This window comes from Candidatus Nitrosocosmicus sp. FF01, assembly GCF_047711275.1.
Taxonomy (GTDB): Archaea; Thermoproteota; Nitrososphaeria; order Nitrososphaerales; family Nitrososphaeraceae; genus Nitrosocosmicus.
Window position 1 is genome coordinate 230,687 of the sequence record NZ_JBLNIG010000002.1, and the last position, 57,671, is coordinate 288,357.

Sequence of the window (57,671 nt, forward strand, 5' to 3'; positions counted from 1 at the left end):
GCACCCTTAGCGAAAGCCGCTGAAAAAGCAAGTGGAACTGTAGGCACATTCATCCTTTCTGTAATAGCACTTTTTGCAACTTCAAATACAGTATTAATGATGCTAGTTTCAGGATCTAGATTGATCTATGGAATTTCAAATGATAGGAGGTCAGCTCTACCCAGTTTCTTATCCAAAATACATTCAAAACGAAAGACTCCATGGCTTTCTATTTTAGTTGTCATGCTTATCGCAATCATGATCGTTATATTATTTAATGGAACCTTGTCAGTCATTGCTGGAGTAACGGTATTCTGTGTTCTCGTGCTTTATACTATCATAAATATTGCTTTAATAAGACTGCGTTACAAAAAAAACAGACTCGATAGACAATTCACATCTCCATTAAGTATTAAAAGATTTCCCATCTTGTCTGGGTTAGGAATAGTATTGTCGGTCATGATATTACTTCAGTTTGAGCTCCAGATAATACAAGATGGAGTTATTTGTATTATTGGCATCATTTTCTTTGTTTATGTTTCTAGAATAATTGGACGTCTTGTTGATGATGCACGAAGGAGAAGAAGACCACAAAAAAATGATTATTAATGGACTACTAATACAGGACGATGTGAAGTTTCCACTAAATTCCTTGAAACACTTCCTAAGGCTTTAATTTTCGAAATACCTCCTAAACCAACGTTTCCTACAACAATAAGGTCCGCTTGCACTTGAGTCGAAAATTCTACAATACTGTCTGCAATTGCCCTACTCGAGTGACTTCCTTCAAGCAATTGAGTTTGAACCAAAACACCAGAATCCGCAAATTTATCTTTAATTTCCGATAACTTTTCTGCCCACTCTGTCTTTAGCATCTCGTTCATTTCTGCAATGTATTCAGATAAAGGAATTGTATTTCCTGTTTTGATCGACTTCATGGGTTTTTCAAACCCCAAAGGTATATGAAAATGCGGTAATACGTTAACGATTATTACTTCTCCCGAACCTTTATCTTGTGAGTGATTAGATTTCGGATTAGTAAGTTTTAGTAAATTTATAGCATACTCCAGAGCTTTGATAGACTGCTCTGATCCATCAACAGGAACTAGTATTTTCATTACCTTATTGTAAATGCTGGTTCATTATATCTATTTTCAAATTAGCTTTTGTTTTTCTACCTAATAATACTCTTTGGAGCATACTGTGGATTAAACTCTATTAGTAATATCAAAAAATTATAGACTATGAGAAAATCAAAACTGTTCCACAATTGTTGGATCTTGTTTTATACTGTGCGTTTATAAAGCTAGGTTTCTAATTATTAATATTTTAGGACTATTAAAATATGGATAAGCATTTTTATATATACATAATTGGATCAGAATTATATGAGTCTCGATTCCAGTGGAATCTCTAGTTTAATGACCAAAAATATTGTAGTAGCCGAACAGGACGCGAATATTATCGGCATATCTAGAATAATGTCTAATAATAATATCGGCTCGGTAGTCATTGTAGAAGATCTTAAAACACGAAAGCCAGTTGGAATTATTACAGAAAGAGATGTCATCAGATCAATTGGTATGTTACAGCCACATCAGTTAGTAGTTCCAGTGAGAGAACATATGAGCCATCCTTTGATAACGTTATCATCACAAGCCACAGTTTTAGATGCGATGAAATTAATGTATGAAAAAAAGATAAGAAGGATAATAATTCTAGATCATGATAGACTAGCAGGAATTATAACCGATAAAGACATCTTTAGATATTTGGTTGAAAACAAAGATTTGCTTTCTGACATAATAACAAGCGGTGATCTTCCGATTCCAGAGAATCGAATTAAGGATGAAATGTCACATTTTTGGTTCTTTAATAATTTTGTTAGATAATCTCTTGGAGAGGAGTTTTATATTAAAAATAGTTGAAATGTTGATGTCTTCTCCTAGCACCATCAATTTTTAAATGATTTTCAATGAAAGGACGAAGTAGATATGAATTCGTCCTTTGTAAATTATTTTAGCATATTAACAAATACCTTTGATTAGAGTCACATATTGATAAATTGTAAGAGAGTACAATCAGCTACACAAGGAGTCATTCTAATCATAATTTATATAATTATGAGGAAGAACAACATTGCTTCATTTTTGTCAAAGGAATATTATGATTTGCAGTATTGTGCTCTTTCATATTGAAGTGAGATAATTTATTACTATCTGGTGTTATTCATATTTTGAAATTGGAGGTTCGAAAGGTTTTAGTTCCATACGATAGTTCCGAGTTTTCTGAAAATGCTTTAGATTATGCGGTATTTTTGGCAAAGTCCCTCTCCAAAGGTAATCCGAATGAAAAAAACATAAAGATAGTGATACTTCATGTAATCCAAGAACTACCTCTAACAAAGGCTGTTTTGGACAAAATGATCACAGGATGTGAGAAGAAAAACCCATCATTAGATAACTGTATTGAAGATATTTATCAGGAAATTAAAACTTTGATGGAGGAAGAGATTAATGAAAAAAAACTAAAATATAAATTAATTGAGGGAGTTAGTATTGAATCATCTGTTATGTATGGTGATCCTGCTATCAAGATTGTGGAATACGCCAAAGATAACATGATAGACATGATAATTATCGGAAGCAATGGATTGCATGGATTTGCTAAAATTAAAGGATTGGGAAGTGTATCTAGAAAAGTATCCGAAAATGTAAGATGCCCCATTGTAATAATAAGGTAATACCTTATTCATATTCTAGAGATTCACATCATCAAGCAAAGGATTAATCCAACAAGTTTAGTATGTCCCCTCTTCATTTAGTACGAAGGTCGAATCTTCGTTCGGGTTGGAATTTTAGTTATATCGGATACAAGTTCAGCTATAGCATATTTATTTTATCTATATATCTAATATGTGTCCTGGACTTTTTGTGGCCACTAAATAACATCTATTCTTCAAAACTAAATAATACTATTTAGTATCTCTTTATGGTCTGTTCTCGATATTTCTTACGCATTTCCCAACCACGAAAAGATCTTGTTCTTAGTTTATAGTTACAACAAGGGCAATAGATATCATTATTCCAATTAATGAATATCTCACAAACAGTACATCTTTTCTGTCCTTCTCGATATCTGGATGGACTATCAGAATTTCTTTTCGCTTTGAACCTTAGGCATACTCCCTTACAACCCATTTCGACTCAAACAATAGAATTGATTTAAATAAATATTTAATTAAACTTTTCCTGAATAAAGATTACCTTTATCATAATTCATTCATATCAAAGATTTGATAAATTATTATTATGATAATAACGTAGTGATAAATCCTACCGGAACTATATCAATGTTATTACTCATTGGTTACTGGTTATAGGGATGTGTTGGCTGAGTTGGTTTGAAAAATAGATTAACAAATGATTTTATTGCACAAGATTAGCCAATTCATAGCAAATTAAACGAGTTAGAGAAAAGATCCTTTACGCAAGTAGAGAAATGTCAATACAGCTATATAGAGTTTATATATGCTTTATGCGTGCGTGAGAATGTTTAAGACCTTTTCACTTACAAGAATTACCGAGTAATCGAATTTTTGGGTTTAATTAACTAAACACCATATTAATTAAAAAGTATTATTCTATAGTAACCTGAGATCAGGGTACAACAGCCAGTGATTTCTAAGAGTAGTTTTAAATGTAACGCTGATCACCTATAATCAGGTATTATTTGTTCACGGAAAAAGAAATAGAGTATATCAAGTCACAAAGGCTTGCAAGAATAGCCACTTCCTGTTCGTTTTCCCCTTCAGATATTGAAAGTTGTCAACCAGACGTTGCTCCCGTAGGTTTTGATTTTGATGGAGAATATTTTTATGTTGGCGGCATGAATATTTTAGAATCTACAAAGTACAAGAACGTTTTAGTAAATAACAAAGTAGCTCTAGTTATAGATGATTTAAAGACCATAAATCCCTGGGATCCACGTGGCATCAGAATCTATGGAATAGCAGATACAGTTGATCGTCAAGGGGGTTACATGTCAAATACCGATCATCCTCAATCGCGATATATTAGAATAAGACCCACAAAGAAGTGGAGCTGGGGAATTGATGAACCCGTTTTTGTACAAGGTAAATTTAATGTAAAGAAATCGACTGCAAGTATATAGTGGAAAAAATTATGATAATAATCTCTTGTCCTTTCTGGTATCAGGAAAGTGATAAACATGGTATTGATTTTTTTTCAACTTTGATTTTTTTTCAACTATTACATAATAAGAATAAGGTTTAATATTTTATATTACAAATATAATCATGGGTGCTGTTTTCAGACCAAAGAAATTATCAAGGAAGCCAAGAAAAAAAATTTCTAGCGATTCGATAAAAGACATACTTCCAGAGACATCTGAAGATTCGGAAAAATAAACTAGATATCATGATAATTGTCAAAAAACCCCCTTTTTTACAACTCACTTCTTTTTATAAAGAATAAGGCGTTATTTTTCAGGATAATTAGACCGAATTATAAAAAATATAATCGGTCCAGAGTGGAATTTATCTATAAAGGACGAGGACCATATCTATTAAATTCGTATTATGGTTTTTATAATATCTGTTTTAGTCACAATTCCTGTAAGGGCCATTTCACTATTGATTACAGGTAGACCACTTATTCTATGTCTTATCATTATTCTTGCAGCTTCTGCCACATCATCGTCTTCATCCATCATCAATAGAGGTCTAGCAGTCATTATATCGCTAGACATTAAAAACGACTTTATGTCCGATATTTTAAATTTAGATTTTTCATCTTCATTCATATGTGAATTTGGGGACGGAAACTTATTGGATGCAAAATTTATGCCATAAAATATGCTTGCAGGAAAAAAATCCTTTGGTGTAATAATCCCTACAGGAAAGTCATCTTTAGCGATCACTACTCTTGATATCTTATGCGAGTGCATAAGACCGTATACTAAATTGATATTGTCATCTGGAGCTGCAGTAACCACTTTTTTTGTCATACACTCTTTAACAGAAAAGAATCCAGAATAATGATACGCAAAAATCTCAACTAAATCGGTCTTTGTTATTATATCTTTTATTTGGTCCTCATCGCTAGTTACGAGTAGAGAGCTGATTTTATTATTAAGCATAGATTTGGCACAAAATTGAATCGAAGCATCTTTATCAACCAAAATCAGCTCATTAGGTTTCTTCAGTAAATCCATGACTGGTATTTCATCCAGTGATCTTCTGTCAGATGAATTCATATATAAAAAATTAAACAAATCTTTCTCGGTAACGATACCAATAATTTTCTCATTACTTGATATCCCGATTCTTCTGATATTGTACTTTAAAATAATATCTCGTAGATCTAATAGTGTTTTTTGCTGATCGATTGAAATCAAAGGTCTGCTAATATCCCCAGCCTTGAGAATTATCTTTTCATTCTCGTCAAGTGGCATTTAAATATCTGAGTATCTTTGGCTATAAAAATATAGATCAAGATCCGTAGGGATAAAAAGCCTTATTATCCTAGATTATCATCTTTTTTTCCATATGTCACAAAACACTAATAACAGCTTTGTTCTGAATGCACTTCATGTTGCCAAACCGATTGTATCTTTGGAATCGGATAAGACATTTCTTGATGCAAGGAATTTAATGCTTAAATATAACATAAAAAGAGTCGTTGTTTCATCACCTGTTGATAAAAAAGTAATTGGAATTGTTACCGAAAAGGATATTTCAAGATTCTTCTCTATGTATGGATTTGATAAACGGAAATTAGGAGAGATTACATTAGAGGAATTGCTTCAAAATAAGACCGAATTATATGTTGTAAACAAGAATTTTTCGCTAGGTATTTGTGCAAAGCTCATGCTAGATAAAAATATTAGCTCTCTATTGCTTGTAGATGAAGAAGATAAAGTAAACAAGATAATTACAAAGACAGATTTGATAGCACTAGTTGCAAGTCACGATCTCGGCAGTGTTGCTGTTCGTGAATATATGACTCAAAAAGTGATTACTGTAAGACCTCAAGACAATATAAATATAATACCAGAGTTGTTGACTCGATATAATATATCTCGTGTAATCGTAATTAGAGAAAATAAACCTGTAGGCATAATAACTACAAGAGATACGATGCCCAAAGGAAGCTATTTTGGAGTATTAAATTACAGTAACAAAGACGGACCAAAAGAATTTGAAAATGGCTTTTCGTCTTCTAAAACAAGAGTACCCTTTGCAGTAGAGGATATAATGACACCCAATCCAATACTCATTGATCAGGAAGGAAGTATAAGAGACGCAGCCAAAATGATGATTGGAAATCAAATTAGTGGAATTCCAGTGGTAAACAATTTACAAGAATTAGTTGGAATAATAACAAAAACTGATATAATAAAGGCAATAGTAGATTTGGGAAAAAATAAAGATCAATAAATTATAATCATAATCATAGATTTTCTCTATTATGCAAGAAAATAGGAAATTAATCCACTGGATCGGATAAATAAAGATCCTATACAGATGGATAAAATTAGTCGATTAACAGATGGTCATGATGAAAGAACTATCAAATTCACATTCAAATGCAATTTAAAATCAAAGTTTATACTCCAGCTAGACAAAATATCAACTTCATATCATCGCCGTCCAAACAAGTTTATTCAATGGGAACAAGAAAAAAGAAGAATCATAGATACAAACTTCATAATCACATGACAAATCAGGCTCATAATTTTGGCCATAATATGCGATATGAAATTTATATAAATATCTTCATCTAAAAGATGGTATGTCATCATCGACATCTGAATCATCCAAAAATGATTCAAAGAGTACAGCTAGTAAAGAAAGTATTGAGGTCAAGAATCAAACTAATAACATAAAAAGCGAATCAGGTATATCGTATCCAAACTATTTTGATGATTTCTTTGAGGCTTTTAGACAAAACATGCAAAACATGCAAAACGTTATGGAACAAGCATGGCCATCTTCAATGGCTTCAATGAGAGGAATAACACCTTTTGAATTCTTTGATAAAATTGCGGATACCAGGCTACCATTATGTGACGTTATAGACAGAGGAGACAGATATGAAATAAATTTAGAAGTACCGGGGATAAATAAGGAAAAAATAGATGTGAAAGCAACAAAGTATTCTGTTACTGTTTCAGGATCACAAACAGAAAAAACCAAAGAGAAGGGCAAAAAATATGTCTACAGTGAGAGATCTTACAAGTCATTCCATAGACAAATACCTTTTACTCAGGAAATTGTCCCATCAAAAATTGATGCAAAAGTTAATGATGGGGTATTAGAAATCAATGTACCAAAGAAAAACCAAACCAAACCAGAGGGCAATGAGGAATTCAAGGTTAACGTAAGTTAGGAAGAGGAGTAAAAAGAGACATTTAATTTTTTTCTATATTTTAGCAATTTAATTTCAAATATACATCCAGTTTTTTAAAATACTACTGAAAGTATTTTATTATCTCACATGATTGCTTATTATTATATTAATAAATTGAGCGATAAAATATAGATAGAGACATAAAGTACATTTAGTATCTAAAAATACTAACAGCATGTCATCTATTGACAACAGTGGAGAAAATGAATTCGCATATGAAGAATCAAATGTGGTGGGCAAATCCGAAGATAATCCCGAGGAAGAGGACAAGAAAATACTAAAAGCGATAAAAAAAGAAATAGAAGAGAAAGACAAGACAAATAATAATAATAATAATAATAATAACAAATAGAAATTTTGCAAGAGTGAGTTGTCATGTATTTTGTTGAAATGAATACAGCCTATAATGGTCGCTATTAAGGGGTTTTACATATTAGTAGTTTAATGTCTAAAGTTTTTCAAAATTAAACTGATAGTAGAAAAACGAAAAATGATTATATTTGAATGGACTAATGAAAATCATGTACGATGGAGAGCTGAGGATTAGATGCGGTATTCTCGACAAAGGTAGTGAGGTACAATATTTTGATGTTACTTGGATGCCTGACAATGTATACAGGGGTATTGACAATCCCTGTAATTATGAAAGTGTTATGAAAATGATCAACGATACGTATCCTGATAGCATAGTATTTGATCCAGAGGGCATTAGTGGGCTCACACTGGCGCAATTTCTATACGATACACATTCGAATTATGATTCAAGTGTAAGAAAGATACAGAGAGGTGGAGAATTTGTAGAAAAATTTGTGTCTTATGAAATAATTTTGCACTTGAAACAAAAGTTTAAAGAAAATTTAGATTAAAACGTTTTTGGGGACAGCAGTATTTTAGGATAATTAAGGTTATTCACAAAAAAGCCTGACTTTTTTTGATGAATTCCTTTATATCAGGCATATAGATGGCATATAGATGGCATTTATGATTTGCAAGGATATGATGATTGATCTTATCTTTACTAAACTATAGTAAATTTGTGCAATCGGTTGTATAGGAAAATGATAGTCACAAGGTATTCATTCCTCCTTCTGACCTTCCCATATCATCCGAGAACATTACGTGTCGTAAGAAAATATTTATCCGAATCTCTTGATTATTATTCTTTGCTAAAAATTTTTTAGCGAATCTATCTGGCATAGTAATATGTATGATTATGTGGTCTCGATCAATGAAGTTGGTAGGGGGCAAATAGATCAGGTAGGAGGAAAGGGTGCAAACCTTGGTGAATTGATAAAATCAGGCATCCCTGTGCCTCCAGGATTTGTGGTTACAACATCTTCATTTAAGCAGTTTATAGAAGACAACGATATTAAAGATCAGATAGAGCAAATTATACTCCAGACAGATGTAGATGATTCTTTATCATTAACAGAATCATCTAGTAAAATAAAGAAAATCATACTTTCAAGTAAAGTACCTTCGGAAATTGAAAGAAAAATTATCGAAAATTATCAAAAGTTAATTACCAAAAGAGCCGGAGAGGTGATAGACAGCAACACTGCTTCTGCTTCTTCTTCTGCTGCTGGCACTGCTGCTGCAGCAGAAGAAGATTTATTGCCACTAGTTGCAATCAGGAGTTCAGCTACTGCAGAAGATTTACCCAATGCATCATTTGCTGGACAACAATCCTCATTTCTTAATGTGAAAAACGAACTGGAACTTATGGAATCTATAAGAAAATGCTGGGCTTCGCTGTATGAGCCCCGTGCTATATTCTACCGTTTCAAAAATAAAATATCAAAGGTCAGTATCGCAGTAATAGTTCAAAAAATGATTGAATCTGACAAATCAGGCATCATGTTTACAGTCGATCCCACAACAGGTGAAAATACAATATTAATTGAAGCTACTTGGGGACTTGGAGAAAGCATTGTAGGAGGAGAAATATCGCCTGATTCATATCATGTAAGCAAACAAAAAATAAAAGAAAAAGCTATAATTGATAATGCAATTACAGATATCAAAATCGCACAAAAAACAAAGATAATTGCATTTGATACTACTTCAAAGACTACAATCACATACGATTCACCACCAGACAAGATAAATGCCCAAGTATTGACGAAGGAACAAATTCTAAAGTTAGCGTCATATGGATTAATGATTGAAAAATACTATGATGATCAACCACAGGATATTGAATTTGCAATAGATAAATCTGAAAATATATTCTTTGTGCAAAGCCGCCCCATTACTACAAAAGCCGATAACAAAAACAAAATTGACATTATTGATAAAAACCAATTAATAAAAGGAATTGGAGCCTCTCCTGGAACTGCGGTAGGCAAAGTAAAAATCATAAAAACTAAGGACAGTATCAAAAACATAGAAAAGGGCGACATCATTGTAACAGCCATGACATCTCCTGATTTGGTTCCAAGTATGAATAAATCATCTGCAATTATTACCGATCTTGGTGGCAGAACATGTCATGCAGCTATAGTCTCAAGAGAAATGGGAATCCCCGCAATTGTTGGTGCACAAAATGCAACCATCATACTGCAAGACAATCAGGTAATTACGGTTGATGCATTCAATGGAATAGTATATGATGGTGTAGTTGATTTAAGTAGTGATACATCTATCTCTGAGTATCAGAAACCTTCTGGAGTTGAATCAGGCTCCGGCTCAAGCGACTCGATCAAAACAAAAATAAAGATAAATCTTGCATTTGTCAAAAATATTGAAGAAATAGAACCAAAAGTAGAAGGAGTTGGTTTACTGAGATTGGAGCATATGATCGCCCAATATGGTACACATCCTGCCAAGCTAATGAGAGATAACCGGTTAGACGATTATATACAAATGCTAATGGATGGAATAAGACCAATAGCTAAAATATTCAATCCAAAGCCTGTATGGGTGAGAACGTTAGATGCCAGAACAGACGAATTTAGAAATCTTGTTGGTGGAGAAGAAGAACCCCATGAATCCAATCCTATGCTTGGATGGCATGGAATACGCAGGAGCCTAGATGAACCGGCATTATTGAAGGCAGAATTAAATGCTATCAAGAAATTGCATGATGAGGGATTTACAAATCTATATGTGATGCTTCCTTTTGTCATATCGGTTGAAGAAGTACAAAAATCAAAGGAAATTTGCAGAGAAATATCTTCAACATTGGAAAACAAGATCGGTATAATGGTTGAAACTCCTGCCGCAATTCTGATAATCGAAGAGTTGTGTAAAGAGGGAATATCCTTTGTCAGCTTTGGGACCAATGATCTTACCCAATTAATATTGGGCATAGATAGAAATAACGAAAGATTATCTAGATTATCATCGGTATTTCATCCGGCTGTTTTGAAATCAATGAAAATGGTAATTGAGGTTTGTAATCGCCTTGGTGTGGAAACGTCTATTTGTGGAGAGAGCGGCAGTCAATCTGAAATGGCCCAAATACTTGTCAGATATGGTATAAAGAGCATTTCATGCAACAGAGACGCTATTGATCTAATAAGGACAACGGTATTTGAAGAAGAACAAAGAATGATGAAAAGCTAAAGAAAGAAAAATCTTGATAGATTATAGAGGTCAATAAAAGATAGTTAGTTTATTCTACTTTTACTTCCTTGCCTTTTGGTTTTGATTGTTGCTTCTTACTGAAAACAACTTCCAATATTCCATTATTATATCTAGAAGATGCAGTTTCGATGTCTGCCTCTGGCGGTAAATCAATAACTTCATGGTACTTTCTTTGTGGGTCATCTGTACTTATTTCAACTGAGGAATCGTAAGCATTTACTTTTATGTTTTCCTTTCTTACACCGGGCATTTCAACTATAACTTTTACCTCTTTATCGTTGGTACTAATATCAACCAGAGGCTCTCTTTCAGGGCTCAATATCGGAGCAGTCCCCATTGCAGAAGCTTTTACATTTCCAAACTCTTTTACATGAGGTTTGCCATCAGGGCCTATTGTCATAGAATACCCATAGACGATGGGACCTACCTCTCTGACTTTTGCTCCCTCAGGAGTAGTGTATTCTCTCACAAGTTCTTTAGGGGCCTTGGTTTCTATACCCTTAAACTCTTCCTGAAACATTTTTTCCATATCTTTTCTAAAATCGTCATAGTCTCTTAACATCTCTTCAAAATAATTATGTCGTGGCCATCTCGTTCCTCTATCTTTTCCAAAAAACCTTTTGAACCATTCATCATTATGAGAATTCCAAAAACTCATTTAACCAAATGCACTAATCTAATATTTAAGATTATTGTTTTAACGAACTTAAAGAAGGAACGATATATGTACATCAAACAACTTTAGAGCATATTTTAAAATCCCTAAACATTTTTATTCAAATATTATTCAAGAGAATCTGCACTTTTTTAAGTCCGCGGTCCAGAAGAATAGTTATATACTATACAGAATAATAAATTACCAGGTTTTTACAACCAAAAATTACTTAATCAAGTACTGTTCTTTTATTTAATCATGGCTAAAATTACGGTATCGGCCATTAAGGCAGACGTTGGATCTATAGGCGGTCATACTCGTCCCAGTGATGAATTACTTCAAAAGGTTAAGGAAATTGTAAACTCTAAATCTCAAAGTCTGTTAATCGATTACTATATCGGCTATACTGGAGACGACATCCACATAATTATGACACATACTCATGGAATAAATAATAAGGAAATACACAAGATGGCTTGGGATGCCTTCACAGAGGGAACTAAAATTGCAAAAGAACAGGGGCTATATGGTGCTGGTCAAGACTTACTGAAGGATGCCTTTTCAGGTAACGTGAAGGGAATGGGACCAGGTGTAGCAGAAATAGAGATGGAAGAAAGGCCAAGCGAAGTCTTTTGCGTTTTTGCTGCTGACAAAACCGAGCCCGGAGCATTTAACTTTCCCTTTTGGAGGATGTTTGTGGATGCGAGAAGCAATACGGGAATTTTAATCAATGAAAAACTTGCTGAAGGAGTTATTTTCCATGTCATGGATGTAATTACAGGAAAAACTGCTGAATTAAAATTATGGAATGACAAGCCCGAATTAGAAGCAGCGTTGATGTATCCTGGGCGGTATGTTGTTTCATCAGTATTTTCTTCTGATCACGCTGAGCAAATCTTATCCGCATCGACTGACCGACTGCACAATATTGCAGGAACATATGTAGGAAAGGATGACCCAATCTCTATAGTAAGAACTCAAAAAAACTTTCCAGCCACTGAGGAAGCAGGGAGTGCGTTTAATAATCCACACTACGTTGCAGGTAATACTAGGGGTAGTCATCATATGCCTCTTATGCCCGTAAAGTTGAATTCTCCGGCCAGTATCAACTATGCTATTCCAATTGTTTCGTGTCTTGTATTTAGTATGCACAATGGCAAATTAGTAGGACCCCATGACGGATTTGGAACAGTTGACTGGGACCTGCAAAGATTATGGGCCGCTGAGCGAGCAATGATAATAAGAAGCCAAGGATTTGTTCATCCCGCAACTTTGGTTCCGGACGAATTGGAATACAACAAAGGCTATGAGGCAAGAATGAAAAAACTTGATGAAAAGTTTCGATAATCAGACTTGCCGCTTTATTTTCTAGTTGATTATTAAACAGATCATTTCTTAATTAGAAAATATAATAGATAAGAATCAATTTAACGGTCTTTAGACGATTCTAACTATCGAACGCATGTTTGTATATTATAAGCCAACACCACACCAAAAAGCCAGATTGTGTTTCTGCAAGTAGAGACCAATTAATAAATTCGCCCAAAGTTGAAATAAGTGGATGTTGAACGTGATTAATCTTTCTAAATAGAGAACCGAACTTTTTATGTCAGAATTTTATAAAATTAATTAATTATACATATCTTGTTTGCTGTGTACTTTATTTTATCTAATCATGGTTACTTATTGGGAAAATAAGGTAAAAGAAATTATCATCTGCTTGTACTTTTTTTCTTTCAGATATCGATTTGATATATATTTCTAAATGTTGACTTGCAATATTAGTCCACTTTAATTCCGGTTTAAACTCTTTAACTTTTTGAACGTAATCAGAGTAATTCGCTTCCAGTTTCTCAAGCGCACGCTCAAATTCACCTGATTTTCTTTTTACTGTTATGCCAAGGCCCTTCTCCTCAAACTCCTTGAAAAAACCCAGATTGCTAGAAATAAACGGTAGACCATGGGCTAGGGCATCAAAAAGAACTCCTGAACCTGAAGTTACGGTGTATGGAAGGATTACAATATCACAAGAATAAAGTAGAGTAGAGAGATCACTGTCAGTCAAAAAACCCTGATTCAGATTGATGATCTTCTGATCCTTATTGTTAGTATCCTTGTGATCAGGGCTATCGAGTATTCCAATCGACGTTGGCTTGCCTGAGCCATATAGGTTTTTTGATTGATTAATGACTATTGTCCAATTATGAGGAATATTTAAGCTGTTCAATATATCCCAACCTTTGGTATTTGTTGCAAAACCAAAAAGCACTCCTATTTTCCTATCTATAGGTAAATTAAATTTTCTTCTAGCCAAATTCTTTTCTGCAGAAACAGAAACGACAGGCTCTGCGCCATGGTAAATAACAAATAATTTGTTTTTTTCTAAATCTGATCTTCTGGTATTCACACTATTATTACCATCAGAAATTAAATGAGCCAAGTATTCTGAAAACACAATATTGGCACTGCTTTTTTTCATCTTGATTCTATTGGATTTATTAAATGCAAAATAAGTTGACAAAGCTATCCAATATTCTTTGATTTTATCCAAAGGATTGATAGAATCTGTATCTATTATATCATTTTGTTGATGATACAAAAGCTTTGATATTTTTAACCATTGTTTAAACGGATATGCAGAGTGAAATGTAGTTACTATAGGAATAGGGCATTTTTCGTAAAATTCCTCTATATTCGTAATAGATTTGTTTGAATTCTTTTTAAATACTTGTTTAAACCCGTATAGACCATGCTCTAATTGAATATGTACTATATCCGGTCTTAATGTATTGATAACATCTAGTATCACCTGTGAGTTATTCTCATTTAATGGATCAAGTCCAAAAAAATCTCCGTTTCCCTTCTCATTACATAAAACATACACTTCAACTCCTATTTCTTTTAGTGCTTTAACCAAATTACTTGTATATCTCCCAACACCGCCAGGAATTGGAGGATATTCGGTAGAAACCATTAGCACTTTTGGTTTCAAATCAGCACTCATGACCATTTATATTTAAAAAAATATAATAAGAATTGGTTTATAATTCATCTTTTTGTGTCCAATAAACAAAATCTATTTTTTATTTGTATTTGAATTATAGGACTTGACAACTACAAATTCGTTTTTTATAAGGATGTTGTTATAGTTGTTGTTGATATGAATCATGTACCTGTAGACTAATAGTCAATAGCGCACTAATTAATACCAATAATATGGATTGAGATTTATTACCGCATCAAAACGACAGGACAAGACGCTACCTCTGAGATCCATCTAGATATACTTCCTACCCCTCTTCTATTGTGACGTTTCTTTAATGAACCACTGCTACCCATTACTATCAAATTTATATTTCGATCCTTGGAAACTGAAAGGATTTCATCTGCAGGATGACCTACTCTGATAATATATCGGACAAATGATTCCTTTTCTTTAGTTTTATTTTTTTCCTTAATTTTATTGACCAGCTGGATCAGGTGTTTATCCGCGCCTTCTCTAATTGAATTTACAAAATACTTTTTAGCTTTCTCAAAGTCTTTTTGATTTGAGATAAATTTTTCCATTTTTGAAGGGCAAAAGCTGGCATCATCTATAATATATAAAAGAAGGATCGTATAATCCATATTTGTAGCAATTTCAACAGCCTTATCCAGTGCCTTTATAGAGAGTTCAGTTGCATCGTATGGCACTAAAATACTAGGCTTGAGTGTAGCCATAATGTTATTTATCAAAATTTTCTATATATACATTCTACATCTTTGATTATTGTTGTATGTTGTATATTGTAAGAACATATTGTAAAATATCCTGTTGATACTTTGCTAAGAAAGTCGGTATTCAATAAAACTCGATGGAACAACTACATACATTGAGAAATGTGATAAAGCTATAGTCTTTCTTAAGGAAAGGAAAGCCAGTCGATAGCGATGACAATGAAGGAATTTAGTCTTGATACTGTAACTGAATTTCATAGATAATTTTCGATCCTATCTATCTATCTATGTATGTGTGTGTGTATGTATGTATGTATGTCTACGCACTATTCTTGCTGCATGTCATCTGCTTTTATCAATCAGACTTTTAGACTATACTCCATTATTTTGAAAGATGTGTTGTATCAGATCATCAAGTTCAACCGTTGCTAGACAACAGACCTTATCTGCTCCTCCATAGTAAAGGAATAATTCTCCATCTATATTGCATAATCCTGTGGGAAATACTACGTTATCAACATCTCCTGTCTTTTCATATTCTGTAATAGGGGTCAAAATCGGCTTATTGCATCTACAGACCATCTTAGATGGATTATTCAAATCCAAGATTGCAGCACCAGCACTGTATATTCTATCCGCACTAACTCCATGGTATATTACTAACCATCCATATTTTGTCTTTAAAGGTGGAGGTCCAGCACCTATCTTTAATTGCTCCCATTGAAACTCGGGTTTCATAAGTAAAGTATGTTCTTCTACCATAGTCAACTGAGAGGATTCACCAAGCCATATACTGGGGCTATCAACACCGTATGCTTGGCCAATCCAGGAACTTGGTCTATGCAAACTGAAATACGCTTTCTCTCCTTTATTTAATTTAGAAGGAAGTTTCTCGGGAAAAAGAACTACATCTTTGTTATCCATTTCTTTGCTTGTAATTATGCCCAATCTCTCAAAGTGTGAATAATCTTTAGTTACTGCTGCTAAAGCAGTCGATACAACGGGTCCTGCCTTAACGTGTTCGGATAATACTACATATGTCATGTAAGTTTTGTCTTCTATTTTAGACAATCGCGGATCTTCTATGCCAAATTGTTCATAGTCTAAAATAGGATCGAAAGCTATTTGGTTTCGTCTTTTAAAGCTGTAACCATCCTGACTGGAAGCATATCCTATTCTTGAAACATAATTCTCGTATTCGCCGATAGCTCGATATAACATATGTACCATGTTTCCATCATAGAATGTGGCGCAGTTAAAAACAGCCTGACTCTCCCACCAATTATTTCTATTAGGAGCAAGTATAGGATTATTTGGATGTCTTTTGAGGATCCCGCTATCGTCCACTATTACAATGTTGTCATATAAATGATATTATATATTTTAGGAGATTCTTGTATTAGAATTAAGCAGAATTATATAAATATGTGTGTGAGAGAGAGTAAGGACGTCCATTTAAAGTAACGTACTTGTACATTGATTATTTTGTTGTAAACCCAATGGATTTTAATTTAGACCATTATAACATACGATTGAATGAGTAGTTGATAACAGGATTTATATCAATAGACCTAAAGAAATTTCAGTAGTCTTTTATCTATTGCATTTCTATTTTTGATTTTGACTATTCCTTTTGATTTTTACTCTGTTCCGCTTGAAAATTTCGACAATTTCCTCTATTTTTTTTATGTCTGCGCCATACATTCTCTTGATGTATTCTAATCCTGATCGGTGTTCCTCTTCTGTAAATGCTTCTACTCCATCCTCGGCTACTATTATCTTAAAGCCTCTTGTAAATGCATCATATGAGGAATGTCTATCACAGATATTTGTATGCAATCCAGTAATTATTATGGTATCAACACCTTTTCCTCCATATAATCCATTTAAAGCTCTATCTAGGCCAGTTCCATCAAATGCACTATAGGTTCGTTTTGGAATAACAAAATCACTCTCCATAGGTTTAAGTTCATCTATTATTTTCTGACCTTCTGTTCCTTTCATTGCATGAGGTCCCCATAAATTAAGTTCATAGTTATCCATGGGTAGGTGCTCGTCTATACAGTAAAATACTGGAATGTTATTATTTCTAGCCTCGATTAATAAGGTATGTATATTTTGAATTATATTTGATGCTCTTTCACACTTTAGCTTACCCTTGACAAAATCATTTTGCATATCTATTACTAAAATTGCATAGCGTGTCAACTCGATATACATACATTATATAAAATGTCAGATATTTTACGCTTTACATTTTGACAGGTATTGTCTAATCAAATTTATCATAGGCTTTGCTCCCACAATACACTTTAAAATCTTGATATTAGTTACAATCCTTTATGAACGATGTGGTATTTGACTCTTACATGTGGTGATCATAAGCGCGAGGTGGTAACGAATAAGTCAGATAAAAGACAATCTTCAAAACAGTTTAAGAAAACGACGTTACAAATTGGGATAAAACAACATGATAATTTATTATACTCAGTAGCATAATAAATTGAATTGAAATATACTAATGTTAGTAATTTTGACAAAAATGCAGCACTATTAACGGACTTTTATGAAATAACCATGGCTGCAGGATATTATTTCAGTCAGTTTCACAAAGATTGGAAAACAGAGGGTATATTCGAGTTATTTGTGAGGAAACTACCCAAAAATAGATCATATTTGGTAACTGCAGGATTACAGCAAGCGGTAGAATACATTTCAAATTTTACTTTTAACAAGGATCAAATAGACTATTTAAAATCTCTAGATGTTTTTAGAAAAGTAAGACAAGATTTTTATGATTATTTGCTTGAATTAGAGTTTACTGGCGACTTATGGGCAGTTCCAGAAGGGACAGTTCTATTTCCCAATGAACCAATACTTAGGATTGAAGCTCCAATTATAGAAGCACAGCTTTTAGAAACTTATCTATTATCTACAATCAATTTTCAAACACTCATCGCTACAAAAGCTTCTAAAATTCATAATATTGCAGACAATAAGCCAATAATTGAATTTGGTTCGAGAAGGGCACACGGTCCACAAGCTGCTCTTTTAGCTGCAAGAGCTTCTTTTATCGGAGGATGTGCAGGTACATCAAATACTCTAGCAGGCATGCAGTTTGGTATACCTGTTTACGGCACCATGGCTCATTCGTTTATTATGAGCTTTGAAAGTGAAATTATAGCGTTTAAAGAATTCCAAAGACTATTTCCCGATGGTTATCTTTTAGTAGATACCTTTGATACGTTAAATGCTATAAAAATAATTATCGAAGAAGGAATATTACCAAAAGGAGTAAGACTAGATAGTGGAGACTTGTTGTATCTAAGTAAAAAGGTAAGAGAAATGCTGGATGCTGCGGAGGATACCAGATATAGGAATACAAAAATTATGGCAAGTGGCGACTTGAATGAAAGCATAATAAAAGAATTACTCAAAGATAAGGCTCCAATAGATAGTTTTGCTGTAGGCACTGAGCTTAGTACATCGCGAGATAGCCCGGTACTAAACGGCGTATATAAAATGGTCGCCATTCAAGTACAAAGAAAAGACAAATCAGATCCTAAGCAATAAGGATATAAAATCGCCTACTGTTATTACTGCAGATACTGACAGAAATGTTACCATCTATAAGGTAAAAACAAGTCCCGGTAAACACACATTCCCAGGTCCAAAGCAAATTCACCGAATTATAGATGATAAAGGGATCTGGGTTGAAGATATAATTTCGCTGGCAGACGAACCCATGAAAGGATCTTTGCCTCTTTTAGAAAAGATTATTGAAAATGGTTCTATTGTAAAATCTCTACCACCATTAGCGGTGACACAACAATACCACAAGAAACAAATTCAAATGATCCCGTTTCTGACAGAAAAAGATCAAGAACAAAGTTTTCCTGTATCTTACAGTCAAAAATTGGTAAACTTAGCAAAGGAATTAGGAAGCATATAGATTAAGGCAAGAGCAATTAGAAATTGAAGGAGTAGTAGTAGTAGTCACATACACCTATATACATTATCTTTTCCACCCTCCTTATCATATAGATTTAGTCGAAATAATTGCAGCTCAGAAATACTATCGAGATGACGTGGGAGTAACATACTATATTTATCAAAGAAATATAATGTATTTTTGTCAAAAGGATAGATAAAAGAGAAATTGCAATTATAATTTTTTTTATAATAATACTTAAAATAGATTATCTCTGTTTCAAGTTATGAAAAATATTGCAATAAATGGGTTTGGGCGTATAGGTAGAACTTTTTTGAGAGCAGCATTGAAGGATGACGAGTTTAATAAAACGATTAATGTTACTGCAATAAATGATCTTGGAGATCTAAATTCTCTAGCTCACCTTTTCAAATATGATTCAGTGTTTGGAAAGTTTGATGGCACAGTGATTGCAGACAAGGATAATAACTGTCTGATAATAAACAATCACAAAATAAATATATTTTCTGAAAAAGATCCGCAGTTGTTACCGTGGGACCGTCTCCAAATCGATGTAGTGTTGGAATCAACTGGCAAATTTAAAGACAGGGACGGAGCCAGCAAGCATCTCAAGGCAGGAGCAAAGAAAGTAGTAATTTCGGCTCCCGCAAAAAACCCTGATGCAACAATGATCTTGGGAATAAATGAAAAAGTGTATGATGCGCATAATCACAATATAATATCTATGGCATCGTGTACGACCAATGCTCTTGCGCCCGTAGCCAAAATAATCAATGATAAATACGGAATAGTAAAGGGATTTATGACAACAGTTCATGCATTCACAAATGATCAGAATCTTCTGGATTTGCACCACAAGGATATGAGGAGGGCGAGATCCGCAGTAGAATCCATAATTCCTACTACAACCGGTGCCGCAAAGTCCATTGGAGAGGTGATTCCTGAACTGAAGGGAAAGTTAGACGGTATGGCTTTAAGGGTACCAGTTAGCGATGGCTCTATAATAGATTTAGTAGTAACCTTAGAAAAAGAGGTTACGGATAATGAAATTAACACCACGTTAAAGGAAGCTGCGCAAGGAAACTTTAAGGAAATATTATCATATACAGAAGATCCAATAGTATCATCTGACATAATAGGAGATCCTCATTCATCTATCGTTGATGGTCTTAGCACTATGGTATTAGGAAAGAAAAGCAACACAGTCAAAGTTTTGTCTTGGTACGATAATGAATGGGGCTTTGCATCTCGAATGGTTGAATTGATAAAATTTATCTTATCCAAAATGGACAAATCTTAAATACACTATATAATTATGATTTCATAAATGTGATTGAGATATATTTTTGGAATATATCCCACCTTCACCTTCACCTCATCCCATTATATATCGAAATATGTAGGTGTTAATAGATACACATTTCTAATCAGTAGTAAAGAAGGTACTAATTCTTATCTTAATAGAGGCACAACATAATCAGCATATGTAGACTGTCGTCATTACTCTCCTCTAGGAAATGTGTCTGGAAGGTCCTTATCTTCAACTTGCTTGATGTGTAATGGATATAAAGCATTGCTGACATCAATAAACAATAACGCGTCATATCTCAAAGGCAGTATTGTTGGAACATAATTGCCATATTTTTCATATTGAGGATTGTAAACTACTCCTATAGCTCGCTGACCTCGAGTTTCATAATGTTCATCATAAATAGCATTATCTCTAACCTTTTGTAGAAGATTATTAAGGTAAGAGTCCCTCTCAAAAACGATTGTTTTATCCCTATTTTCGTTGTCTGTCTCTTCTTCATCGAGATTATGTAAAAAGTGATCCCAACTATCTTCCATGGCCTTGGGCATGTTCATTATTTCCATTCGTGCTCCCCATTCTCTGGCTGCAATAACTGTACCTTCAAAAGTACTAAATCCGATCAAAACAGTATTTTGTACTCCCTTCTTCTCTCTGACAAGTTGACCAATATTTATCATACCCGAAGGCGACATGTCTGTAAACCTTGCATCTCCAATGTGGGTATTATGAGCCCAAACTATTGATTTAGTTCTTTTATTAGTGCTTCCACTGTTACTGTGAAAAGTAACTAATCTTTCTAAGGTATCCATCATGTGAGTATCTCTCAGGTTCCAAGAATTCACATCCCCTCTAATCATTGTTCTGTAATAATTTTCAGCATCTTTTACAATTATTGCATTTTGTTTTGCATTAAAGTATTCTTCCTTATTTTGATGATTCTTGCCAAGCGTTGCATGTCTGCTCCTTAATGCTACTAACATATCAATTACTTCCTTTTCACAATTCTTGGGTACAAATGCTGTTGCCCGAGCGTATGCTTCTACTTCCTTGTTGTATGGTTCAAAGCAATTATAGGCTTTAATGGCATCCTTTAGCAACAAGGGATCTACCCTCTTAAGGTATTGAATTATTTCTTCCATCGACTCCCATAAACTATAAAGGTCTAACCCGTAGAAGCCCACCTTGTGATCCTCACCATCGCCTGCATTTTTGTTATATTCTTTTAACCATTCGACTAACTCAATCATTTCTATATTTGCCCACATCCATGTGGGCCATCTATTAAAAGAGTAAAGCAGCTCTTTTGCAGTTTTATAGATTTCAGAATTGCCTTTCACGTACCTGTTTACCTTATAACAATCGGGCCAATCTCCCTCTACTGCAATAAATGAAAAACCTTTTTCTTTGATCAATCGTTTTGAGATCTCACTGCGCCATTTGTAAAATTCAGAGGTGCCGTGAGATGCTTCTCCCAACAAAACGTATTCTGCATCACCGATTCTATCTAATAAAAAATCTATATTCTTTGGACTCTCTAATAAATCATAATCAAATTCTATATTCATTATTATATTTAAAATAAAGCAGCTCAGGAGAAAAAGATTTTCATCTTAATATTTAGAAGACAAGAAAAAACATCATAAAAGTAATTTGTTATTATTATAATTGTATCAAATATAATATAGGTCAAATAGACTTGTTTGTCTACACCTTTACTGATGAAGTAGATCTAAGTGATAATCGAAAGGACAGCTAGTCGATATTACTCCATATCCTGTGCATTTTCTTTAAATCTTTGTCTATCTTTCTAAATTCGCTTGAGAATAGATTAATAGGTTTAGACAATCGATCATTATCACTACGAGATGTTGAATCTGAAGTATCTTTTTCTGAAAGTGCAGTTGAATTAAATCTTCCGTTAGGTAGGACAGGATTTGATTTTCCAGGAACATATGGATAGAATTTGGAGCAGCTGATGTCGGTAAAGTTTTCTTTTTCTTTTTCTTCTTTTTCTTTCTCTACTTCCTCCATAGGAACCAAGATGGCACTCTTTTAAATATACTTTTATAGTAAAGTTAATTCTATGCACCAGAAAATAACTTTGATAATAAGATTAATCTATGATTTAGGCCATTAGATGAAAATGTGAATGAATTGCAACAACAAAATATGTGCGATTTTTCTGCAATTGGTAGACTGTCAGCGATCACATTATATACATTTCTACTCCGATTGTCTTTTTTTCTTTTAACTAATTCAATAATAAAACTTGCTTGTAAATTATATATTAAAATGATACCTTCTCATAATCTCTTTTACTTCATTGTCACTTACCTGATCAAACCTTTGATAGAATTGACCAACTGCAGAAAAATCTTGTGGAGAATACAGGACAATCACCTTATCTGCGATTGTGCTTAAAATATCAACAGTTTCAGATGTTTTTGGTGCTACAGGAACTGCTATGATTAATTTGTTATATGAATAGTTCTTTTCTAGCCACTTTGCTGATGCTGTAATTGTTGCACCCGTTGCTATTCCATCATCTACTAATATTATAATTTTGTTGTTTAATTTATCTGCATAAGAAGTGGTTCCTCTAAACTCCATCAATCGCCGATTAATTTCCTTTCTTTGAAATTCAATCTCCTGTTCTAGATACTTTCGAGAGATTGGCAAGATTTTTAGTATCCTTTCGTTTATAAAAAACGTGCCATCTGGCATTACTGCACCAATAGCCAATTCTTCGTTTGATTCATGTCTAATTTTTCTTGAAACTATGACATCAAGTTCGCACTCAAAATGGGATGCAATAACATTGGCTAGTACGATTCCTCCTCTTGGGATCGCTAAAACTATTAGGTCCTTATTTGAAAAAGTAACATTTTTTTGCTCATATTTTAAATAACCTTCTATCTCTTTGGCGAGTTTATAGGCAGCGTCATTTCGATCTTCAAATAGAGTACTCATAATCAGAATATATGAGAATATGCAGATAATAAAGTTGTGCTCAGACAATAACATAGTAACAATTTAGAACCGCATAAAATGAAATGATATGATAGTAAACAAACATACAAATCAAAATATTTGATTTGAGAACTTTATATTGATTACCTCTTATAGGTCTAATCCCAGCAGCCATCGCCGCCACTATCACCAATATCACCACTATTTTATCTAGAAAAAAGAGAAGAGAAGAAAGGATTCCATTTTCTGACTGATTTTAAAGATAATGATTTACGGAAAGTGACGAAAGATCGCAGACCAGACTATACCCGCTAATATGTCAAAAATAAAAGCATTTAATCTGATAATCTAATGGTAACACTGAATGAATGAATAAATAAATAAATAAATTTTACCAGTTTTAATAATGCATATGAATAGCCTTCACAGGATTCATATCAGTGAAGATACCATAAAAATTCCCATAAACAACGAGTTTCTTGAAGGAAATCTCAATTTTATAAGCAAATCGCAAAAAATGGTTGTTTTCGCTCATGGTAGTGGTAGTGGACGTCATAGTCCAAGAAACAAATTTGTATCAAGAATTTTGAATGAGTGCGGCATTTCAACACTACTTGTTGATTTATTAACTGAAAATGAAGAACGTATAGACAATATTACCGCTGAATATCGATTTAATATTCCTCTTTTGGCTGATAGGCTTACGTTAGTAACTCAATTTCTTGTTAATCACCAGGTACATCAAAAACACACAGCAAAAGAAATAGGGTATTTTGGAGCAAGTACGGGTGCTGCTGCTGCACTAATAGCTGCAGAAAAAATGAAGAATGTAATAAAGGCCGTTGTATCTAGAGGTGGAAGAGTAGACCTCGCTCACACGTATGTATCTACCGAAAACATAGTCTGTCCTATATTATTTATTGTAGGAGAGAATGATGAGCCGGTTATAAGATGGAATAAATATGTATTAGAAAACCAGCTTCCTAATGTAAAGCATAAACAGATTATCATAATACCTGGGGCGTCACATCTTTTTGAGGAGCCTGGAAAATTAGAAGAGGTTGCAAAATATGCTGCGGAATGGTTTACTAAACATCTATAGAATAGATCTAAATTAAATTCGGAAGGGTAGAAACGACTACAATGTGTGGTATTGATCTTTATCAATACTGGGATTTGTGCTTTTTGATTCACTAAAGTCAAATAGAAGTTCTAGCTAGGTGTTTATCAAAATATGTCAATTGAAACAAAGAAAGATAATAAGAATAAGGAAGGGATTTCTCGGAGGATCGATACCATCTTTGATAATTTTAGAGACGAATTAGAAAGCACTATGAAATGGCCACTTAGTTATGATTTGGGATTTCCTATATTCTTTGATGAGAAAGAGAGTAGAAAAGCATTATGTGATTTAATTGACAAGGACGATAGATACGAGGTACAATTGGAAATGCCCGGTATTGATAAGAAGAATATCGATATCAAGGCAACTAAAAATAGCATTGAAGTAAGCACAAAGCAATCTGAAAAAGTCGAGGAAAAAGATAAAAACTACATTTACAATGAAAGATCTTTTAAATCTGTATATCGCGCTATTCCTTTAAGAGGAAATTGTTCAATCAAAAATTAGCGCGAAACTTAATAACGAAATACTGGAGAACAATTTACCAAAGTTCCCACAGTTATTTCAAAGGAGGAAACGAAAATAGCGGTAGAATAATTTAAATTTAGAATGTTGTTAGACTTTAAAATTGTGCTATCAAATTTAATACAATAATCTGCAAATTATATCATTCCTAATATTTTTCCAGATTGTTTCAATATATAATAATGTAGAGTATAAATCAGCAGACGAAGTTGCTTTTACACTACTAAAACAATCCCCTATTGCATTTTATTGTGATTTAATATTATATTATTTATCTATCTATAAGTCATTACTTTTTGATTGTCTTTATTAGCATTTCGTATAAATAATCTGCCTTTTTTATCCGAATCAGTTCTATTATCTGGAATATCAACAAATCTTTATTTAACCAAAAAATTTAAAATGAATTGATATATACCTACAGAGGGAAAAAAGACCTGTACAATCGTTCATATTGAATATACTATCACGTCTACTAAAATACAATAGCAAATAACCGATTGACTAAACAGGTTTAAGATGTTTATTTCCGGAATAGCAAAGAGATAAAACATCTTCAAAATATGAAATAGAAATAATAACTTGGACGATAAGTATATGAATAAAAATAATATTAACATAAAGTGCAATGACTGCCGATATCGAAGAGTCTACCTCTAATTCTAATTCCAATGACTACAAGTATAACGAATCAATTAAGAATGCTTTTCTTTTTAAGAAACAAGAAGTTTCGAGATTATTGGACGAACAATTGTTAACCGAAAAAGCGCTTATCAAAGAAATAATTACAGAAACTTTTACTAAATTGGATGCAATATACGATAGTTTCGTATTGAGTTATAGCGATACTCACGGTCAAATTTATGAAAAGAACATCGTAAAGGATGTCTTGGATTCGTATTTGATGGGACTAAAGGAAATTCGAGCAAAACTCAATTCTGTTCTTCCATTTAAAGAAGTACAGATCAGTAAATTGGAGAGCGAGGTATCCAGGATCGAAAAAATCATTGAATGGAATAAAAACAAATTTTAAGTATCTGAGGTTTTAACAGTTTTAAATTTTGGTTTTCCTTTAATTAGTAAACCGACATCGCTTGTTTGTCTGGTTACCATTTCGTGCTAACTTATCTTTATTTTGAAATATGGTTATAATAAAAGACATAGAGGTTCCTAGAACCTTAGACATATGTTCAAAGAAAGTTATTGTGTAATTCACTTTATGAGTATTGTATTAAGGAATTTTATCCTTGTGGTGAAGGTAGTCCAACTCAAATATAAAGAATATTTCCTTTTCTTAAAATAAGACCAATAAATTGCTGCGATATCAAATAGGAGAGTAATGGTACTGAATGAATAATAAATAGGATTTTGAGACCACACTATCCGAGCTAGCGAATGTAACCTTAGAGCATGAAAAGATAGCAAATATGGACATTAAAAAAATCCTCGAAAAGTAGGACTAGGATCATTATCTATATGGTCTTTGAGGATACTGTAGGGTACGTATCTAAATATGGTAAAATTATCAAAGATAAAAGAAAAAAGGTACTATTTTACCCAGATATTAGCGAATATCCAATATTTACATAATTGATACAATAAAAAGTATGGGATATGACAATTAATGCTCTGAAAATATGTCACTATTATGATAATACAAATAATTATCGAGATTATTTGAGTAGAATGTTGTTGTTACAGAAACTTATAACAAGCCGAACTACTTCTCTTAGAGTATGTTGAAAACTGAAGAAAAGCTAAAAGATGAGATAAATGTGAAAGATAGATTGGAAAATCCTAAATTAGTAATAATTTTTTGTACAAAAAACTCTGAGACTACTATTGAGAATGCCATATCAAATGCCAGACAAAGTAAATATGATCCAGATATTATTGTAGTTGATGGCTTTTCTACTGATAATACTATTAATATTGCAGAGAGGTTGGAAAGAACAACGGTGATACAACAACCATTAAAAAAATATCCAGGCAAGGGAATAGCCATGAGAGCAGGCTTAGAGGAAGCATTGCATGGCAAATATTCAAATAAAAAAAATAATTTAGATAATGCTAATAAAGATAACACCAAAAGTCACAACAGATATGATTTGGCTCTTTTTCTTGATTCAGATATAAAGAATCTTTCAAGAGATTGGGTGGACTTACTGGTTGCCCCAATTCTCGAAGAAGGATACGATATGACTAGAGGATATTATGATAGACATCCCAGAGACGGAGCTGTAACAAAATTAATTGCAAGGCCCATGCTTGAAGTTTTTTTTCCTGAAGCACGACAATTTAAGCAGCCTTTAAGCGGAGAGGTGTGTGCAGCCATGAAAGTCTGGGATAAATTAATAGAACATAACAATAGAAGTCAAACACCTGATGGCTGGGGTATCGATATATGGTTTTTAATTGAGACATTGATGAGTGGATTTAAGATAAAAGAGGTATACATGGGATTTAAAGATCATACGTCGCTTGATACTTATAGAGAAGAGGTCGGAAACCTGCGTATAATGGCTGAACAGGTTTCCTTTACTGTATTAAATGAGGCTGTAAAGTATAACAGGTTAGACAACTGTAGAAATGTCGAGCTCTAGAAATTATTAGGTTTATAATGTATTATGTGTGAAACTTCCTCTGTTCCTTAAGAGAGAATAGTACCAAGTAAAATACATAGAAAATTAAACCGTCGGATAAGCAAATAACTGCAAGGAAACTGGTCTACAAAGAGAATGATACAAATATTCTGCTATATCCTTTCTCAAAGCTTTTGGTGATTATTAAATTCATGTATCTTGTCTAATGCCTTTTCAATTGATTTGTCGACATCAATTAATAATCCATCAAGGGTTTTATTATCAAGTTCATTTTTCTTAATCCACTCCAGTTCACTATTATAGTATTTCATCCACGAATATGCCCTTTGAATAATTTGGAATAATTTGAAATCTAAAAGAGATTGTTTTCCAGCAGTTATAACTGCATCCCACATATCAGTGAGAAATGGTTTATAGTCTTTATATTGCAAGGATTCATTTACAAATCTTTTCCTGTGTTCCAAGTCATCTTCAATGAATTTTAGAATATTTTTCAAAGATTTTTCGTCTTCTTTCCTATTAGATCGCTGATACGCCCAATGTTCAATATATATGGAAAACCATATTATTCCAGCTAATAGAACCATTTCTATTATTAAAGAGTCCCATTGTATAGCCATCTATGTTTTCTTTAAAACTCCTTCATGCGTTTTAGTTACAAGTCTTTTACATCCTGCTAAACAGTAGCGAGAATTCTATTTATTTTGTGCACTCACAAATCTTTATGATCGTATCTAAAAGATATGAATATTTTAAATTATCATTTGGGCGCTGTTAACTTAACTTAAAATCTATAGCTTGAAGATGCTCTATTTCAGTTATGTTAAGCAAAAGAAACAGAACACCTTCGTTAGATATTGAACGTGCTTTGTATTTGTATTTTCTGGGATTATCAACCAGAGGCGTTGCCAAAGCAATGTTCTTTCTACACAAAGTCAAGAGAAGTCATGTAGCCATATGGAATTGGATTCAGAAACATAATCATCAAAGGATATTATTAAAGAGGAAGAAAATTTCAGAGTACATAGTAGATGAAACCATTATTAAGGTTGGTTCAGAATACATCTGGCTCTAGGTAGCAATAGAGCCTAAGAACAGGCAAATTCTCGCACTATCTATCTCCAAGGAAAGAAACATGTTCATTGCTGAGAGATTCTTATCAGGTCTAGTTAAAATTCATGGAAAGCATCCAGTATCAACAGATGGTGGAACATGGTACCCTCAGGCTTGTAGGTTCCTAAAGATAAGACATCATATTCATTCTCCTTTAGAGAAAAGATTGATTGAAAGAACTATGCAATATATTAAGGATAGGACTGAAAAGTTTCGATGATTACTTTCCATGTCGAAAAGCAAACTGTAAACTAAATCATGTGATAAATTGGTTGAATCTATTTGTATGTGAACACAATAAGGATATAATGGCTTAAGTTAATAGAGCCTTGGCTTTTTACATCAATGTCTTATTCCATCGCAAAATCAGTCTGATAGCCCTTTTTTAATTTTCTATTTTAACATTCAAGTTAGGGAATTAATACTCCCCTTCCAACTATCTGACCGTCTTTCAATAGATTTATTGCTTTGTTAACATCATCTAAATTAAATTTAGTGGTGTTACTTTTGATCTTCCCATCCTTTAACAATTCTATAACCTCTCTCAGTTCGTTGTAATTGCCCCACAAGGATCCAAGTATTCTATATTCGTTTAGCACGGTTGAAGCTATGGGAATTTTAGCAGCAGTCCCAAATAATCCTACTACTACTATTGTACCACCTTTTGCTAAAATGTTGATAGAATCATAGAATGTTCTGTCAGTTCCTACACAATCAATTATAACATCAAGCATCTTTCCCTCTGTTTCAGTCCTGATTCTGTCAACCAAATTTTCAGTAGATTGTATATTAATTTGATAATCAGCGCCGCACTTGCTAGCAAGTTCTAATTTGCTGTTGGATCTATCAAGAGCAAATATTTTAGAACCACTGCCCAAGATTTTGGCATATTGAACAGCATAGGAGCCTAATCCTCCTATTCCAATTATTCCAATTTTTTTTCCAGGTCCAAGAGTACTCTTTACCTTCTTTATGGCTCTATATGGTGTCAAACCCGCATCAGTCAAAGGGGCCAAATTCTCAGGATGTACTCCTAAACCAGCTACATTAACCAAGAATCTGTATGAAGGAACAAGAACATATTCTGAAAATCCTCCGTCAAAACTAGATAGTCCTGGCCATTTAGCAAAGGAACAAAGCTGCTCATCTCCAGACTTGCAATATATACATGATCCACAACCCCATCCGCCAAAAACCGCAACCAAGTCACCAGGTTTGACAATATTTTCAGGTACTGATTTACCAACTTCTTCTACCCATCCTGCTATCTCGTGTCCTGGAGTCTTTGGTAGATTTAGCGGAAGAATATCTTTCCATTCTCCGTTGATAAGATGCAAATCGCTATGACATAATCCTGTAGCCCCTACCTTAACAAGTACTTGCTCATCTCCCCTTATGGCAGGTTTGGAAATATTGTCTAATTCCAGTGGTTTGTTATATTCATGAATCCTTGCAGATCTGATTGACCCTTCCATTGTTGTTATTTATATTGAGCATAGAAAAGTTTTGTCGATTGTTAATTTTCAAACAAGTGCTTTAATTCAATTCTTTGTCCTTCTTTTATTCTTTAGCATTCTTCAATACCTCGAGACAGGTTGCAAAACGATCTAAATAACGTAGTTAAAGCCATTTCTAACTTACTAAATATTTATGATTAATCTCTATTAACCAACGAAATAAAGTAAGGTAAATTTACGTAGGATAGTATCAAGGTGTTTACATGACTTTCTGCCAAGCCAGTATAATGAGACTCTGCTAGCATGTACAAAGTATAACATAATGATAGCACTAGCAGGTGCTTATACTATCTCTTATAAACCCTGTTTCTTATACCATAAATGGATTATGTAAGGTAAAATGACCCGCAGGACGCCAGTTTTCTCTCTAGAAATAGTAAAATAGTCTAAGACTAATTTGAAACTACTATTTAAACTGTGATCTGACAGTAGTTGCAGATCATAGTTTAAATATAAGTAGGATACGCGCTTGCTTTGGTTTGAACGTCATATTGGAAGCCTCGCGTAACTTCCCTTTTGCCTTTATTTGCCATTCTCGTTATTAAAAGACACTTTTGTGGCAAAGTACCATACAATACTGTCCTCATAACTACTCCTTCAGTTAATATCTTAATAAAGCCAAAATGGATTAGATAATCAAGTGATTAACATTTTCTAGTTGGTTATCAGAGTATGTGTCTCATAGAATTAGTAAAAAGTATATCTCTTGTGTATTGAGGATGTAAAAATGACAACCTGATATCAACGCAGAGTTAATACAAATTATTACTTTATTACTATTATTTACGATTCTAACCGCTGCTAACTATGTAGGAGAGGAGTCGCTATAGATTGTCTGTTAGTATGGTATTTCTGCTCGTATCAGGGTATACAGGTTGATGATAATCCAATTAGCAATTAATTAAAACATGCATCTTTTTTCTTCTTATCGTAAGCATGAAATTTTAATCAAAATTAAATAATTTGGAGGGAATTTTGTATTTGTCTTTGAGCTAATGTGTTTATCTTCCTTTGTAGTAGTAGTAAGTAAAAAGATGATGGCGATGTTATCTGGTTTCAGTCCCTTTTTTTAATAAAGTTATAGAGAATTTATCTGTCTATAAGGTCTAAGATACCGTCATAATTTTATAGTTTATGATAAAGTTAAGAAATAGCAAATCGAATTATTTCTGGTTTCTTTTCAGGACTGTTTTCTCCAAATTTATATTGTTGGTTATTGTCATCTCCGTACTCTAGATTTACCTCAAAGTATGTTCCTGCAGGAACATCACTTGATTTGAATGTAAATGTCTTGGATATCATTTCTCCACCTCCTGGAAAGTATAGTCCGTATGCATGTTTGATGATATTTTCTGGTTGATGATCCACATTGACCGTAATTTCTCCAGTTAAATCTTTGGGTGAATGATTAGTAACTTCTACAATGATTTTAAATATTCCTTTTGAAATGTTAGAAGAGTCGTTGTTATCTAAACACGTGTCAAAACCATCATAATAACCTCTCATGAATTCGTTTGTATGAAATACAGGACCTGTTCCCACTTGATTTATGTATCTTTTTGTGACGTCATCTATCTTGGCATCACTGCATCCGTGATTGTAACCAGACTCGTAGGGCAGGTTATTGACAGTTGTAGAACAATAGTCAAAGCCCTGATAATATCCATCCATAAAATCTGACGTATGATATGAGGGTCCCTTACCTGGTTGATTTATGTATCTCTGAGAATCAACAGAAATTTTTGCATCCGAACATCCATGGCCATACCCCGAATCAAATGCTGCTTTTCTGGTTTCGTCGCTTCCTCCTCCATTGTTTGTTTTGCATTCTTTTAACTCAGGGTATTGACTACATACGTATTCTTTTTCTCCGCAGGATTTCATATTAGGCCTAAATATCATTCCTGGAGGGCATCCATCGGAGTTGGGAATACAGCGTCCACTTTCATCATCATCCACACGGTGATAACCATCAGGGCATCCTCCTCGCGGAAAACATTGTCCATCCTCATTCATACCAAAGCCTTCAGGACAGTTACCATTTTCATCGGGAGCACACTTTGGCATAGAAGGATCGAACAAACAATCTTCATCAGGGCTGGAGAGGACAACAACGGAGTCATCATCATTTGATCTGGCCAACCCGTTATCTGTGTTTTGTTGGCCGTTACCTGAATCATCATCAGAAAGAGGACTATAGGATGTATTCTCAGACATTAACTTTTCATCATCTTGATTATTTAATTTGGCATTATCGTCTGGAACATATTGAATAATTTCATTTTCGTCTGAAGAATCAGTCTGATTATTGTTTTGTCCAAATACAAACAGGCTTTGAGTTAAAAAACTCGACGAAAGAGAAATGGCAAACAATAGAATTACAGAAATACGAATAGCATTATGAAAATTTTTTTTATCTCTCTTCTTAACTGTGTCTAGAAATCGATCATTTTTCATATGTTATCGATAGCAGATATAAACAAATTCAACTATAAAATATTTTCAGGCATATCATCCACTAAAAGTATCAACCAAAAGAAAAGGAGTTTCTGAATTCATTGTAGATGAAATCTTGATTAAGGTTCGCTCAGCGTTCATCTTCTGGCTATGGATTACAATAGAGCCCGACAATAGACTAATTCTCAAACTATCCATTTCTAAGGGAAGAAACATGTTTGCTGCCGAAAGGCTTCTATCAGACGTTGTAAGAGAGTATTGAAAGTATGCAGTTTCTACGGATGGTATCTGTACATGGTATCTAATGGCAGTATATTCTTAAAACAAGATCACTATATTCATTGTTCTTTAGAAAAAAAGTTTGATAAATAGAGGAAGATGTAATACATCAAAGATTAGAACTGAAAGTTTCGACGAATATTACTTTCCTTATACGGTAAGAGATTGTAAATAGATCAAGTACGGAACTGGCTGAATCTATTTGTCGGCTATCATAATAGAGAACTATGTATTATATACTGAACAGAGCTATTTCGGATAATAATAATTAAAATGATGGATAGGTATTATCTAATGGACTATGAGGTACTGGACATTGGGATAATTCTGACACTTTTCTGGTAACGCTTCCTAATGCCCCTATCTTGGATATTCCTTTCATGCGTTTGCCGGCACCCATCACAACGATGTCTATTTTGTTTTTTTCGATAAATTTCAATATTTCTTCTGAAGCAACGCCCCAGGTACAGTAACTTCGAACAGAAGTGATGTTTGTTTCCTTTTTTAATTTCTCAATTATGGTATTGGCTCTTTGATTCCATCCTTTCTCTATTGCTTCACCTATCGTTACTCTAGCTACTTCAATTGCGGCTCTGTCGTTTCCTAGAATTAGCGACGCAGGTATTCCTATATCATCTATTACATGCAAAAGTATTAACGGAACATCCATTTGATTAGCAATCTCTGAGGCCTTTTCGATTGCTTTATCTGAAATTTCGGTTCCGTCATCTGTCACTACTATATTAGATATCATATCATCTATAATATCATTGAAATTAATAATTATATTTGTAAAGTGCTATATGAGTAATAAATGACCAACTGTATTTATGGTTACAAGGAGCTCTTAAGCAAAAACAAATTTGAGCATTAAAGTTATCTTATTAAAAATTTAGATTCAAATATCTACTTAAAACAGTAGAACTTGAATATTTTCCAAGCACTATTTCCCCAAAATCTTGTTGATACATCAATGTCTTTATTATGCTGATAAATTTAATAAAATTATAATATAAAATGTCATTACAAGTAGCAAAAATTTACCAGATTCCAATCAGATTGCACTTTTCACTTGTTCTAGTATTTTTTTTAATTGCATGGACGCTTGCATATGGGTTCATGCCACAATACTCGCCGGGAATGAATCAGGTAAATTATTGGATAATGAGCATAACAGGTACAATCATTTTATTTTTATCTGTATTACTACATGAATTATCACACTCCATAGTAGCAAAATCTTATGGAATACGAGTCAGACAAATAATGTTGTTTATCTTTGGAGGAGTCTCAGACATTGAAGAAGAACCCAAAGAGTTTAAAAAAGAGTTTAAAATGGCAATAGTAGGGCCTGCAGTAAGTCTTGTTCTCTCGACTATATTTGCAGTATTTTGGTGGATCACGTCAATACCAATTACCTCGTCATCAACAGATGATTTTTATAATACGGCATTAACCATGATCAATGGGATATTTTTCTACTCATCTTTTCTAAACCTAATTTTAGGAATTTTCAACCTTGTTCCAGCTTTTCCAATGGACGGTGGAAGAATATTAAGATCGCTCCTTTTTAGCAGAAACAAGAATTACGACAAATCTACAAGAATCGCTGTAAGAATTGGTGTTATCATATCCTATGTCTTTTTTGGGTTGGGAATATTGATAATCCTTTCTGGATCCTTTGTTAGTGGCATGTGGATTATATTAATAGGATGGTTTTTGCAAAACGGAGCGCAATCCTATATGTATCAGTATGACATTATGAAGATACTATCCAAGATTAGATTGAGCGAATTGATGAAAACTAATATTATTTCTGTACCAGAAGATATTACAGTCAATAACATCTTAAGAAACTACTTTAATATTTATATGAAAAGTTCTTTTCCAGTAACAAAAATAAACTACGAGATTGTTGGCATAGTTACTCTCAAAAGTTGTTTAAGTATTCCAGAGCCAGAAAGAGATACCATTCTTGTTAAGGATGTGATGTCCTCAAAAAGCGAGATAAAGTTGCTGAATGTAAATGATACTGCTGATAAGGCACTTTCAATCATGATTAAAGAAAACCAAGACAAGATCCTTGTTTGCGACAATGGCGACATACTGGAAGGAATTGTTAGCAAGACAGACATAATTGAAGCAATGGATGAAAGAAAATCCTTTTTGAATAAACGAAATAAATAAACCCAATGATCAAAATAGTTTCTTCTTGCTTACTGGTTCATGAGACTCTTAATTTTCCTTAACTTTTTTTGCAGGCAATAATATATACCTACTAGAGGATTGGTCATAAATCTAAAATTGGCCAGTCTTCCAGTATATTGTATTTGGATTGAAGCAACAGATACTAACTAAAAGACCATACAGTCATAGTTCTTTTCAGATAAAGAATAGGAATTAATTGGTACAATCTAAAGAAATAGCGAAACAAAGCAATTACAAACGTACTTGGTAGGTCTCTTAATATACTCTTTAAAACAAGATAGAGATACATGAAGATTAATGTTAATCCAAGTAAAATCAATGATGACATTACAAACATGAATACAAATACCAATACGGATAATTATCATAATAAATTTGGATTATTGGAAGCCTACGTTGATACATTTGCTTCTTCAATCGAGTTTTTTTCAAGATTAAATAGTGCATTTATAGACGCTCTTTCCGTACCATTTACGGATGCTAGAGAGGAGATAAAGGAAATCAAAAAGCAAGTTATGGATGATGACAGGAACTTGTTGTTGTTTCTTAACTATCAAGAACAACAAGATTTTTACAAAAAGACTGAAAAAATAATACTTTCTAAAATACGTGATAAATTTGATACCAATTTTAGAGAAAAGACTTTTGTAATTTCTCTCTCAGAATTTATCGAAGCCTATTCTAACCTTGCAAAGGTCACAGGTGCAGGACTATTGTATCAACAAATGTCAAATGCAAATGCCTATTGGAATAACATGTTTATCGAGCCTATAAGAGATACAGTATACAGGACTCCGTCTCACAAAATTCATTCTGAAAATAAATATTCTTTGTTTCATTATGATTTGCCTCCCCATGTCAATTATGATGGTCAAGGGGAAGTTGAGGAAGAGATCGATAAGCAAAGAAAATCAGATCCGAATCTCACTACACTTGACAAACATACTGTTAGAACTGATCCTACGCCACTATTGATTATCTATGCTTTTATTAATAGAAATTACATACTAGATCTGCTTCCAGAATTCAGTATAGTTAGGAACTTTCAAAAACAAGGCTTTGATGTTTATATAACAGATTGGGGAACACCTAGTGCATTTGATAAAGAGCTTACTGTGGGACACTATGTGACCAACTATCTTGCCAATGCAGTTGATTACATCTTAAAACATTCTAATTCAGAAAAGATTTCGATATTGGGTTATTGTTGGGGTGGAGACTTGGCTCTGATGCTTGCTGCACTTTATCCGGATAAAATAAAGAATATCGTAACTTTTGCTACACCTGGTGATTTCAGTATTGATAATAATCTTTTAAGCGTATGGACAAAAAATATAGATGCCGACACTATTGTAGATACCTTTGGCAATACTCCTAGTTCGTTTATCAACAGCTCATTTTTACTTAGGAGTCCAATAGATATTTTACACAAATATCCTCACTTTTTTCTAGAAGGAGGAAAGCCTAAGGACCTCGAGTCTATAATGCAATTTTTTGCAACAGAAACTTGGCTTTATGATAGTCCTCCCATAATAGGTGAAATATACAGACAATTTGTAGATGATTGCTACAAGAAAAATCTATTAATAAAAAATGAACTGGTAATAAATGGAAACAAAAAGATTGATTTGAGCAAAATCAAGCAGCCTTTCTTAAATGTGATAGCAAAAAAGGACGATTTAGTTGATCCTGCATCAAGTAGAGCGATAAATGAAGTAATAGGGAGGACCGATAAATCAATTATAGAATTTAATTCGGGTCACGTCGGAGCCTGCATAAGTTCTAGAGCACATAAGGAGTTATGGCCAAAGGTCGGTGAATGGTTAAAGACCAGATAGAGAAAAAAATAAAATAACTACAAAAGGATGACTGAATAAAGACAATAAAGTTATTATTTATAATTACCCGATGAGATATTATTTAGTAAATGCCTTTATGGTCGGTCGATTTATCTTGTTACTAAAACTATAATCGTTTACTACAAAATTGCTAGATAGATCATGATTTGAATAGTTTACTAAGTGAAGGAATATTCCAATAATTTTGGATTTGCTAAAAAGAATGAAGCAGAGTTGATTGTACCCGCAAGTACAGGAAAATCCAAGATAGCAGGGATACTTGTTGGAAGTGTTGCCCAAGGAGTAATGACATACGCACAATGCTCAGTGACGTTGGTAAGATGAGAATAACTACCAAGATCTAATCAATTCCTAGATTTTGAGTTAGACTTTAAATAAGAGGCATTTTTCTTTCTACTTATCCACTTTTCTATCTCAATTATGAGAAATGAAACTATTGATATAGATATTATCATCATCCATGCCTCAAGACTAATTGGCGCACTCTTGAAAAGTAAATTCATTTCAGCAAGATATGTGTATGCGATTTGCAGGCTTACCATCATCATTATCCCAATGATTATGTATTTGTTTGAAAAAAGCCCAATACGAATTAATGGTTCTGTCAAGGATTTGCAGTTCAATAGGTACGTAATTTCAATCATCACTATCATATTTACTGCAACTGTCATAGATTCTTCTAAAGTAGAACCTGCTTTTTGTTGATTCCACTCAAACATGGCAAAAACTGATAGCGTAATTATTGCACTCACAATAAAAATCCTCCTGATGTTATGATTGGATAGTATATTGGATTTGGGATTGCGCGGAGGACGCTGCATTATATCGAGTTCTTTTGGCTCGAAGATAAGCATCATGCCTAGAATCAATGCCGTAGTCATGTTAATCCAAAGAATTTGAACTGGAAGAATAGGAAGGTTTGCACCTATCAGAGTTGATACCAATATGACCATTGCTTCACCAAAATTTGTGGGAAGAGTCCACGTCAAGAACTTTGTTATGTTATCAAATATGCCTCGTCCTTCCTATACTGCTGATTCTATAGATGCAAAATTATCATCTGTAAGTACCATGTCCGCCGCTTCCTTAGCGACCTCAGTTCCTGTAATTCCCATTGCAATACCAATATCAGCCTGTTTTAATGCAGGGGCGTCATTTACACCATCTCCGGTTACTGCGACTATTTCTCCACCTTTCTGGATGGCTTTCACCAAAGACAACTTTTGTTCTGGAGATACTCTTGCAAACACGTTTGTACTTTTTACAATATTTTCCAAATCACTTTCGGAATATCTCGCAATATCGTATCCTGTCATTGCGGGCAAGTCACCTTTGTTTGTTTTGGATGATGTGAGATGACCATTATTTGTGTGGTCTTGAAAATTTCTGATAATTCCGATCTGTTTAGCAATACTAGTAGCAGTATGCAAATTGTCGCCAGTTATCATCTTTACTTTTATTCCTGCATTTTGGCAACTTTGAACAGCAGATATCGCTTCAAGACGAGGTGGGTCTAACATAGCCTGCAGCCCTATAAATACAAAATTTGTATCAATGTCATTTGAAACAATCTTGTCTTTTTCAGGTGAAACTAATTTGCGTGCAAACGCAAGGACTCGTAATCCATCTGATGCCATTTCTTCATGGACTTTCATTATCTCGGATTTATCGCTGTCAAGAAGAGGACATATCTCCTCATCAGTAAAGTCAATTATTAAACTATCATCTTTTTGACTGAATACATATTTGTCGTCATCGGTTGTTATAGTATTATTACTAGAATGCTTTTCTTGAAGTATGTGTTCCTCAATTTGTTTGGTATCGGTTTTAGTGTAAAATGAACATATCGATAATACCTTTTCTACTGCACCCTTTACATACAAAATGTGAAATGGAAAATCGATATCATCTGATGCCTTATGAAGTGTTGTCATGTACTGCAGATGTGATTCAAATGGAAGGGTATCGAGTCTCGGAAAGGTATTATGAATTACCGCTTCGTCTAAACCAGCTTTTAATCCTGAAACTATTAATGCAACTTCGGTAGGGTCCCCTTTAGCTTCCCAAATATCATTTTCTTTGTGATAAACCAATTGTGAATCGTTACACAGAATCCCTGAAATCAAACATTCTTTCAGCCGTTTGAGTTTTAAAGACGATGCTATTGAAATATTTCCTGAATTTTGTTTTACATTGGTTTGAATAGTAATAGACCCCTCAGGCGAATAACCACTTCCTGATACTGAATACTTGATACCACCACAATATATAGTAGCAACGGTCATCTGATTCTGAGTAAGTGTTCCCGTTTTATCAGAACAGATTACGGTAGCGCTTCCGAGTGCTTCTACTGCAGGAAGTTTACGAATAATAGCATGTTTTTTAGCCATTATGCTCACACCAATAGCTAAAGTGATGGTCATTGCTGCAGGGAGACCTTCAGGAATTGCAGCTACGGCAAGAGCAACCGACGACATAAATGCCAATTCAACACTATGAATTTCTCTAACTATACTAACTATGAATGATAAAACGGCCAATGCTAATATAATATACAAAAGACTCTGACTGAATCGCGCTAGTTTACGTGTTAGCGGAGTTATAATTTCTGGCGCCGTAGCTATACTTTGAGATATCGAACCGGCTTCAGTCATATCACCTATAGAAGTAACTATTCCCATTCCATGTCCATATGTAACAAGCGTTCCTAAAAATGCCATATTCTTTCGGTCAGAAATAATAGAATCCTCTCTTACTGGCTCTACTTTGTCCTTTTCTACAGATATTGATTCTCCCGTGAGTGTAGATTCGTCAATTTTTAAATCCTTTGTTTCAAATAGTCGAATGTCTGCTGGAACTTTATCACCCGATCTCAGAATTACAATATCTCCAGGAACTAATTCAAAAGAAGATAGTCTTTTCTTTTGACCCGATCTCAAGACAGTAGCTTCTGTTGTTAACATCTTTGACAGAGCCTCTATTGCCCTTGTAGCCTTGTATTCTTGTATGAATCCTACAATGGAATTACCTATAGCTACTCCAAAAATAACTGCTGAATCAACCCATTCTTCCATGATTGCAGTTATCAAACCTGCGGCTAAAAGAATGAGAATTAATGGTTGACGAATTTGCGTCCAAAACATTTCCAAAGGATGAATACTTTTTTTAACGGTTATCTTATTGATGCCAAATTGTTTCTTACGCTGGTCAACTTGTTCTGTGATTAATCCATGGTGAATATTTACATCTAGGATGGCAGATACTTCTTTAATTGTAAGATTATGCCATATCTTATCGTCTATCAGGATCTCGGCATTTTCAGCCAAGTTTTATCCCCCTAAAACAACAGTTCAAACACAGTATAAAGTTCTTGATATTTTAAAATAGTTTATTTATTATATATAAACGAGTTATATTTTGAGGTAATTGTATAACAGACGAGTGTATGCGATACGATATTAGATAAAAGATCAGAATTGATTTTCTCATCTAGTATAAGATCTATCAGAATAAGACCGGATTGTCAAATATGAAAAACTGTTCTCTGAAATGAATGTCAATTAGCCTCTCATCGAATTAATTTGGTGAATATACTAAAATTTATATTTGTATCCAAAAGAATCAAAAAATACAGTCACGGATTTACTTTAAATTTTGTATGTTATTTTTGGAGCGTTTATATCACATTAATGAGATCATAATTAATTTACCATTGTAAAGTTCACCAATACCATATTTGTAGCAATTTTGGACCTTATAGGTCATTCCAAAAATTCCGGATCGATAATGTTAATTACGTTCGGCAGTAGTATAAAATCAGATATGATCAATAAACAAAAATCATCGAATGGTAATACGGATTTTAATTTATCATTAGCAGCAGTAATACTTTCTTCACCCATAGCACAAAACAGGATTAAATCAGTTCTTATGATTTCATTCCTTTTGTCCTCGTTAGGTTCTTTAACCTATATTCAAAGTTTTGATGCCATTTCTTATGTCAATGCAACAACTACTTTTTCTTCTAATACTACTTCCTCACTTGGAGAATCAATCCAGCAGAGCCAGCAGGAGTTGCAGAGAACAATAGAGAATCAAGTTCAGCAAACTTTTACCGACACCATCAGCAGCATGAATCAGGATAAAGCTAATACTACTGTCGATTCTGAGAGTATGCAGAACAATACAATTATAACAAAAATCCTGGCAAAAAGCCTTGAAAACCATATTCAAAATGCAGGTGCAGTTCTTAATATGACCAGTCAACTACCTCAGATAAGAGAGGTTCCACTTAGTCACGTGCTTAATCAAACACTAACTACATTACACGGAATACCTCAGGATGCAGATATTCAAAAGAGGTTGGTCGCCCAAAATATTTTGTCAAGTTATAAGGATTTTCAGATCATCATCTTTATAATGCCAAATGGAGACATATATCTTGACGAGCCATACTCTAGACAGATAATGTCTACGGAAACCAATTTGGGATTTCGTGATTACTTTAAAGGAGTAACTGACACAAATGAGATTTACATTGGAGACCCCTCCCTATCGGTATCTTCAGGTCAATTGCAATCCATAATAGCCGTTCCAGTATTTTCATTAAAAGACAATTCTACTATGGTAGGAATCTGGGCAGGAGGTCTTGACTTTGAGACTTTAAATGAAGAACTTCAATCAATTAACCTTACATCTTCTGATGGGTATACACGCGTAGTCTATGTCGGGCAAAATGGACAGAAGATTGCTGATTCTGATGTGAACAAAAGTACAGATACCAGAGTCTTTTGCCAATCTCACTAGTTTTAGAAACGCCATAGACGGACAATCAGGTTTGACTTTAGATATGATAGACAATAAAAACATGTCAGTAACATATGAGCCCGTCAAGGTATTTCAAAATACTTTTGTTGTCCTGTTAATGCAATCAGTCGATGAAATGGGAAAGCCGAATTAAAAGCAAGACTGGATTTACTAATGAGTGGATACATAGAAAGGTCTGTTGGTCTTTTTGTTGTATCGATATGCTCTATATTTTTTTGAACTCAACTATATATCATAAAATTTTAGGTAACCATTAAATCTAGTTAAAGGCAAGGATCCAAGTAGCAAATTCCAAGACATTTACTTAATACTTTTGTAAATTTTATGAATCGGTCGATTCTGCTAAGCATCTTTGACGGTCGATGTCACAAGAGATTCTTATAAAGGCATTATAAGTGTGTAAAAACATCAAAAAAATATTGTTGATTCAACAAAATAAGAAATAAATTATTGCTGCGCTGCTGCGTTATTTCCTGTGTTTGTTTGACTCTGTGTGTTTACGTTGTTACCTGAGCCGGCTGTGTTTCCGCCAGAAACTACTCCGCTGTTTTGGTTAGATGATTGGGATTGGCCTATACCTTGATTGATGGTATTACCGCCTTTGCCGCCACCGCCTTGCTGTGCTGCTGCGTTATTTCCTGTGTTTGTTTGACTCTGTGTGTTTACGTTGTTACCTGAGCCAGTAGTATCGCCGCCAGAAACTACTCCGCTGTTTTGGTTAGATGATTGGGATTGGCCTATACCTTGATTGATTGTATTACCGCCTTTACCTTTGCCGCCACCACCTTGTTGTGCTGCTGCGTTATTTCCTGTGTTTGTTTGACTCTGTGTGTTTACGTTGTTACCTGAGCCAGTAGTATCGCCGCCAGAAACTACTCCGCTGTTTTGGTTAGATGATTGGGATTGGCCTATACCTTGATTGATTGTATTACCGCCTTTACCTTTGCCGCCACCACCTTGTTGTGCTGCTGCGTTATTTCCTGTGTTTGTTTGACTCTGTGTGTTTACGTTGTTACCTGAGCCAGTAGTATCGCCGCCAGAAACTACTCCGCTGTTTTGGTTAGATGATTGGGATTGGCCTATTGCTTGGTTAGCAGTGTTTCCACCCTTACCACCACCACTTTGAGCTAATGCGTTATTTCCAGTGTTTACTTGGTTTTGAGCATTCAAGTTGTTGCAGGAGACAAATGTTCCAGTTCCAGAAACACATAATGCATTTTGACTTGAGGATTGTGCTTGACCTATTGCTTGGTTAGCAGTGTTTCCACCCTTACCACCGCCATTGTTGGGCCAAAGCATTGTTTCCAGTGTTTACTTGGTTTTGAGCATTCAAGTTGTTACATGAAATAAGAGTACCATCGCCAGACACACAAACACCCAATTGTGTGGATGCATTGGGATTGGCCTATACCTTGATTAGCAGTATTGCCCTGAGCAAATACGTTCAGAGTCATTGAAGTTGGACCCAAAAGGAGTATGAACGACATAACTAGGACTGTAGATGTAATTATTGCTCTATTACTATTCATCACTTTAAATTATCATAAAAACTATATAAACTAACTTCTATAACCTTTAGATATAACATTTTAATATATAGATCATAGAGTTACTGTCAAAAACTAATAATATTATTATTTGCGGATCTGTTAATATCTTGTAAATACTTCAAAAGCCAACGAAATCAGATGCATTTGTTTATATTCTTGTTAATAGAATGATCTTTTTCTTTACTCCGTACCCTAACTCTATTGTTCATTAAAGTGAACAGGTAACTACAAATAGAAATGGCCAAAGATGAGTACCATTAGATATTTCTATAGTAATTATAACAATATTATCAGTATTCTTGTGTCCCTAGTATTTGTAATCAAGCGAGTAATTCTAATACAGAATATATGGCAAAGGACAAAAAAACTGGAATAATACTCTCGTATATTATCTTTCAAAAAAATAATAATATTAAATATAGTATTGTTTACCGTCAACATAATTTTAGCGTATTCGCATTTATCTTACCAATAAAACTGAACATTTTGCATTGGTCATTACACCCTGGGCCACACTGCCAACCAACATTCTATCGAGTTTTGACTTTCCTGTGCTACCTACAACAATCAAGTCAACTTTTTCTTCGTCGGCACTTTTAATTATTTCTTTAACAACGGATGATGTAGTCTCTTTTACCAATTTCTTGAATTGAATATTATTTTCTTTGGCCTCTATCTCGATATCTTTCAACCACTCTTTCATCTGCCCAACATCATAAGTGTGTAGTTCTTCCCATGCATATTGAGGTAAGCGCCTCAAATAATATGGAATAAAGGAAACATAAATTGCAATAACTTCCGCATTGTATTTTCTTGCCATCTCTAGAACTCTTTTAGAGGCATTGATCGAAGATTCCGATCCATCTATACAAACCATTATTTTGGAGATTTCCTCAGACATAACATAAAAATTTCTACAATTAGTAATAAATTTATTTATTTATCCTTTAATTGGCAAAATATTTTCACTAATACTAATAATTGCACAGTAGAAGATAGTAACTCTATAGGAAACATGAATCATTTATATGTATACTGAGGGTATTTGATAGTTTACTAAAGCAATTCTTTAAACTCGATTCACTACAATTAATAAACCATGTATAAAATAAGAATCCAAATAACTTTATAGTTAATGTAGAAATCAACAAAATTGGAATTAGATATTTTACCACTTCAAATATCCATGTTGGAATAGTAATTTTACTATGCAAGTTAACCTGTTCCATAATTTTTTTCTATTCATAAACCACAAAATAACTATTATAAACAGTGTAGCTGAAATCGTTAATCCGAACTCGCTTATGAGTGTATCAAAAATATCAAATAAAGGTATAGAAGATATGTTGAGATTTATTGAGTTATAACTTAATGCTAGAGGAAAGCCTATTACTGTTGAAATTATTACAACCAAGCCGGATGCTTTGCTCCTGCTGAACCAGAAATTCTCTTCTAATACTGATACATGTATCCGTAACATTCCTATAGATGAAGTGATCCCTGAGAGCATTAGTAGAAAGAAGAACAATCCTCATATAATAACTCCAAACCCCGTATTGGAAAAAACGGCTGGAAGAACCTTAAATACAAGGGATACGCATTCTGTTGGGTCCATGTTGGTTGAAAAAACAAAAGAAAATATCATCAAGCCAGCAATAAAAGCAATTATCAAATCCGCGACAATGATGATAACAGACGATCTTATGATGGAATGTTTGTCATTGATGTAACTTCCGTATGTCAATAATACTCTCATACCTATTGAAAGAGAAAAAATACCTGTCCAAAAGCCACAGACTAAACATTTGGGTTGCTAAGTTTCGAAAAGTCAGCAGTTAAATAGAAGTTGATATCATTTTTCTGCTCCCTCCAAAGTCATACCAATTATGGACAAGGGAATCATTATTCCTATCAGAATAATAACTCCAATCTTGCTAATTTTTTCTATCCCTCTACTCACCCCAAGCCTAATTATTAGATAGTTGATTATCGCAACTGCAAAAAATGACAAAACAGGGTAGAAAGAACTTGTGTATTCATCAAATGGAGTATCAAGTCCTAAAACTGTTATTACAAAGAAAGGATAAAATCCAGCCTATAACAATCATATAGTAACTTGCCAGTACAAAAGTAACCGATACTATCAATGCTCCGATCCATTTGAATTTTTTTCTAATGTTTGAAAGTGTGGTTATTATTGATGTTTTATAGTATCGACCAACTGCGAGCTCTAAAGTCATAAAAGAAAGTCCAAATGTGAAAATAATGATCAAATAAGTTATTGGAAATGCCCCACCACCATTTTCTCCTACGGTATATTGAAATAGCCAAATATTGCCAATACCAACTGCAGAGCCAATAGTTGCAAAAAAAGCCCGAATACGAGCCCCAATTTTCTCTAGTTGCACGGGTAGTGGGGTCATTCATTCTTTTTTTTATTAGTCAAATAATGTCATAAATCATGACTATCCTGCATATTTACGTAAATGTAAATTTAAATATTATTTACACATGATTTTAATTCATAATTGAACAAATTATCATATTTTTCTCACCTTTTGGTCCCACATGATGGAACGGAAATATCTGACATTGCACTTGATGAAGCTATCAGATTTGCAAAGATGTTTGATTCTAAGTTAACTTTGTTGTTTGTAGTAGAGGAGCAAATTGTTCCACCCAGTTTACTTCTTTCATTCATAAAGAGTGGTTCTGACGTAGAACAATCAAAGAAAAATATCATTAATCTTCTTAAAACAGGAGCTGAAGCCCTGCTAAAAGATAGATCAAAAAAATTGACCTCAGAGAATATTCCTTTTGATTTGCAGATTGGAATTGGTTCTCCTAGTAAGGAAATACTTGATTTTGCAAAAAAGGAAAAAACAGACACAATTATCATGGGAAGAAAACAAATCCCTAGATTTGGTTCTATAAAGGCTATTGGTAGTGTAGCAAGGAAAGTATCCGAGTTATCTCCCGTACCCGTAATGTTGGTACATCAGGAGTCCAGTAAAGAAGGTCAACATCCCCCTTACTCTGAATATATTATTACCATATGATGGTTCTGAATACTCCGATAGAGCGCTAGAGTATGCTGCAATAATCGCAGAAAGATGTAATTCAACCATTTTGCTCTTTAATATAGTAGACGAAATATTGCTTCCTCCTACCATGCAGACCATAAGATTCAAGTCTGAGATTACTGGTTGAAGAGGTTTCACGGGATGTATATCTAAAAGAACTTCATCAGAAACTCAAAAACGAAATGTTATTAACCATGGAAACAATACGGACTAAATACAAGGATAAACCAAACTTAACCATAAACGTGCAAGTAGTTATAGGCTATCCTCCTGGAAGCATCATCAGAAGAAGATAGAGGATGACAAGTTTGCACTAGTAGTAATGGGTACAGTAGGCTTGAGAGGTATTTCCAAGTTACATGCTATTGGTAGTGTAGCCAGAAATGTCTCTGAGAATTGCGCATGTAATATTTTACTAGTACATTAGTATCAGAGATATATAATTTCCATATTACATATGTTTACCTACGTGAATGATCTTTTTTATAAATACAAGATTTCGTTTAATTTATTTTGTATTTGTATAATCCTTATTATCTTTATAGCATCACCGGGTAGTAAAATACCATTTATATTCAGCTATGGACAGCAGCCAGAATTTCTATCACAAGTAGAAAAAGTACAAAATACAACAACCTATGCCGATCCTAATAACAACTACACTTTACAACACCCAGAAATTTGGAAGGTAGAATATAAGGAGCCTCATATCAAATTTGGGTATCCTGTTACACAGTTCACATTGCCTGACCACGTATCGATCATTACTATTTCAATGACGGATATCGATCTTGATGAAAAAGAATTCAAGGATGGGTTTTTGGTTTTTTATCCTCTTATCCTTCAGGAAAAATTTAACAATGGTCTAGAAATAATAAACAAGACTCTCAAAAATTACACCATCGGTGGACATGCAGCTGGCTCCATAATATTTAACAACTATGTTGATGATTCTCTTGGTATCATTAAGGGTTTGTTTATAACATCTGTTTTTGAGAACAACAAGACAATTTCTATAACCTATACCTCCTCAGAGAAGAACTTTGATCGCAATATGAAAGACATAGAATCGATGATCAAGTCTATAAAAATAGATCCGACATAGCAATTTATTTTGGTTATTTTGACCTCAGAGATTTTGAAAACTATGAAAAACATAACTTCAATTATATTCTTATTTCAGTTCATGAATTTAATGGCAAGTTTTAGCTGTATGTCGGTGTGGTTGTGATAAGATTACGAATAGAAAGGCAGAGACAATATGGACAAAGAAGAGACTTGCGTTGATCATTTTGGTATCAGTAGGCTATGCCACATGGTTTGACCTACTTGATTCTATAGCATATTGTCCCGTCAGCAATATTCCCATAAATTGCCTTTCTATTGGTGAAGTATTTGGAGGAAATCACATTTATCAACCCTGGAATATAATCGGGCATTTTATTCCAACGTTGTTTATGTTCTTTCTTAAACCGTTAAAAATAGAGTATTTCATTGTGGTATTCTTACTTTCAACACTGGTCATGGATTCTCCAGTATGGGGAGTTGAAAGACTTTTACGTGGAAATTTGTTATGGACAGAAAACCATATACCGACAACAAGTATTGTAGAGTGGATAAAATATTACTACAACCCATTTGGCTTGTATGGTGTTTGGGATCATGATTGGCTGTTTCAGAATTTTCCTTCTGCAGCAGTAATATTTTGGAGTATAGCTGGGAGGTTAGCAATTGTAATATCATTAATTTGCCTTGAAAAACGATATAGAAAATAAAATTATTATTCTTATAACCATGGTAGTCCAAGTAGCATGATGTAGGGACATCAAATTATTTTTAATATCTAATCAGTATCACTAGTCGAACTTGAAATGGACGTTACAAATATTTGACCAACCATCCAAGGATGAATAGTACAATGGTAATCATATCTTCCTTCTGTATTAAATGTATGAGCAAAAGATTGACCTCTGTCCATTATACCAGAATCAAATAATGGTGGAGAAGATTGAATATCAACATTCATAGCTCTTTGTGTTACAGTATGGATAAAGTTATCGTTATTGGTCCAGGTAACTGTTTGTCCTAATTCTATGTATCCGGGATTTGGTTGATAAGCATCTGTAGTACGAGATATGGCTCCTAGAACTATTGAGATATCAAATGAGGTTTGATTATCATGACTAGTAGTGTTTTGAAACCTCATCAGCGGGGATGATTGAGTGTCAGTACCGTTATCCAGATACATTCTTTCCATCATCATGTGCCTTGGTCCGTGACCAGGCATATGTCTAATTTGCTCTGTTTTAAAACCATCATTATCTTGAGCATTCACCATTTCAAAATAAAGAGAATTTAAATTTATATTTAGTATAAAAAATATAACAATGCAAATGGAAATTATACAGAAATGATTCATTACACTTTCTGTTACTGTAATAACATCGCAAAGTATAAAGATATTGTTTTTTCCTTTCATTTATAGAACTAGTAATGCTTATTTAATATCATTATAGTTAAGATTCGCTTTTAAGGCGTCCTAAGATGAAGATGAAGATGAAGATCATTGATATTAAACTAATTTGAAATCCAGATAATATCTTTCGCGTTAATTTGTCTTGCTTAAATCCTGACGAATCATGATAAAGATTGTTTCATTTGGTTAAACACCTTAAAGTTGTTACCATTAGGTTACTTCAAGATATCCTCGAGACATGGATTCAAAATACGAATAGTGGTTTACTAATAGTGGTTTACTTGCACAGTACAAGGGTGATCAGGTTCTTTATTAATTATAATAGGTAAAACAAGGATTTATGATATATCAGCCTTTTTGATTTACAAGACCAACCAGCAGGGGGTTATACTTATACCCTTGATGAGATAATTAATGAACGAGATGTCTTCTAATTCTACTAATGTTTCCTCGGAGTGCGACTGCATAGATGAAGTACATGATGACAAGGGCCAACAGAATAAACATAAGCATGTTAATGATGAATATATTTACAAGGATTGGTACAAATAACTGTTCATCGACAAAACAATAAAAAGCATTAATAAAATGTTGATCTGATTCCGCTAGTTTTCTTGTTTTAACTTTATCAAAATAAAAATATGAGTAAGACTATAGAATGCTCTGGGTGCCAACTATCGTTACCGTTTTTGTGTTTTCAGGAACATAAAAATCTAGGCTTCGGGTTTGGTTGCCTCTTGGGTCGTCTGTACTTCTTGTGATTTCTATATCTTTGGAAAATTCTGATGGCTGTCCGTCAAATAATATCCTAAATGGAATATCGTTAGCACCGTCTTTTGAATCTAATAATCCTCTTGGTACGTCAAAGGCTAGATTACCTCCATCTGGAGCATTAACACTCAAGCCCAAGGTGTTATTTGAAAGAGAAAATGAAGATGTTGAAGTTACATCCTGGCCGTGAACATCGATGAATCCGAAGACCAAAAATGGATGATCAAATGAAATTATGGCCAATGAAGAGGAAACAGACTCGGGTCCTATAACAAATAACCTATCCTGAGATTTAGTAGAAATATAGGCTCTTTGAGTATCAGAATCAACTACTATATTCTGAGGGATTATGTTTAGATCGATTGGTGTGATATACTCGTTGGTTTCTCCATTTATCTTGTCAATATTTTGACTTCTTGGATGAGTGATGTATACGGTATGATCTTTTTCATCCACAGCAATTGCTTGAGCGGGAGAAGATAAGGGTATTTTACCAATTATTTGATGACCAATTGTATCAACAACTGTAACAAAATAGCTACCTCTGTTGGCAACATAAGCCTTGTGATACAAACTATCTAGGGCAATATCCCATGGTCCGATCCCAGTTGCTACCTCACCTGTTACTTGGTTAGTTTCTGTAGATATGAAAGTGAGTTTATTTCCAGTCAAACTTGCTACAACTAGAGTATTTGTAAGTGGGTCAACCTGTAGAGCCATTGGATGATTTGCAACAGGAATTTCTGCAATGATTTCATCATTTGTTGTATTAATTGCCAATATTTCATTGGCGTCAGCATATGCGGCGTACAATATCTTATTTTGAGGATTATAGTCCATAGCCCATACTCCCCTTACAAACTCTGCTGCTGTTAGTACTCTATCAGCTAAAGGAGTTGGAGTAGAATAGACTGCACCCGGTAACTCTATTATATTTGAAAGATTGTTTGTCTTTTTATCGTATACCTCTATCGTTCCACTCTTAAATGGTGCAAGATAAACTTTGTCTGGAGGTACAGATATGGCATCTATAACACCTCCTTTTGAGGTTGAATTAATCACATTAACTATTTCGTTGTCTGTAGTGTTAACTACTGATACACCTGACTCTATCATACTCGAAACGTAAAGTAAACCATCCTGATCATCAATTGACATTCCCATGGGTCTTGGTACTTCAATTACATCTAGTATGTGATGTGCAAATACGGTGTTTGATGATAATGAGGATGTACCAAAATATATTATAAAACTTAAAAAAAGTAATCCAAAAAGAACAACAGGTTTTTTGTCATTCATTGAGGGCTAATACAATTAGCTCATATTAAAAAATATTGGAGTTTTTTTGTTAAAGAATCATAAACGGATATCATGTAATCACATGGCCTTTTCAATTAAACCATTCCTTTATTAATTTGAACATGTATATGACATCGTTCTTATAACCTATATTCACAGATAAGAAATAAAAAACGGCCTTTTAAAATTTTGTTTATCTAAACAGGCAATAATCGTAGTGTAACTGAGCGAGTCAAAAGAAAGGAGAGAGGTTGTTGTCTAATTTACTATGACTGTTCCAACCATTGCTGGATGTAAAGTACAAAAGTATGGATATTCTCCTGCGGTATCAAAAGTATGTTCAAAAGTCTTTCCTTTGCTGATGAGGGCGTTTGGTCCTGCCAATCCAGAATCAAATAATTTTCCAGCATCGGCTGCTCCAACGGTTCCAGAGGTTACAGTATGAAAAGCAGTATCATCATTTGTCCAAACAACTGTTTGACCTACAGTAACTTCAACGGGATTTGGACTATATGCGTCATCGGTCAGTACAGATGCGCCAGGTACAATGGAAACTTGAACTTTATCTGGGGTTGTAGAAGTTGTTGCATTAGTTGCATTTTGAGCGGTAGTGGAGTTAGTAACATTTTGAGCGAAGGCTACAGTGGGAGTAGTAGTTGAATCACCGTTCGGCAGGACAACAACAATGCCAAGTACTGCTACAAGGCTAGCTATTAGAATAATTGAAGCAATTACCATAATATTAGTATGATTTTCACATAATTAAATTTAATCAATTTTCTACCAAATCAAGATTACAAAAATTAAAAAATAGGCGCAAATAGTAGTGTAATACCTATTTCATATTTTTATTTATTCCAAATCCGCATCTATCCATAAATCTAAAAGATATAATTATGTTCAAATTATTTTATAATAACATAATCTAATTTGATAAAACCCAAGATATTTCAAGTCCTTAGAATAGAGTTCGCCGGTAAATTGGTTTTATTTTTAGATATTAGTTTTTCTGTATTGATAATAGCGTGACAAGGAAACTTTGCCACATAATTTAAGTTAACAAAGTGAGATTACATTTAGTAATAATTTTATACTAATTATTCATTGATTGTGATTTCATCTACAAACAGAGTCAATAATGAAAAGACAAGAAAAAATAAATATTTTATTTGTTATTGAGATGGCATTTGGTGTGTTCTGTTTTGCATCATCTTTTGTTCATGTAACATAAGTGGATTATCGGTATCGTTCTGTAGCATTTGGTGTGTTCTGTTTTGCATCATCTTTTGTTCATGCTGAACAGAGTATGAATCTTCAATTAAAGGTGCAACCAGAATTACAGACAAAGTAATTGCAAAAACGGTTAATAAGCTTGTACCCTCTCTTGTTGCTTCTTTGTTTCTGAAACCGAACATTACATTACTTGGTGAAAATCAAAATATATAAGATTTTTGTATAAACCAATCATTCAAGTTCAGGGCCTATTCAGCACCTGCACATTGCCGGAGTACAATATTCTTTTCGATTCTCTCTTTGATGTATGAGGTTCTTTCCTTCAAATAGAACCATTGCCTGCAACTTGGTATGTATCAGTTATAGGGTGTGTAATGTCTGTCTGAACCGTGTATAGCAGTAGAGTCTTATTATCTTTAGCGTCTGAAATTAGTTCAGTTTGCAGATCAATTCCAAGAGCCAAGAAGTTATTGTCAAAAAGAATTTCAAGCAATTTTATGTTATAGATTACATATGCAATTTCGTTAATTTTAATTCTTATGTTGTATTCACATATTTCCTTTCATCTTTAGCCAAAATCCTAAAGGATTTGAGAAATTACTCTTTTATTTATCATAAAGAATTAATACTCCAGAGCGGGATTACCTTCACCACATAATTGTTTTTATTATGATGTATACAGCAACAGTAATCAGCAATATTGAAAAGATACGAGTTAAAACTATTTTTGAAGCTCTCGATGATAGTGCTGTTCCAACTTTTCCACCTACAATACCACCAAATATTAAAAGTATGGCTATGATGAAATTTATCTGACCTGAAAGTGAATAAGTTACAGCAGTGGTAAGACCAAAAAAGCTTACTGGCAATAGAGATGTCCCAATCGAATTTACAATATTTACATCCAGATACATCAGAGATGGAACGATTAAAAAACCACCCCCTATTCCAAAATATCCAGCACCTAATCCTACTAGAAAGCCCATAATTACCATTTTTACATTTTTATGTCCTGCATTAGTAACTGAATTATTTTCTTCTATATCTAACTGATCCTTTTGTAGGTTATCTTTTAATGATTTTGTTTTCTTGAAGTGAACACCTAAGTACCCTTTCATATTCTTTTTTTCTATTAGCATTTTTATTGCAATAGTAATCATAAATAGTGCAAACAAGATTAAAAGACTACTGGCGGGTGTTAGTAAACCCAGCTGGGACCCTATCACCGTTCCCACTACTCCAGGAATAGCAAACAGTAAGCTTTTATTTAGTAGAACATGGCCTCTTTTTTTGTGATCAATAAAATTAACCAAGGCATTGATACCTACCACAAGAGCAGAAGTTCCTATTGCTACGTGAGGGTCTAATCCAATTACATAAACTAACAATGGAACTGCAAGAATGGATCCCCCGCCACCTATCAATCCCAGAGAAAGTCCTACAAGTACGCCAATAGCAGTTATTAAGGATATGAGTATAGAATAATGAAATACATCAGGTGAAATTATCTGTAAAAACCCCACTCCTTGCAAAAGATTCGGTAGTAATACAGTTTCAAGTTCTAAAGCATTCATTTCAAAAAGCGAATACAATAGATATACAGGCCAGAAAAATACCGCTTCTTCTGCTGTCGTTGTTGGTATTATCACCTGCTAGTCTACTCCTAATTACAAGGTTAAAATCAGTTCAATTCTAGATTTAATTTGTCCTACTATTAGGTAATACTACATCTGTTTGGACCCATTTCCAATTCAAAAATCTCAGTTAATGGATATGATTTTTCACCATTGTTAATGGATATGATTTTAGTATAATTAGGCGGAGTTGCCATTACTTTTGAAGACAGTTTCTGTACAAATTGTTCTTTTGTTAAGTGTCGATTCAAAAACATTCCCTCTTCTTTTATTTCACCGAGTGTAGTAGATAAAATTTCGTTTGCCTTAACATCTTTGTCAAAATGAGAGGGCAGTATCACTGTATCATTTGGTAGGATAGCAATCTTTTGATTTAGCGTATCATACAAATTCTCTGCGAATTCTTTGGCTTTATCTCTCAAGTCTGGTCTCCCGACTCCATTTACAAATAAAGTATCACCAGTAAATAGTAATTTTGTAAACTTGTCATAGGCATTTACGTTACTGACGTCACCTTCAACCAAAAAAGAGATGGATCCTGGTGTATGACCTGGGGTATGAATTGCCTTTAGTTTGATATTTCCTACTGATATGATGTCACCATCTGTAACTTGTGTATTACCAATTGTTTCCTTAGAATAACTTTCATAACTACTTTGGAGATATTGTGCTCCCGTTTCCTCCGCTAGTGATTTTGCAGCAGAGACATGATCGGCATGCTGATGAGTATCAATTATTTTTACGATCTTTGATCCAATTTCAGCTGCTTTATCTAAGTATCCATTTATAGGATATACTGGGTCGACTATTACAGATTGACCAGCCGAGTCCAATAGATATGACATACAACCTTTACCAATCCTTCTAAATTGAAATAACCTTATCTTTGAAGATTCATCTTTATCACCAATAGAATATTCAGATGATGCAATTTCAGCTGAAAAGCTCCACGCTTTTAATCCACCTTCTAGTGAACTAACATTGTAGCCGTATCTTTCAAGAATATATTTTCCAATTGTAGACCTATTTCCATGTGGACAAATTGTCACTATTTTTTTGTCTTTTGGAATAACAGCCAAGGATTCTGGATTGGCCAATTTCCCTAATGGAATGTTTTTACTACCCACTATATTCCATTGATTGAATTCATCAGGTTCTCTCACATCAAGAAGAAACAGATCTTCTCTGTCTTTTTCTGAATCTATTAATTTTTTTAAATCCTTTGGAGATATGTCTCTATCTAGGGATTCGTTAAACTGCCATTTCCATGAGGAAATCCCACCTTCTAAATATCTTGTATTTAGCCCTATTTGTCTCATCATTTCTGCCATTTGTTTTGGATAGTTTTCTTCTTCTTTTTCTTGTTCTCCGACTAAAACTATTTCCATATCTTTTGGCAATCGAGGCATAATTGTTCTTTTGGTTTCTTCATTACAGACTGCACAAGCAGAGCCGGGAATATGGCGCTTTTCAAAGTTTTTTGAATCTCTTATGTCAAATAGCAGTAATGGAACTCTACTATCGAGTTTGACTTTTAATTCATCAGGTGTAATAGAGAGATCGCTATTTTTTAATAATTTATGTTGGTTCATAATATCTATACTTGAAAAGGCGAAAATGATATTTCTAAAAGACGTTTACATTGTACTTATTTGCAAGTATACTCTTCATACAATGGATAAGCGTTAGATGTATCACCACCAGAAAACGAAAAAAACTTCCACCGTATCTTTTAGAATAAACAAAGAGTATGATGAAGCATTAAGAGCAGAGGCAGAAGAAAAGAAAGTGAGCATGAATACACTCGTAAATCAGATTTTTGGAGAATATGTAGACTGGAATAAATACGTGAAAAGATTTGGAACAATAATTCTAAGCCGAGAGGCATTTAAATTACTTTTAGAAAGCTTGGATGATGACAAAATAAGAACTCTTGCAGTAGATATTGCAACAAAAGCACCAAGGGAGTTTATTCTCTTTAAATGGAAAGAAATTGACCAATCACACGTGATTGGCTTTATTAAAATGTTTTTTGATCATTGCGGATATGGCCAATACGATCACCAGGTTACGGAAAGTAAAGTAAACAAATTTAGCATACGACATGAATTAGGCAAGAAAGGTTCGATATTCTTAAAAATATATGTAGAAACTGTAATTAGGGATACGCTGGGAATAAAATGTCAATCAATTATTACTGATAACTCTGTTACGATAAGTTTTTGAAAAGATAATGGTTCTAACCATCATCTATATAGGTGAATATCCATGGTTATCTTTTTCATTTCAATTTAGCATTTACTTTAATTATATGACTCATACTGTAAATAGCCGGACATCTTTCTTCAGCCATGATTTATTAGTTGTCTAAGTTGTTGCCTATCTACGCTAGTAGTAGTAGTAGCAGTATCATCAATATCAATTTCAAAATTTATACCCTCTGTGATAGGCTCATCTGAGATATCAAATGTTTTGGCAAAATTGATATTACATTCTGCATTTATCTTCAGTTTTTCAAGTTTAATACCTTGTTTTGACAGGACAGTCATGAATGTGGTTATAAAACATGAAGTGATTCCTGCAACACAGTAACCCATAGGTCCTAATCTATTACCACCTCCTCCTAAAAATGACGGTGAATCGATTTCAATGACTTGCCTGCCATTCTCATATGCCAGTTCTGTTTTGAATTGATATCCTTTCTCAGTATCAAAATTCCACTCTCCTTCTAGTTTAACTGGTTTCTTTAAAGACTGTTTGTCTTTTTGTCCGTTTACTGTGGTTTTTTGTATTTTATCGAGGTTGATATTGTTTATAATATTTGCTGTGGTCATGATAATAATATATTTCCACAATCATTAATTAATATGCCCTATTCAATTTTTTTTAAGAATGCTACTTTATAAAAGTAGAAAAGAAAATAGAAATTTAATATATCAATTATTGTGATTTAGCGATAAACCACCATTAACTAATCATATGAAGTCAACAAATCTTTTTCTAAATAAATAAATGATTAGTAGCTTAAAGTCTGGTTAAAGCTACCTGTATGTTTTTCAGTCTGATTGGTTACACTCTGATTCACCATGAAAGGATGTTGAACTTGCTGTATTTGTGGTGGAAATACTGGTAGCGTGTCCACCGGGTTCCAATTTAGGATAACCTTACCGTATGATTCAGATAATTTTGCTAACCATTCTTTTTGTTGTTGTTCATTTAACAATGGGAATTTTGGATTTGCTCTATCTGGTGAAAATTCTTCTTTATGGTAATGCCAATTTGGTTTTTCTCTATCGGGTATTGCTTGATAAGTTTTAGAATCAATCATATATTCTACTCCTATCAGCGTTGCATTTGGAGAAGTACTATCATATAGCTGACACACCATCATGATTTTGTCATTTGGTTTACAAAAGTGATACACCCTTAAAGTTGGATCGTCAAAGACATGTCTTACTGCAGTTAATGGGCCTGTAGGTGGTCCACCGTAACCGTCTACTGGTTTTGA

General features: G+C 33.8%; 61 protein-coding genes (2 of these 61 running past the window's edge). 31 read left to right on the forward strand and 30 right to left on the reverse strand.

Features of this window, described 5'->3' with window-relative positions:
• Nucleotides 1-588, forward strand: partial view of an APC family permease gene (locus tag ACMT7R_RS06655; RefSeq protein ID WP_415311650.1) — the 3' portion only. The gene continues 279 nt to the left of window position 1, outside the view; only the last 588 of its 867 coding nucleotides appear in the window; its start codon lies beyond the left edge, outside the window; its stop codon occupies nucleotides 586-588.
• On the opposite strand, the gene ACMT7R_RS06660 is transcribed toward ACMT7R_RS06655, so the two are convergent.
• Nucleotides 585-1,097: a universal stress protein gene (locus tag ACMT7R_RS06660; RefSeq protein WP_415310838.1), complete on the reverse strand. Its 513-nt coding sequence runs from the start codon at nucleotides 1,095-1,097 to the stop codon at nucleotides 585-587. The genes ACMT7R_RS06655 and ACMT7R_RS06660 overlap by 4 nt on opposite strands.
• A 270-nt stretch (nucleotides 1,098-1,367) precedes the next feature.
• Here ACMT7R_RS06660 and ACMT7R_RS06665 point away from each other — a divergent pair, with 270 nt between their 5' ends.
• The 3 genes from ACMT7R_RS06665 (at nucleotide 1,368) to ACMT7R_RS06675 (ending at nucleotide 4,152) form a co-directional block, all read left to right on the forward strand.
• Nucleotides 1,368-1,871, forward strand: a complete 504-nt coding sequence (locus ACMT7R_RS06665) for a cyclic nucleotide-binding/CBS domain-containing protein (RefSeq protein ID WP_415310839.1) — start codon at nucleotides 1,368-1,370, stop codon at nucleotides 1,869-1,871.
• 344 nt (nucleotides 1,872-2,215) lie between these two features.
• On the forward strand, nucleotides 2,216-2,722 hold the full coding sequence (locus ACMT7R_RS06670) for a universal stress protein (protein WP_415310840.1): 507 nt from the start codon (nucleotides 2,216-2,218) through the stop codon (nucleotides 2,720-2,722).
• A gap of 989 nt (nucleotides 2,723-3,711) precedes the next feature.
• On the forward strand, nucleotides 3,712-4,152 hold the full coding sequence (locus tag ACMT7R_RS06675; RefSeq protein WP_415310841.1) for a PPOX class F420-dependent oxidoreductase: 441 nt from the start codon (nucleotides 3,712-3,714) through the stop codon (nucleotides 4,150-4,152).
• A gap of 414 nt (nucleotides 4,153-4,566) precedes the next feature.
• Here ACMT7R_RS06675 and ACMT7R_RS06680 read toward each other — a convergent pair whose 3' ends face one another.
• Nucleotides 4,567-5,454, reverse strand: coding sequence for a CBS domain-containing protein (locus ACMT7R_RS06680; protein WP_415310842.1), 888 nt, complete (start codon nucleotides 5,452-5,454; stop codon nucleotides 4,567-4,569).
• A gap of 94 nt (nucleotides 5,455-5,548) precedes the next feature.
• Between ACMT7R_RS06680 and ACMT7R_RS06685 the strand changes: the two genes are divergently transcribed.
• The 6 genes from ACMT7R_RS06685 to ppsA all read left to right on the forward strand — a co-directional run bounded on the left by ACMT7R_RS06685 (nucleotide 5,549) and on the right by ppsA (nucleotide 10,979).
• Complete coding sequence (locus ACMT7R_RS06685; RefSeq protein WP_415310843.1) at nucleotides 5,549-6,439, forward strand: CBS domain-containing protein; 891 nt, start codon at nucleotides 5,549-5,551, stop codon at nucleotides 6,437-6,439.
• A gap of 87 nt (nucleotides 6,440-6,526) precedes the next feature.
• A complete protein-coding gene (locus ACMT7R_RS06690) occupies nucleotides 6,527-6,721 on the forward strand; it encodes a hypothetical protein (RefSeq protein WP_415310844.1) in 195 nt (64 codons plus the stop codon).
• Between the two features lie 73 nt (nucleotides 6,722-6,794).
• On the forward strand, nucleotides 6,795-7,391 hold the full coding sequence (locus tag ACMT7R_RS06695; protein WP_415310845.1) for an Hsp20/alpha crystallin family protein: 597 nt from the start codon (nucleotides 6,795-6,797) through the stop codon (nucleotides 7,389-7,391).
• Between the two features lie 196 nt (nucleotides 7,392-7,587).
• Nucleotides 7,588-7,764 (forward strand): hypothetical protein, encoded by a 177-nt coding sequence (locus ACMT7R_RS06700; RefSeq protein WP_415310846.1) that lies wholly within the window; start codon nucleotides 7,588-7,590, stop codon nucleotides 7,762-7,764.
• 160 nt (nucleotides 7,765-7,924) lie between these two features.
• Entirely contained in the window at nucleotides 7,925-8,278 is a 354-nt protein-coding gene (locus ACMT7R_RS06705) for a hypothetical protein (RefSeq protein ID WP_415310847.1), read from the forward strand.
• 349 nt (nucleotides 8,279-8,627) lie between these two features.
• A complete protein-coding gene (gene ppsA / locus ACMT7R_RS06710; protein WP_415310848.1) occupies nucleotides 8,628-10,979 on the forward strand; it encodes a phosphoenolpyruvate synthase in 2,352 nt (783 codons plus the stop codon).
• Nucleotides 10,980-11,028: 49 nt separating this feature from the next.
• Here the strand turns inward: ppsA and hsp20 are convergent, their stop codons facing one another.
• Nucleotides 11,029-11,658, reverse strand: coding sequence for an archaeal heat shock protein Hsp20 (gene hsp20 / locus ACMT7R_RS06715; protein ID WP_415310849.1), 630 nt, complete (start codon nucleotides 11,656-11,658; stop codon nucleotides 11,029-11,031).
• Between the two features lie 255 nt (nucleotides 11,659-11,913).
• On the opposite strand from hsp20, the gene fbp reads away from it, so the two are divergent.
• On the forward strand, nucleotides 11,914-13,002 hold the full coding sequence (gene fbp / locus ACMT7R_RS06720; protein WP_415310850.1) for a fructose-1,6-bisphosphate aldolase/phosphatase: 1,089 nt from the start codon (nucleotides 11,914-11,916) through the stop codon (nucleotides 13,000-13,002).
• 322 nt (nucleotides 13,003-13,324) lie between these two features.
• On the opposite strand, the gene ACMT7R_RS06725 is transcribed toward fbp, so the two are convergent.
• The 4 genes from ACMT7R_RS06725 to ACMT7R_RS06740 all read right to left on the reverse strand — a co-directional run bounded on the left by ACMT7R_RS06725 (nucleotide 13,325) and on the right by ACMT7R_RS06740 (nucleotide 17,592).
• A complete protein-coding gene (locus ACMT7R_RS06725; RefSeq protein WP_415310851.1) occupies nucleotides 13,325-14,659 on the reverse strand; it encodes a glycosyltransferase family 4 protein in 1,335 nt (444 codons plus the stop codon).
• A 227-nt stretch (nucleotides 14,660-14,886) separates the two neighbouring features.
• Nucleotides 14,887-15,375, reverse strand: a complete 489-nt coding sequence (locus ACMT7R_RS06730) for a universal stress protein (RefSeq protein ID WP_415310852.1) — start codon at nucleotides 15,373-15,375, stop codon at nucleotides 14,887-14,889.
• 369 nt (nucleotides 15,376-15,744) lie between these two features.
• Entirely contained in the window at nucleotides 15,745-16,719 is a 975-nt protein-coding gene (locus ACMT7R_RS06735) for a glycosidase (protein WP_415310853.1), read from the reverse strand.
• A 261-nt stretch (nucleotides 16,720-16,980) separates the two neighbouring features.
• The gene (locus tag ACMT7R_RS06740) at nucleotides 16,981-17,592 is read right to left on the reverse strand and encodes a cysteine hydrolase family protein (protein ID WP_415310854.1); all 612 of its coding nucleotides are present in this window, start codon (nucleotides 17,590-17,592) and stop codon (nucleotides 16,981-16,983) included.
• A gap of 288 nt (nucleotides 17,593-17,880) precedes the next feature.
• Here ACMT7R_RS06740 and pncB point away from each other — a divergent pair, with 288 nt between their 5' ends.
• The 3 genes from pncB (at nucleotide 17,881) to gap (ending at nucleotide 20,624) form a co-directional block, all read left to right on the forward strand.
• Entirely contained in the window at nucleotides 17,881-18,945 is a 1,065-nt protein-coding gene (gene pncB, locus ACMT7R_RS06745; RefSeq protein WP_415310855.1) for a nicotinate phosphoribosyltransferase, read from the forward strand.
• Nucleotides 18,946-19,117: 172 nt separating this feature from the next.
• A complete protein-coding gene (locus tag ACMT7R_RS06750; protein WP_415310856.1) occupies nucleotides 19,118-19,324 on the forward strand; it encodes a hypothetical protein in 207 nt (68 codons plus the stop codon).
• 265 nt (nucleotides 19,325-19,589) lie between these two features.
• A complete protein-coding gene (gene gap / locus ACMT7R_RS06755; RefSeq protein WP_415310857.1) occupies nucleotides 19,590-20,624 on the forward strand; it encodes a type I glyceraldehyde-3-phosphate dehydrogenase in 1,035 nt (344 codons plus the stop codon).
• A 200-nt stretch (nucleotides 20,625-20,824) separates the two neighbouring features.
• On the opposite strand, the gene ACMT7R_RS06760 is transcribed toward gap, so the two are convergent.
• From ACMT7R_RS06760 to ACMT7R_RS06770, 3 genes are all read right to left on the reverse strand, one after another.
• Complete coding sequence (locus ACMT7R_RS06760) at nucleotides 20,825-22,201, reverse strand: erythromycin esterase family protein (RefSeq protein WP_415310858.1); 1,377 nt, start codon at nucleotides 22,199-22,201, stop codon at nucleotides 20,825-20,827.
• Nucleotides 22,202-22,388: 187 nt separating this feature from the next.
• Nucleotides 22,389-22,667 carry a hypothetical protein gene (locus ACMT7R_RS06765; protein WP_415310859.1) on the reverse strand — a complete coding sequence of 93 codons (279 nt, stop codon included), beginning with the start codon at nucleotides 22,665-22,667 and terminating at the stop codon, nucleotides 22,389-22,391.
• A 249-nt stretch (nucleotides 22,668-22,916) separates the two neighbouring features.
• Nucleotides 22,917-23,606 carry a phosphoribosyltransferase gene (locus tag ACMT7R_RS06770; RefSeq protein ID WP_415310860.1) on the reverse strand — a complete coding sequence of 230 codons (690 nt, stop codon included), beginning with the start codon at nucleotides 23,604-23,606 and terminating at the stop codon, nucleotides 22,917-22,919.
• Nucleotides 23,607-24,018: 412 nt separating this feature from the next.
• Between ACMT7R_RS06770 and ACMT7R_RS06775 the strand changes: the two genes are divergently transcribed.
• From ACMT7R_RS06775 to ACMT7R_RS06790, 4 genes are all read left to right on the forward strand, one after another.
• Nucleotides 24,019-24,708: a dienelactone hydrolase family protein gene (locus ACMT7R_RS06775; protein WP_415310861.1), complete on the forward strand. Its 690-nt coding sequence runs from the start codon at nucleotides 24,019-24,021 to the stop codon at nucleotides 24,706-24,708.
• Nucleotides 24,709-24,840: 132 nt separating this feature from the next.
• Nucleotides 24,841-25,236 carry an Hsp20/alpha crystallin family protein gene (locus tag ACMT7R_RS06780; protein ID WP_415310862.1) on the forward strand — a complete coding sequence of 132 codons (396 nt, stop codon included), beginning with the start codon at nucleotides 24,841-24,843 and terminating at the stop codon, nucleotides 25,234-25,236.
• A gap of 646 nt (nucleotides 25,237-25,882) precedes the next feature.
• Nucleotides 25,883-26,287: a hypothetical protein gene (locus ACMT7R_RS06785; protein WP_415310863.1), complete on the forward strand. Its 405-nt coding sequence runs from the start codon at nucleotides 25,883-25,885 to the stop codon at nucleotides 26,285-26,287.
• A gap of 703 nt (nucleotides 26,288-26,990) precedes the next feature.
• On the forward strand, nucleotides 26,991-27,857 hold the full coding sequence (locus ACMT7R_RS06790; protein WP_415310864.1) for a glycosyltransferase: 867 nt from the start codon (nucleotides 26,991-26,993) through the stop codon (nucleotides 27,855-27,857).
• 164 nt (nucleotides 27,858-28,021) lie between these two features.
• On the opposite strand, the gene ACMT7R_RS06795 is transcribed toward ACMT7R_RS06790, so the two are convergent.
• The gene (locus tag ACMT7R_RS06795; protein ID WP_415310865.1) at nucleotides 28,022-28,477 is read right to left on the reverse strand and encodes a hypothetical protein; all 456 of its coding nucleotides are present in this window, start codon (nucleotides 28,475-28,477) and stop codon (nucleotides 28,022-28,024) included.
• A 200-nt stretch (nucleotides 28,478-28,677) separates the two neighbouring features.
• Between ACMT7R_RS06795 and ACMT7R_RS06800 the strand changes: the two genes are divergently transcribed.
• Together ACMT7R_RS06800 and ACMT7R_RS06805 are read left to right on the forward strand one after the other, a co-directional pair.
• Nucleotides 28,678-28,932: a hypothetical protein gene (locus ACMT7R_RS06800; RefSeq protein ID WP_415310866.1), complete on the forward strand. Its 255-nt coding sequence runs from the start codon at nucleotides 28,678-28,680 to the stop codon at nucleotides 28,930-28,932.
• Nucleotides 28,933-28,992: 60 nt separating this feature from the next.
• On the forward strand, nucleotides 28,993-29,190 hold the full coding sequence (locus tag ACMT7R_RS06805; RefSeq protein WP_415310867.1) for a hypothetical protein: 198 nt from the start codon (nucleotides 28,993-28,995) through the stop codon (nucleotides 29,188-29,190).
• 190 nt (nucleotides 29,191-29,380) lie between these two features.
• Here ACMT7R_RS06805 and ACMT7R_RS06810 read toward each other — a convergent pair whose 3' ends face one another.
• The 3 genes from ACMT7R_RS06810 to ACMT7R_RS06820 form a co-directional block, all read right to left on the reverse strand.
• A complete protein-coding gene (locus ACMT7R_RS06810; protein WP_415310868.1) occupies nucleotides 29,381-30,445 on the reverse strand; it encodes an NAD(P)-dependent alcohol dehydrogenase in 1,065 nt (354 codons plus the stop codon).
• 1,185 nt (nucleotides 30,446-31,630) lie between these two features.
• Nucleotides 31,631-32,944 carry a hypothetical protein gene (locus tag ACMT7R_RS06815; protein ID WP_415310869.1) on the reverse strand — a complete coding sequence of 438 codons (1,314 nt, stop codon included), beginning with the start codon at nucleotides 32,942-32,944 and terminating at the stop codon, nucleotides 31,631-31,633.
• Nucleotides 32,945-33,491: 547 nt separating this feature from the next.
• Nucleotides 33,492-33,977 (reverse strand): universal stress protein, encoded by a 486-nt coding sequence (locus ACMT7R_RS06820; protein WP_415310870.1) that lies wholly within the window; start codon nucleotides 33,975-33,977, stop codon nucleotides 33,492-33,494.
• 263 nt (nucleotides 33,978-34,240) lie between these two features.
• On the opposite strand from ACMT7R_RS06820, the gene ACMT7R_RS06825 reads away from it, so the two are divergent.
• From ACMT7R_RS06825 to ACMT7R_RS06835, 3 genes are all read left to right on the forward strand, one after another.
• Entirely contained in the window at nucleotides 34,241-35,410 is a 1,170-nt protein-coding gene (locus ACMT7R_RS06825) for a site-2 protease family protein (RefSeq protein WP_415310871.1), read from the forward strand.
• Between the two features lie 308 nt (nucleotides 35,411-35,718).
• Entirely contained in the window at nucleotides 35,719-37,269 is a 1,551-nt protein-coding gene (locus ACMT7R_RS06830) for an alpha/beta fold hydrolase (RefSeq protein ID WP_415310872.1), read from the forward strand.
• 183 nt (nucleotides 37,270-37,452) lie between these two features.
• Nucleotides 37,453-37,614, forward strand: a complete 162-nt coding sequence (locus ACMT7R_RS06835) for a universal stress protein (protein WP_415310873.1) — start codon at nucleotides 37,453-37,455, stop codon at nucleotides 37,612-37,614.
• A gap of 20 nt (nucleotides 37,615-37,634) precedes the next feature.
• Here ACMT7R_RS06835 and ACMT7R_RS06840 read toward each other — a convergent pair whose 3' ends face one another.
• Together ACMT7R_RS06840 and ACMT7R_RS06845 are read right to left on the reverse strand one after the other, a co-directional pair.
• Nucleotides 37,635-38,279, reverse strand: a complete 645-nt coding sequence (locus tag ACMT7R_RS06840) for a cation transporting ATPase C-terminal domain-containing protein (RefSeq protein WP_415310874.1) — start codon at nucleotides 38,277-38,279, stop codon at nucleotides 37,635-37,637.
• 36 nt (nucleotides 38,280-38,315) lie between these two features.
• Nucleotides 38,316-40,616, reverse strand: coding sequence for a cation-translocating P-type ATPase (locus ACMT7R_RS06845; RefSeq protein WP_415310875.1), 2,301 nt, complete (start codon nucleotides 40,614-40,616; stop codon nucleotides 38,316-38,318).
• A 460-nt stretch (nucleotides 40,617-41,076) separates the two neighbouring features.
• On the opposite strand from ACMT7R_RS06845, the gene ACMT7R_RS06850 reads away from it, so the two are divergent.
• Nucleotides 41,077-42,096 carry a hypothetical protein gene (locus ACMT7R_RS06850; protein ID WP_415310876.1) on the forward strand — a complete coding sequence of 340 codons (1,020 nt, stop codon included), beginning with the start codon at nucleotides 41,077-41,079 and terminating at the stop codon, nucleotides 42,094-42,096.
• A 468-nt stretch (nucleotides 42,097-42,564) separates the two neighbouring features.
• On the opposite strand, the gene ACMT7R_RS06855 is transcribed toward ACMT7R_RS06850, so the two are convergent.
• The 5 genes from ACMT7R_RS06855 to ACMT7R_RS06875 all read right to left on the reverse strand — a co-directional run bounded on the left by ACMT7R_RS06855 (nucleotide 42,565) and on the right by ACMT7R_RS06875 (nucleotide 46,075).
• Entirely contained in the window at nucleotides 42,565-43,416 is an 852-nt protein-coding gene (locus ACMT7R_RS06855; RefSeq protein ID WP_415310877.1) for a hypothetical protein, read from the reverse strand.
• A gap of 711 nt (nucleotides 43,417-44,127) precedes the next feature.
• A complete protein-coding gene (locus tag ACMT7R_RS06860; protein WP_415310878.1) occupies nucleotides 44,128-44,568 on the reverse strand; it encodes a universal stress protein in 441 nt (146 codons plus the stop codon).
• 267 nt (nucleotides 44,569-44,835) lie between these two features.
• The gene (locus ACMT7R_RS06865) at nucleotides 44,836-45,177 is read right to left on the reverse strand and encodes a hypothetical protein (RefSeq protein WP_415310879.1); all 342 of its coding nucleotides are present in this window, start codon (nucleotides 45,175-45,177) and stop codon (nucleotides 44,836-44,838) included.
• 21 nt (nucleotides 45,178-45,198) lie between these two features.
• Nucleotides 45,199-45,423, reverse strand: a complete 225-nt coding sequence (locus tag ACMT7R_RS06870; RefSeq protein ID WP_415310880.1) for a hypothetical protein — start codon at nucleotides 45,421-45,423, stop codon at nucleotides 45,199-45,201.
• 295 nt (nucleotides 45,424-45,718) lie between these two features.
• Complete coding sequence (locus tag ACMT7R_RS06875) at nucleotides 45,719-46,075, reverse strand: hypothetical protein (protein ID WP_415310881.1); 357 nt, start codon at nucleotides 46,073-46,075, stop codon at nucleotides 45,719-45,721.
• Nucleotides 46,076-46,195: 120 nt separating this feature from the next.
• On the opposite strand from ACMT7R_RS06875, the gene ACMT7R_RS06880 reads away from it, so the two are divergent.
• The 5 genes from ACMT7R_RS06880 to ACMT7R_RS06900 all read left to right on the forward strand — a co-directional run bounded on the left by ACMT7R_RS06880 (nucleotide 46,196) and on the right by ACMT7R_RS06900 (nucleotide 48,525).
• A complete protein-coding gene (locus tag ACMT7R_RS06880) occupies nucleotides 46,196-46,726 on the forward strand; it encodes a universal stress protein (protein ID WP_415310882.1) in 531 nt (176 codons plus the stop codon).
• Entirely contained in the window at nucleotides 46,710-46,877 is a 168-nt protein-coding gene (locus tag ACMT7R_RS06885; protein WP_415311652.1) for a universal stress protein, read from the forward strand. Before ACMT7R_RS06880 ends, ACMT7R_RS06885 begins: the two co-directional genes overlap by 17 nt.
• A 165-nt stretch (nucleotides 46,878-47,042) precedes the next feature.
• Nucleotides 47,043-47,177: a universal stress protein gene (locus ACMT7R_RS06890; RefSeq protein ID WP_415311654.1), complete on the forward strand. Its 135-nt coding sequence runs from the start codon at nucleotides 47,043-47,045 to the stop codon at nucleotides 47,175-47,177.
• Between the two features lie 42 nt (nucleotides 47,178-47,219).
• A complete protein-coding gene (locus ACMT7R_RS06895) occupies nucleotides 47,220-47,855 on the forward strand; it encodes a hypothetical protein (protein ID WP_415310883.1) in 636 nt (211 codons plus the stop codon).
• Between the two features lie 187 nt (nucleotides 47,856-48,042).
• Nucleotides 48,043-48,525, forward strand: a complete 483-nt coding sequence (locus tag ACMT7R_RS06900; protein ID WP_415310884.1) for a hypothetical protein — start codon at nucleotides 48,043-48,045, stop codon at nucleotides 48,523-48,525.
• Nucleotides 48,526-48,593: 68 nt separating this feature from the next.
• Here ACMT7R_RS06900 and ACMT7R_RS06905 read toward each other — a convergent pair whose 3' ends face one another.
• Nucleotides 48,594-49,088: a plastocyanin/azurin family copper-binding protein gene (locus tag ACMT7R_RS06905; RefSeq protein ID WP_415310885.1), complete on the reverse strand. Its 495-nt coding sequence runs from the start codon at nucleotides 49,086-49,088 to the stop codon at nucleotides 48,594-48,596.
• Nucleotides 49,089-49,640: 552 nt separating this feature from the next.
• Between ACMT7R_RS06905 and ACMT7R_RS06910 the strand changes: the two genes are divergently transcribed.
• On the forward strand, nucleotides 49,641-49,778 hold the full coding sequence (locus tag ACMT7R_RS06910) for a hypothetical protein (protein WP_415310886.1): 138 nt from the start codon (nucleotides 49,641-49,643) through the stop codon (nucleotides 49,776-49,778).
• 99 nt (nucleotides 49,779-49,877) lie between these two features.
• On the opposite strand, the gene ACMT7R_RS06915 is transcribed toward ACMT7R_RS06910, so the two are convergent.
• From ACMT7R_RS06915 to ACMT7R_RS06940, 6 genes are all read right to left on the reverse strand, one after another.
• Nucleotides 49,878-51,296: a YncE family protein gene (locus ACMT7R_RS06915; protein WP_415310887.1), complete on the reverse strand. Its 1,419-nt coding sequence runs from the start codon at nucleotides 51,294-51,296 to the stop codon at nucleotides 49,878-49,880.
• A 258-nt stretch (nucleotides 51,297-51,554) separates the two neighbouring features.
• Nucleotides 51,555-52,034 (reverse strand): plastocyanin/azurin family copper-binding protein, encoded by a 480-nt coding sequence (locus tag ACMT7R_RS06920; protein WP_415310888.1) that lies wholly within the window; start codon nucleotides 52,032-52,034, stop codon nucleotides 51,555-51,557.
• A gap of 434 nt (nucleotides 52,035-52,468) precedes the next feature.
• Nucleotides 52,469-52,711 (reverse strand): hypothetical protein, encoded by a 243-nt coding sequence (locus ACMT7R_RS06925; RefSeq protein ID WP_415310889.1) that lies wholly within the window; start codon nucleotides 52,709-52,711, stop codon nucleotides 52,469-52,471.
• Between the two features lie 140 nt (nucleotides 52,712-52,851).
• Nucleotides 52,852-53,022 (reverse strand): hypothetical protein, encoded by a 171-nt coding sequence (locus tag ACMT7R_RS06930; protein WP_415310890.1) that lies wholly within the window; start codon nucleotides 53,020-53,022, stop codon nucleotides 52,852-52,854.
• 154 nt (nucleotides 53,023-53,176) lie between these two features.
• Nucleotides 53,177-54,178 (reverse strand): sulfite exporter TauE/SafE family protein, encoded by a 1,002-nt coding sequence (locus tag ACMT7R_RS06935; RefSeq protein ID WP_415310891.1) that lies wholly within the window; start codon nucleotides 54,176-54,178, stop codon nucleotides 53,177-53,179.
• A gap of 65 nt (nucleotides 54,179-54,243) precedes the next feature.
• Entirely contained in the window at nucleotides 54,244-55,755 is a 1,512-nt protein-coding gene (locus ACMT7R_RS06940; protein WP_415310892.1) for a rhodanese-like domain-containing protein, read from the reverse strand.
• A gap of 97 nt (nucleotides 55,756-55,852) precedes the next feature.
• Here ACMT7R_RS06940 and ACMT7R_RS06945 point away from each other — a divergent pair, with 97 nt between their 5' ends.
• Entirely contained in the window at nucleotides 55,853-56,389 is a 537-nt protein-coding gene (locus tag ACMT7R_RS06945) for a toxin-antitoxin system HicB family antitoxin (protein ID WP_415310893.1), read from the forward strand.
• A 119-nt stretch (nucleotides 56,390-56,508) separates the two neighbouring features.
• Here the strand turns inward: ACMT7R_RS06945 and ACMT7R_RS06950 are convergent, their stop codons facing one another.
• Nucleotides 56,509-56,997 (reverse strand): OsmC family protein, encoded by a 489-nt coding sequence (locus tag ACMT7R_RS06950; protein ID WP_415310894.1) that lies wholly within the window; start codon nucleotides 56,995-56,997, stop codon nucleotides 56,509-56,511.
• Between the two features lie 182 nt (nucleotides 56,998-57,179).
• Nucleotides 57,180-57,671, reverse strand: partial view of a DUF1264 domain-containing protein gene (locus ACMT7R_RS06955; protein ID WP_415310895.1) — the 3' portion only. The gene runs 213 nt beyond the window's last position; only the last 492 of its 705 coding nucleotides appear in the window; its start codon lies beyond the right edge, outside the window; its stop codon occupies nucleotides 57,180-57,182.

Coding starts and splice junctions, on each gene's coding strand:
- ACMT7R_RS06705 (WP_415310847.1), top strand. CDS start 7,925: ATGAAAATCATGTACGATGGAGAGCTGAGGATTAGATGCGGTATTCTC.
- ACMT7R_RS06740 (WP_415310854.1), bottom strand. CDS start 17,592: ATGTATATCGAGTTGACACGCTATGCAATTTTAGTAATAGATATGCAA.
- ACMT7R_RS06950 (WP_415310894.1), bottom strand. CDS start 56,997: ATGACCACAGCAAATATTATAAACAATATCAACCTCGATAAAATACAA.
- ACMT7R_RS06685 (WP_415310843.1), top strand. CDS start 5,549: ATGTCACAAAACACTAATAACAGCTTTGTTCTGAATGCACTTCATGTT.
- ACMT7R_RS06680 (WP_415310842.1), bottom strand. CDS start 5,454: ATGCCACTTGACGAGAATGAAAAGATAATTCTCAAGGCTGGGGATATT.
- ACMT7R_RS06830 (WP_415310872.1), top strand. CDS start 35,719: ATGAAGATTAATGTTAATCCAAGTAAAATCAATGATGACATTACAAAC.
- ACMT7R_RS06780 (WP_415310862.1), top strand. CDS start 24,841: ATGTCAATTGAAACAAAGAAAGATAATAAGAATAAGGAAGGGATTTCT.
- ACMT7R_RS06905 (WP_415310885.1), bottom strand. CDS start 49,088: ATGGTGAATGCTCAAGATAATGATGGTTTTAAAACAGAGCAAATTAGA.
- ACMT7R_RS06725 (WP_415310851.1), bottom strand. CDS start 14,659: ATGAGTGCTGATTTGAAACCAAAAGTGCTAATGGTTTCTACCGAATAT.
- ACMT7R_RS06920 (WP_415310888.1), bottom strand. CDS start 52,034: ATGGTAATTGCTTCAATTATTCTAATAGCTAGCCTTGTAGCAGTACTT.
- ACMT7R_RS06860 (WP_415310878.1), bottom strand. CDS start 44,568: ATGTCTGAGGAAATCTCCAAAATAATGGTTTGTATAGATGGATCGGAA.
- hsp20 (WP_415310849.1), bottom strand. CDS start 11,658: ATGAGTTTTTGGAATTCTCATAATGATGAATGGTTCAAAAGGTTTTTT.
- ACMT7R_RS06700 (WP_415310846.1), top strand. CDS start 7,588: ATGTCATCTATTGACAACAGTGGAGAAAATGAATTCGCATATGAAGAA.
- ACMT7R_RS06775 (WP_415310861.1), top strand. CDS start 24,019: ATGAATAGCCTTCACAGGATTCATATCAGTGAAGATACCATAAAAATT.
- ACMT7R_RS06820 (WP_415310870.1), bottom strand. CDS start 33,977: ATGATATCTAATATAGTAGTGACAGATGACGGAACCGAAATTTCAGAT.
- ACMT7R_RS06770 (WP_415310860.1), bottom strand. CDS start 23,606: ATGAGTACTCTATTTGAAGATCGAAATGACGCTGCCTATAAACTCGCC.
- ACMT7R_RS06865 (WP_415310879.1), bottom strand. CDS start 45,177: ATGCTCTCAGGGATCACTTCATCTATAGGAATGTTACGGATACATGTA.
- gap (WP_415310857.1), top strand. CDS start 19,590: ATGAAAAATATTGCAATAAATGGGTTTGGGCGTATAGGTAGAACTTTT.
- ACMT7R_RS06805 (WP_415310867.1), top strand. CDS start 28,993: ATGTTCATTGCTGAGAGATTCTTATCAGGTCTAGTTAAAATTCATGGA.
- ACMT7R_RS06765 (WP_415310859.1), bottom strand. CDS start 22,667: ATGGAGGAAGTAGAGAAAGAAAAAGAAGAAAAAGAAAAAGAAAACTTT.
- ACMT7R_RS06695 (WP_415310845.1), top strand. CDS start 6,795: ATGTCATCATCGACATCTGAATCATCCAAAAATGATTCAAAGAGTACA.
- ACMT7R_RS06790 (WP_415310864.1), top strand. CDS start 26,991: ATGTTGAAAACTGAAGAAAAGCTAAAAGATGAGATAAATGTGAAAGAT.
- ACMT7R_RS06795 (WP_415310865.1), bottom strand. CDS start 28,477: ATGGCTATACAATGGGACTCTTTAATAATAGAAATGGTTCTATTAGCT.
- ACMT7R_RS06750 (WP_415310856.1), top strand. CDS start 19,118: ATGAAAGGATCTTTGCCTCTTTTAGAAAAGATTATTGAAAATGGTTCT.
- ACMT7R_RS06785 (WP_415310863.1), top strand. CDS start 25,883: ATGACTGCCGATATCGAAGAGTCTACCTCTAATTCTAATTCCAATGAC.
- ACMT7R_RS06945 (WP_415310893.1), top strand. CDS start 55,853: ATGTATCACCACCAGAAAACGAAAAAAACTTCCACCGTATCTTTTAGA.
- ACMT7R_RS06810 (WP_415310868.1), bottom strand. CDS start 30,445: ATGGAAGGGTCAATCAGATCTGCAAGGATTCATGAATATAACAAACCA.
- ACMT7R_RS06870 (WP_415310880.1), bottom strand. CDS start 45,423: ATGAGAGTATTATTGACATACGGAAGTTACATCAATGACAAACATTCC.
- ACMT7R_RS06760 (WP_415310858.1), bottom strand. CDS start 22,201: ATGAATATAGAATTTGATTATGATTTATTAGAGAGTCCAAAGAATATA.
- ACMT7R_RS06940 (WP_415310892.1), bottom strand. CDS start 55,755: ATGAACCAACATAAATTATTAAAAAATAGCGATCTCTCTATTACACCT.
- ACMT7R_RS06915 (WP_415310887.1), bottom strand. CDS start 51,296: ATGAATGACAAAAAACCTGTTGTTCTTTTTGGATTACTTTTTTTAAGT.
- ACMT7R_RS06815 (WP_415310869.1), bottom strand. CDS start 32,944: ATGAAAAATGATCGATTTCTAGACACAGTTAAGAAGAGAGATAAAAAA.
- ACMT7R_RS06925 (WP_415310889.1), bottom strand. CDS start 52,711: ATGTTCGGTTTCAGAAACAAAGAAGCAACAAGAGAGGGTACAAGCTTA.
- ACMT7R_RS06730 (WP_415310852.1), bottom strand. CDS start 15,375: ATGGCTACACTCAAGCCTAGTATTTTAGTGCCATACGATGCAACTGAA.
- ACMT7R_RS06665 (WP_415310839.1), top strand. CDS start 1,368: ATGAGTCTCGATTCCAGTGGAATCTCTAGTTTAATGACCAAAAATATT.
- ACMT7R_RS06825 (WP_415310871.1), top strand. CDS start 34,241: ATGTCATTACAAGTAGCAAAAATTTACCAGATTCCAATCAGATTGCAC.
- fbp (WP_415310850.1), top strand. CDS start 11,914: ATGGCTAAAATTACGGTATCGGCCATTAAGGCAGACGTTGGATCTATA.
- ACMT7R_RS06855 (WP_415310877.1), bottom strand. CDS start 43,416: ATGCTTTGGCCCAACAATGGCGGTGGTAAGGGTGGAAACACTGCTAAC.
- ACMT7R_RS06690 (WP_415310844.1), top strand. CDS start 6,527: ATGGATAAAATTAGTCGATTAACAGATGGTCATGATGAAAGAACTATC.
- ACMT7R_RS06850 (WP_415310876.1), top strand. CDS start 41,077: ATGTTAATTACGTTCGGCAGTAGTATAAAATCAGATATGATCAATAAA.
- ACMT7R_RS06910 (WP_415310886.1), top strand. CDS start 49,641: ATGAACGAGATGTCTTCTAATTCTACTAATGTTTCCTCGGAGTGCGAC.
- ACMT7R_RS06660 (WP_415310838.1), bottom strand. CDS start 1,097: ATGAAAATACTAGTTCCTGTTGATGGATCAGAGCAGTCTATCAAAGCT.
- ACMT7R_RS06800 (WP_415310866.1), top strand. CDS start 28,678: ATGTTAAGCAAAAGAAACAGAACACCTTCGTTAGATATTGAACGTGCT.